53 protein-coding genes and 2 riboswitches (2 of these 55 cut by a window edge) are annotated in these 57,671 nt (G+C 38.3%); of the genes, 49 read left to right on the top strand and 4 right to left on the bottom strand.

Annotated elements, in window-relative coordinates; genetic code table 11:
• The 19 genes from DLJ74_RS19935 to DLJ74_RS20025 all read left to right on the top strand — a co-directional run.
• Window positions 1-140 carry the final stretch of an ABC transporter substrate-binding protein gene (locus DLJ74_RS19935; protein WP_109985799.1) on the top strand. It extends 856 nt beyond the left edge of the window, so the window shows 140 of its 996 coding nt (coding positions 857-996); the start codon falls outside the window, past its left edge; its stop codon occupies window positions 138-140.
• Window positions 133-1,137 (top strand): FecCD family ABC transporter permease, encoded by a 1,005-nt coding sequence (locus DLJ74_RS19940; RefSeq protein ID WP_109985800.1) that lies wholly within the window; start codon window positions 133-135, stop codon window positions 1,135-1,137. Before DLJ74_RS19935 ends, DLJ74_RS19940 begins: the two co-directional genes overlap by 8 nt.
• Window positions 1,134-1,916, top strand: coding sequence for an ABC transporter ATP-binding protein (locus tag DLJ74_RS19945; RefSeq protein WP_109985801.1), 783 nt, complete (start codon window positions 1,134-1,136; stop codon window positions 1,914-1,916). Before DLJ74_RS19940 ends, DLJ74_RS19945 begins: the two co-directional genes overlap by 4 nt.
• Window positions 1,917-1,956: 40 nt before the next feature.
• Window positions 1,957-2,877, top strand: a complete 921-nt coding sequence (locus tag DLJ74_RS19950; protein WP_245902401.1) for a magnesium chelatase ATPase subunit I — start codon at window positions 1,957-1,959, stop codon at window positions 2,875-2,877.
• The gene (locus DLJ74_RS19955; protein ID WP_109985802.1) at window positions 2,865-4,694 is read left to right on the top strand and encodes a VWA domain-containing protein; all 1,830 of its coding nucleotides are present in this window, start codon (window positions 2,865-2,867) and stop codon (window positions 4,692-4,694) included. Before DLJ74_RS19950 ends, DLJ74_RS19955 begins: the two co-directional genes overlap by 13 nt.
• A 48-nt stretch (window positions 4,695-4,742) precedes the next feature.
• Window positions 4,743-8,408: a cobaltochelatase subunit CobN gene (locus tag DLJ74_RS19960; RefSeq protein ID WP_109985803.1), complete on the top strand. Its 3,666-nt coding sequence runs from the start codon at window positions 4,743-4,745 to the stop codon at window positions 8,406-8,408.
• A 146-nt stretch (window positions 8,409-8,554) separates the two neighbouring features.
• The gene (gene rpsN, locus DLJ74_RS19965; RefSeq protein WP_054860904.1) at window positions 8,555-8,824 is read left to right on the top strand and encodes a 30S ribosomal protein S14; all 270 of its coding nucleotides are present in this window, start codon (window positions 8,555-8,557) and stop codon (window positions 8,822-8,824) included.
• A gap of 104 nt (window positions 8,825-8,928) precedes the next feature.
• Entirely contained in the window at window positions 8,929-9,894 is a 966-nt protein-coding gene (locus tag DLJ74_RS19970; protein WP_054860905.1) for a CobW family GTP-binding protein, read from the top strand.
• Window positions 9,895-9,941: 47 nt separating this feature from the next.
• The gene (locus DLJ74_RS19975) at window positions 9,942-11,054 is read left to right on the top strand and encodes an NAD(P)/FAD-dependent oxidoreductase (protein WP_219987243.1); all 1,113 of its coding nucleotides are present in this window, start codon (window positions 9,942-9,944) and stop codon (window positions 11,052-11,054) included.
• Window positions 11,048-12,721, top strand: a complete 1,674-nt coding sequence (locus DLJ74_RS19980) for a FeoB small GTPase domain-containing protein (protein WP_109985805.1) — start codon at window positions 11,048-11,050, stop codon at window positions 12,719-12,721. The genes DLJ74_RS19975 and DLJ74_RS19980 overlap by 7 nt, the downstream gene beginning before the upstream one ends.
• 18 nt (window positions 12,722-12,739) lie before the next feature.
• On the top strand, window positions 12,740-13,930 hold the full coding sequence (locus DLJ74_RS19985) for a GTP-binding protein (protein WP_109985806.1): 1,191 nt from the start codon (window positions 12,740-12,742) through the stop codon (window positions 13,928-13,930).
• 16 nt (window positions 13,931-13,946) lie between these two features.
• Window positions 13,947-14,477, top strand: a complete 531-nt coding sequence (dcd, locus tag DLJ74_RS19990) for a dCTP deaminase (RefSeq protein WP_109985807.1) — start codon at window positions 13,947-13,949, stop codon at window positions 14,475-14,477.
• Window positions 14,478-14,638: 161 nt separating this feature from the next.
• Entirely contained in the window at window positions 14,639-15,826 is a 1,188-nt protein-coding gene (locus DLJ74_RS19995; protein WP_109985808.1) for a GTP-binding protein, read from the top strand.
• A gap of 655 nt (window positions 15,827-16,481) precedes the next feature.
• On the top strand, window positions 16,482-16,955 hold the full coding sequence (locus DLJ74_RS20000; protein ID WP_109985809.1) for a 2-thiouracil desulfurase family protein: 474 nt from the start codon (window positions 16,482-16,484) through the stop codon (window positions 16,953-16,955).
• A gap of 27 nt (window positions 16,956-16,982) precedes the next feature.
• The gene (locus DLJ74_RS20005) at window positions 16,983-17,552 is read left to right on the top strand and encodes a DUF3267 domain-containing protein (protein WP_054860917.1); all 570 of its coding nucleotides are present in this window, start codon (window positions 16,983-16,985) and stop codon (window positions 17,550-17,552) included.
• A 95-nt stretch (window positions 17,553-17,647) separates the two neighbouring features.
• Window positions 17,648-17,750, top strand: a riboswitch (purine riboswitch).
• Window positions 17,751-17,864: 114 nt separating this feature from the next.
• Window positions 17,865-19,163, top strand: a complete 1,299-nt coding sequence (locus DLJ74_RS20010) for an NCS2 family permease (protein ID WP_109985810.1) — start codon at window positions 17,865-17,867, stop codon at window positions 19,161-19,163.
• A 261-nt stretch (window positions 19,164-19,424) separates the two neighbouring features.
• Window positions 19,425-21,335 (top strand): PTS mannitol transporter subunit IICBA, encoded by a 1,911-nt coding sequence (locus tag DLJ74_RS20015; protein ID WP_109985811.1) that lies wholly within the window; start codon window positions 19,425-19,427, stop codon window positions 21,333-21,335.
• A 97-nt stretch (window positions 21,336-21,432) separates the two neighbouring features.
• Window positions 21,433-23,514 carry a BglG family transcription antiterminator gene (locus DLJ74_RS20020; RefSeq protein WP_109985812.1) on the top strand — a complete coding sequence of 694 codons (2,082 nt, stop codon included), beginning with the start codon at window positions 21,433-21,435 and terminating at the stop codon, window positions 23,512-23,514.
• 5 nt (window positions 23,515-23,519) lie between these two features.
• Window positions 23,520-24,659 carry a mannitol-1-phosphate 5-dehydrogenase gene (locus DLJ74_RS20025; RefSeq protein WP_054788062.1) on the top strand — a complete coding sequence of 380 codons (1,140 nt, stop codon included), beginning with the start codon at window positions 23,520-23,522 and terminating at the stop codon, window positions 24,657-24,659.
• A gap of 50 nt (window positions 24,660-24,709) precedes the next feature.
• On the opposite strand, the gene DLJ74_RS20030 is transcribed toward DLJ74_RS20025, so the two are convergent.
• Window positions 24,710-25,141: an Hsp20/alpha crystallin family protein gene (locus tag DLJ74_RS20030; protein WP_054788026.1), complete on the bottom strand. Its 432-nt coding sequence runs from the start codon at window positions 25,139-25,141 to the stop codon at window positions 24,710-24,712.
• 116 nt (window positions 25,142-25,257) lie between these two features.
• Here DLJ74_RS20030 and DLJ74_RS20035 point away from each other — a divergent pair, with 116 nt between their 5' ends.
• The 21 genes from DLJ74_RS20035 to DLJ74_RS20135 all read left to right on the top strand — a co-directional run bounded on the left by DLJ74_RS20035 (window position 25,258) and on the right by DLJ74_RS20135 (window position 45,895).
• Window positions 25,258-25,857, top strand: coding sequence for a DUF2179 domain-containing protein (locus tag DLJ74_RS20035; protein WP_054788025.1), 600 nt, complete (start codon window positions 25,258-25,260; stop codon window positions 25,855-25,857).
• Complete coding sequence (locus DLJ74_RS20040) at window positions 25,844-26,011, top strand: NETI motif-containing protein (RefSeq protein WP_245902402.1); 168 nt, start codon at window positions 25,844-25,846, stop codon at window positions 26,009-26,011. The genes DLJ74_RS20035 and DLJ74_RS20040 overlap by 14 nt, the downstream gene beginning before the upstream one ends.
• Before the next feature lie 83 nt (window positions 26,012-26,094).
• Window positions 26,095-26,193, top strand: a riboswitch (purine riboswitch).
• Window positions 26,194-26,511: 318 nt separating this feature from the next.
• A complete protein-coding gene (gene purE / locus DLJ74_RS20045) occupies window positions 26,512-27,003 on the top strand; it encodes a 5-(carboxyamino)imidazole ribonucleotide mutase (RefSeq protein ID WP_054788023.1) in 492 nt (163 codons plus the stop codon).
• Complete coding sequence (purK, locus tag DLJ74_RS20050; protein WP_109985813.1) at window positions 26,990-28,120, top strand: 5-(carboxyamino)imidazole ribonucleotide synthase; 1,131 nt, start codon at window positions 26,990-26,992, stop codon at window positions 28,118-28,120. Before purE ends, purK begins: the two co-directional genes overlap by 14 nt.
• A gap of 11 nt (window positions 28,121-28,131) precedes the next feature.
• Window positions 28,132-29,427: an adenylosuccinate lyase gene (gene purB, locus DLJ74_RS20055; RefSeq protein ID WP_109985814.1), complete on the top strand. Its 1,296-nt coding sequence runs from the start codon at window positions 28,132-28,134 to the stop codon at window positions 29,425-29,427.
• A 13-nt stretch (window positions 29,428-29,440) separates the two neighbouring features.
• Complete coding sequence (gene purC, locus DLJ74_RS20060) at window positions 29,441-30,154, top strand: phosphoribosylaminoimidazolesuccinocarboxamide synthase (RefSeq protein ID WP_109985815.1); 714 nt, start codon at window positions 29,441-29,443, stop codon at window positions 30,152-30,154.
• Window positions 30,151-30,402 (top strand): phosphoribosylformylglycinamidine synthase subunit PurS, encoded by a 252-nt coding sequence (purS, locus tag DLJ74_RS20065; protein ID WP_054788022.1) that lies wholly within the window; start codon window positions 30,151-30,153, stop codon window positions 30,400-30,402. The genes purC and purS overlap by 4 nt, the downstream gene beginning before the upstream one ends.
• Window positions 30,399-31,082 carry a phosphoribosylformylglycinamidine synthase subunit PurQ gene (gene purQ / locus DLJ74_RS20070; RefSeq protein WP_054788021.1) on the top strand — a complete coding sequence of 228 codons (684 nt, stop codon included), beginning with the start codon at window positions 30,399-30,401 and terminating at the stop codon, window positions 31,080-31,082. The genes purS and purQ overlap by 4 nt, the downstream gene beginning before the upstream one ends.
• Complete coding sequence (gene purL / locus DLJ74_RS20075) at window positions 31,066-33,294, top strand: phosphoribosylformylglycinamidine synthase subunit PurL (protein WP_109985816.1); 2,229 nt, start codon at window positions 31,066-31,068, stop codon at window positions 33,292-33,294. Before purQ ends, purL begins: the two co-directional genes overlap by 17 nt.
• Window positions 33,270-34,682, top strand: a complete 1,413-nt coding sequence (purF, locus tag DLJ74_RS20080) for an amidophosphoribosyltransferase (protein WP_109985817.1) — start codon at window positions 33,270-33,272, stop codon at window positions 34,680-34,682. Before purL ends, purF begins: the two co-directional genes overlap by 25 nt.
• Before the next feature lie 161 nt (window positions 34,683-34,843).
• On the top strand, window positions 34,844-35,872 hold the full coding sequence (gene purM, locus DLJ74_RS20085; protein ID WP_109985818.1) for a phosphoribosylformylglycinamidine cyclo-ligase: 1,029 nt from the start codon (window positions 34,844-34,846) through the stop codon (window positions 35,870-35,872).
• Complete coding sequence (gene purN, locus DLJ74_RS20090; RefSeq protein ID WP_054788019.1) at window positions 35,865-36,443, top strand: phosphoribosylglycinamide formyltransferase; 579 nt, start codon at window positions 35,865-35,867, stop codon at window positions 36,441-36,443. Before purM ends, purN begins: the two co-directional genes overlap by 8 nt.
• Before the next feature lie 2 nt (window positions 36,444-36,445).
• Entirely contained in the window at window positions 36,446-37,981 is a 1,536-nt protein-coding gene (gene purH, locus DLJ74_RS20095; protein ID WP_109985819.1) for a bifunctional phosphoribosylaminoimidazolecarboxamide formyltransferase/IMP cyclohydrolase, read from the top strand.
• 110 nt (window positions 37,982-38,091) lie between these two features.
• Window positions 38,092-39,345: a phosphoribosylamine--glycine ligase gene (gene purD, locus DLJ74_RS20100; RefSeq protein WP_109985820.1), complete on the top strand. Its 1,254-nt coding sequence runs from the start codon at window positions 38,092-38,094 to the stop codon at window positions 39,343-39,345.
• A 305-nt stretch (window positions 39,346-39,650) separates the two neighbouring features.
• Window positions 39,651-41,603 carry a BglG family transcription antiterminator gene (locus DLJ74_RS20105; RefSeq protein ID WP_109985821.1) on the top strand — a complete coding sequence of 651 codons (1,953 nt, stop codon included), beginning with the start codon at window positions 39,651-39,653 and terminating at the stop codon, window positions 41,601-41,603.
• Window positions 41,600-42,043: a PTS sugar transporter subunit IIA gene (locus DLJ74_RS20110; RefSeq protein ID WP_109985822.1), complete on the top strand. Its 444-nt coding sequence runs from the start codon at window positions 41,600-41,602 to the stop codon at window positions 42,041-42,043. The genes DLJ74_RS20105 and DLJ74_RS20110 overlap by 4 nt, the downstream gene beginning before the upstream one ends.
• Entirely contained in the window at window positions 42,040-43,032 is a 993-nt protein-coding gene (locus tag DLJ74_RS20115) for a 6-phosphofructokinase (RefSeq protein ID WP_109985823.1), read from the top strand. The genes DLJ74_RS20110 and DLJ74_RS20115 overlap by 4 nt, the downstream gene beginning before the upstream one ends.
• A gap of 13 nt (window positions 43,033-43,045) precedes the next feature.
• Window positions 43,046-43,336, top strand: a complete 291-nt coding sequence (locus tag DLJ74_RS20120) for a PTS sugar transporter subunit IIB (protein WP_109985824.1) — start codon at window positions 43,046-43,048, stop codon at window positions 43,334-43,336.
• A 19-nt stretch (window positions 43,337-43,355) separates the two neighbouring features.
• The gene (locus tag DLJ74_RS20125; RefSeq protein ID WP_109985825.1) at window positions 43,356-44,639 is read left to right on the top strand and encodes a PTS sugar transporter subunit IIC; all 1,284 of its coding nucleotides are present in this window, start codon (window positions 43,356-43,358) and stop codon (window positions 44,637-44,639) included.
• Between the two features lie 12 nt (window positions 44,640-44,651).
• Entirely contained in the window at window positions 44,652-45,038 is a 387-nt protein-coding gene (locus DLJ74_RS20130) for a tetratricopeptide repeat protein (RefSeq protein WP_109985826.1), read from the top strand.
• Window positions 45,039-45,052: 14 nt separating this feature from the next.
• Entirely contained in the window at window positions 45,053-45,895 is an 843-nt protein-coding gene (locus tag DLJ74_RS20135) for a class II fructose-bisphosphate aldolase (protein WP_109985827.1), read from the top strand.
• A 106-nt stretch (window positions 45,896-46,001) separates the two neighbouring features.
• Here DLJ74_RS20135 and DLJ74_RS20140 read toward each other — a convergent pair whose 3' ends face one another.
• Genes DLJ74_RS20140 through DLJ74_RS20150 form a run of 3 tightly spaced genes read right to left on the bottom strand, consistent with a single transcriptional unit; the run spans window position 46,002 to window position 48,325 of the window.
• Complete coding sequence (locus DLJ74_RS20140; RefSeq protein ID WP_109985828.1) at window positions 46,002-46,787, bottom strand: ABC transporter permease; 786 nt, start codon at window positions 46,785-46,787, stop codon at window positions 46,002-46,004.
• Window positions 46,771-47,709, bottom strand: coding sequence for an ABC transporter ATP-binding protein (locus tag DLJ74_RS20145; protein WP_245902403.1), 939 nt, complete (start codon window positions 47,707-47,709; stop codon window positions 46,771-46,773). The genes DLJ74_RS20140 and DLJ74_RS20145 overlap by 17 nt, the downstream gene beginning before the upstream one ends.
• Before the next feature lies 1 nt (window position 47,710).
• Window positions 47,711-48,325, bottom strand: coding sequence for a TetR/AcrR family transcriptional regulator (locus tag DLJ74_RS20150; RefSeq protein ID WP_109985830.1), 615 nt, complete (start codon window positions 48,323-48,325; stop codon window positions 47,711-47,713).
• Between the two features lie 196 nt (window positions 48,326-48,521).
• On the opposite strand from DLJ74_RS20150, the gene DLJ74_RS20155 reads away from it, so the two are divergent.
• The 9 genes from DLJ74_RS20155 to DLJ74_RS20195 form a co-directional block, all read left to right on the top strand.
• The gene (locus DLJ74_RS20155; RefSeq protein WP_342767762.1) at window positions 48,522-48,947 is read left to right on the top strand and encodes a hemerythrin domain-containing protein; all 426 of its coding nucleotides are present in this window, start codon (window positions 48,522-48,524) and stop codon (window positions 48,945-48,947) included.
• A gap of 15 nt (window positions 48,948-48,962) precedes the next feature.
• Window positions 48,963-49,247 (top strand): hypothetical protein, encoded by a 285-nt coding sequence (locus DLJ74_RS20160; RefSeq protein ID WP_054860939.1) that lies wholly within the window; start codon window positions 48,963-48,965, stop codon window positions 49,245-49,247.
• A gap of 24 nt (window positions 49,248-49,271) precedes the next feature.
• On the top strand, window positions 49,272-49,547 hold the full coding sequence (locus DLJ74_RS20165; protein ID WP_109985831.1) for a hypothetical protein: 276 nt from the start codon (window positions 49,272-49,274) through the stop codon (window positions 49,545-49,547).
• The gene (locus tag DLJ74_RS20170; RefSeq protein WP_109985832.1) at window positions 49,537-53,214 is read left to right on the top strand and encodes a nitrate reductase subunit alpha; all 3,678 of its coding nucleotides are present in this window, start codon (window positions 49,537-49,539) and stop codon (window positions 53,212-53,214) included. Before DLJ74_RS20165 ends, DLJ74_RS20170 begins: the two co-directional genes overlap by 11 nt.
• Window positions 53,204-54,706 (top strand): nitrate reductase subunit beta, encoded by a 1,503-nt coding sequence (narH, locus tag DLJ74_RS20175; protein WP_109985833.1) that lies wholly within the window; start codon window positions 53,204-53,206, stop codon window positions 54,704-54,706. Before DLJ74_RS20170 ends, narH begins: the two co-directional genes overlap by 11 nt.
• Window positions 54,703-55,296 carry a nitrate reductase molybdenum cofactor assembly chaperone gene (narJ, locus tag DLJ74_RS20180; protein WP_109985834.1) on the top strand — a complete coding sequence of 198 codons (594 nt, stop codon included), beginning with the start codon at window positions 54,703-54,705 and terminating at the stop codon, window positions 55,294-55,296. The genes narH and narJ overlap by 4 nt, the downstream gene beginning before the upstream one ends.
• 23 nt (window positions 55,297-55,319) lie before the next feature.
• Entirely contained in the window at window positions 55,320-56,012 is a 693-nt protein-coding gene (gene narI / locus DLJ74_RS20185) for a respiratory nitrate reductase subunit gamma (protein ID WP_109985835.1), read from the top strand.
• Between the two features lie 115 nt (window positions 56,013-56,127).
• Window positions 56,128-56,976 carry a VOC family protein gene (locus DLJ74_RS20190; RefSeq protein WP_054788012.1) on the top strand — a complete coding sequence of 283 codons (849 nt, stop codon included), beginning with the start codon at window positions 56,128-56,130 and terminating at the stop codon, window positions 56,974-56,976.
• Window positions 56,977-57,151: 175 nt separating this feature from the next.
• On the top strand, window positions 57,152-57,671 hold the 5' portion of the coding sequence (locus tag DLJ74_RS20195) for a WD40/YVTN/BNR-like repeat-containing protein (protein WP_109985836.1). Its footprint extends 395 nt past the window's final position; only the first 520 of its 915 coding nucleotides appear in the window; the start codon lies at window positions 57,152-57,154; its stop codon lies off the right edge, out of view.

Raw genomic sequence — 57,671 nt, forward strand, 5'->3', positions numbered from 1 at the left:
ACTCACTAAAAGCTGTTCAAGAGGGGAATGTTCATATTATCCCTTCCGAGAAATATCTATCAAATCCTGGTTTTGATTATGCAGACACTATGAAGCATATGGCAGAAATCGTCTATCCAGAAGTGTTTCATAATGAATGAGAAACATGCATTAAGAGATAGAGCAAGCTGGAAAGGTTTTATGGTTGCTATTTTTGCAATCCTATTAGTAATTTCTATAGTTTTTAGTATTCGATTTGGCTCTGTGAAGATTCCTTTTTTAGAAATTTGGTCAACCTTTAGCGGAAATCTAGAAAGTGAATTTCAGAATATTATTTGGAATATTAGAATTCCGCGAACCATTGTAGCTATATTGGCAGGAGCAAATTTAGCAGTGGCTGGTGTATTACTTCAAGGAATTATGAAGAATCCACTAGCCGATCCATCTATTATTGGTGTATCCAGTGGTGCGGGTTTAGCAGGAATGATTATCTTAATCCTCTATCCACACCTACCTCATTTACTAACACCTGTTGCGTTTATTGGTGCAACAATCGTAGCTTTTATTGTATATGCATTGGCATGGGAAAAAGGAATTGCCCCAACAAGAATTATCCTAGCAGGTGTAGCTGTTTCTGCATTTTTAGGATCCGGTATATCTGCTTTGATGGTTTTTTATAGTGATAGAGTACAAGGTACCATTGATTTTATGGTAGGTGGTTTAAGTACAAGAAGCTGGCCAGAAGTGGAAGTGATCCTTCCTTACTCGATCTTAGGTATTCTTTTGGCCATCATTGGTATCAGAAGAATGAATTTGTTAATGCTTGGGGATCGAACAGCTAGGAGTCTTGGGGCAAGAGTTGAATGGATTAGGTTCACGATGACGGCTGTCGCAACATTATTGGCTGCAAGTGCTGTCAGTGTCGTTGGCTTATTAGGATTTGTTGGTTTAATAGTTCCTCACACAGCAAGGTTAATCGTGGGTAATGATTATCGTGTACTCCTACCAGCCTCGATTTTCTTAGGAGCAGCGATTCTACCAGCCTCTGACACTATAGCACGAATCATGTTTGCTCCAATTGAATTACCGGTAGGAGTGATTATGGGGGCATTAGGAGCGCCATTCTTTCTATATTTATTGAGGAGGAAAATGGTATGACTATATTAAGAACTGCTTCCATTTCTCATTTTTTTTCTGATAAACAAGTATTAAAGCAAATGGATTTGGAGCTGAGAGAGGGTCAAATTTATAGCATTATTGGCCCAAATGGATCTGGCAAAAGTACATTACTACATATACTTTCTCGTCAGCTAAAGCCAAGTCAAGGTAATGTATATTGGAAGGAAGCAGACCTTTACCGACTTTCACCAAAAAAAGCAGCACAAGAACTCGCTCTGCTTGCACAAGTCAATGATTCTATGGATTTAACTGTTGAACAATTAATAGCATATGGTCGAACACCACATAAATCCATGTTTAAGAGGATAGATGAACAGGATCAAATATTAATCGAAGAAGCTATTTCTTTAACTAAGTTAGATTTACTAAGAAAGCGAAATCTTTCTCAACTATCGGGAGGAGAAAGACAGCGTGCGTGGATTGCTCTTAATTTGGTACAACAGCCAAAACTGTTATTTTTAGATGAACCAACCACTTACTTAGATATTTCACATCAATTGGAGGTATTGGAAGTAGTAGCACAATTAAAAAGGAATCAAAAGGTAACGATTGTGATGGTTTTACATGATTTGAACCATGCTGCAGCTTACTCCGATGAAGTGATTGTTGTAAAAAAGGGGTGTATCTATGGTCAAGGAGCACCCGAAAAGATTATGAATCAAAAGATGTTTAAAGAGGTTTTTGGAGTAGAAGCGGATATCTATAAGGATGGACATGATGAAACTTTACGAATTGTGATGAAACCTTTAAAAAATTGAAAGATTACCACTTATTTTTTTGATAGAAAGAGGGTTAAATGTGAATAATTATCCTTTTACAGCAATTGTCGGGCAAGATAACATGAAAAAAGCACTGATATTGAATGGAATAAACCCTAAGATTGGAGGGGTGTTAATCCAAGGAGAAAAAGGAACAGCGAAGTCTACTGCTGTTCGAGCATTAGCCGATGTATTAACGAATTCAAAGGTTGTCAATCTCCCCGTGAGTGCTACAGAAGATAGTGTAGTAGGGACACTAGATATGGAACATGTACTAAAAACAGGTGAAAAGAAGCTAGAACCAGGAATCCTGGCCAAAGCTAATAGCAATATCCTTTATGTTGATGAAGTGAATCTATTAGAAGATCATCTAGTAGATATCCTTTTAGATACAGCTGCAATGGGGATCAATCGTATTGAAAGAGAAGGAATTTCCTATGAACATCCTTCTCGCTTTGTATTAGTAGGAACGATGAATCCCGAAGAGGGGACACTTCGCCCGCAGCTACTAGATCGTTTCGGTTTGTGTGTGGATGTCGAAAGCGAGAAACAAGTAGAAGAACGAATGGAAGTTGTTAGGCGTCGAATGGCGTTTGAACATGATCAAGTTCAGTTTGAGAAAGGGTATGAGCAGGAGCAGAGAATATTACGGCAACAGATACAAAGTGCCCAGCTGCTTCTATCCTCAGTAGAAGTAAATGATGATCTTATCAGTGTGGTAGCAGATTTATCTATTGAACTAGGGATCGAGAGTCACCGCGCAGATATAACGGTTATCAATACAGCACGAACGATAGCAGCCTGGAAACAACGTACAGAGGTGCAAGCACAAGACATTTATGAAGCAGCAGAACTAGCCTTACCACACCGGTTATTGCAAGATCCTTTACAAGCTACCTCTAGTGAGAAGCTTACCATGGTACTTAATAAAAAGATCGTAGAGAACAAATGGATCGTATAATTGGACAAATGAAGGCGAAGCGTGGAATTGCTGCAGCGCTTGTCCATCCATCATTAGATCGTGTCTGTATTGTCGGAAACATAGGAACAGGGAAAACGACTGTATTAGAAGCCATCCTTGATTATTTTTCAGATGAAAAAAAAGTGACAATCCCGGCAAATGTAACTGCTGAAAGGTTATTAGGAGAAAGAGAGATTACATTGCTTTCAAAAAACGAAATAGATTCCTTGTCCCAAAGTCTTCTCTATCAAGCAAAAATCGTTGTATCGGATCAATTTGCTCTGATGAGGAAGAGTAGTCAAACAATGCTTGTGCAATTGTTAAAGAACAAAGAGTTACAAGTTTATAAGAATTCTAGACTTTCTACTTATCCTCTTTTAGCAAAATGGTTTTATTGTCTTCATCAAGAGGAGCAAGATAGATCAAACTTAAAACATGCAAGGCTATGTGTGCGAATGTCTCCCGTTTTTGAACTATCTGATCGTAGCAGAATTAGCAAATTTTTGGGTGAAGGAACAGGGGAATATAGTAAGGGGGTTATACAAGAAGCAAAACACCGATTACCTCATGTTCGAGTTCCCGAAAGGATGCTACGTCTAGCAATCGAAATAGTAATACGTTCAGGATGTAAAAACCAAGAGGCAGATATCGATTTAGTGGAAACTGCCCGTGCATTAGCAGCTTTAGACTTCTGTGAAAGCATAGAGCAGAGACATATAGAAGAGGCTGCTGAATATGTCGTGTCCCATCGAATGGGGGAGCATCAAGAATCTCCAACCTCTGAAGATTCATCTTCAACCACTGATGAAGAGCGTTTCACAGCTGACCTGCAGGAAAGAAATAACCAAACTGCTGATGAAGAAACAAAAACAGTGGATAGTGATAAAGAAAGTCATGCTAGAACGGATAAGCATCCGTCAAAAGAGTCATTTCCTAATGAACAAGTAGACTCTGACGGGATGGATGAGGAAGTAGAGCGGATGATTGCATCACTTAACGTTCAGGCTGAGTTACTCTTTACGAAAAATAAAAGGAATCCGTACAATTTAAATGGTAAGCATCAAGAGTCCAGGTCTGTAGGAGGGAATGGTCGGACAATTCGAATAATCAGTAGGCAATCAGAATCACTTTCTCTTCATCATACCTTGGTAGCCGCAGCTCCGTTTATGAAAGTTCGTACTCCTAGACAGGGGATGAAATGGGCAATTGAAAAGGAAGACATGCGTTTTAAATGGAAGAGCAAACGTGAGGGTTTTACCATCCTTTTCTTAGTTGATGCTAGCCGTTCCATTGCAGTGAAACAGCGGATGAAAGTAGTAAAAGGTGCGATTATGGAGCTATTGCGTCAAGCGTACCAAAAAAGAGATCGAATTGGTCTCGTTACGTTTAGAAAAACGGAAGCAGTTGAAATATTACCTTTTACGAATAATTTTTCAGAAGCAAAGAAAAGACTTGAGGAAATTGCTACAGGTGGAAAAACACCGTTAGCAGCCGGGTTACAGCAGGCATTAAGGATATGTGTAAAGGAAAAACGGCTGAATAAGCAATCAGTACCTTACGTAGTTATTGTCACGGATGGAAACGCTAATGAAACAGTCCTTCCAGGTGGTACGGCAGCACAAGCGAGAAATGAGGCCTATCGTATAGCAAGAAGTATTGCTAATGAACATATTCCCGTGTCCGTCATTGATACACAGAGTGGAAGGAATAGATTTGGCTTAGCGGAAGAACTAGCAAATGCTTTGCATGGCGAATATATCTCACTAGATATCTTGACGGAAAAGTATATTACAGAAGTAGTTCAAAATAAACGGTAGGATTGATTTGTCTATTCCAATTTTAGAGAAGGGAGCGTATACGTATATATGCATATCATTTTTGCAACTTCTTCATCTGGAACACTTAATGAAGCTAGAAAAGCACATACGGGAGTACTAAAAACTTATCCGAATATAAAACTTTCTTTATTTTCAATGGAGGAATCGTTGCATGCAGAGCAGTGGAGCCGATTCGAACATGCATGTAGCTCAGCGAATATATTCATTTATGATCCACATGGTGCTGACAATGAAGTGATGGAGCGAATGGTGGATATTTGTAAAGCATACGAATGTGATCAACTGTCATTGATGATTAATGGGGCAAAGTGGGAAGAATTCATCCGTTTTGGTCCACTAGATGGAAGCGACATACAGCTAGAACCTAGATCTGGACAATTAGCAATATCTGATAAGAATAACGATGATGTGGATCAACAAAAACTAAGGAAGCAAGCACTAGAAGATTATGAGCAGATTAAACGCTACTGGCATGCCTCTAGTATCCCAAATTGGCAAGAATTAATCTATTTTGTAGCAAATCTCTATGGAGAAACAGGAGTTCCTTTAGCAAAAGCCCCAAGTTATCATGATAAAACAGGTATCATTGATCCCGAAAACAATATTTACTATGACAGTGTCGATTTATTCTTGCATGAGTGTGGAGAGGATCCATTTAAACCTAAAATAGTCTTCTTTTATCTTGCTTCACAAGCTAGAATAAAGACAGTAGACATGATAAGAGAACTTAAAGAGCGCTTAAAACCTTTTGCCACCGTTATTCCGATCGGCTTTTCAAGTATTATGAAGCTGGATGTAGAAGAATTGGATCGTATATTCACGGAGATGACAGATAAAATAGAATTAATTGTTAATTTTATTGGTTTTCGTTTAGGAACAGGACCCAAAGGAGAAGGTAGAGCAGATGTCGCAGAGTGGTTGGAGAAACTAAATGTTCCGATGATTCATCCCTTTTTCCTAACACGAACGACATTAACAGAATGGGAAGAAGCAAAGAGCCTCTATTCTGTAGAAGCTATGGTGAACGTCGTGTTACCTGAGCTGGATGGAGCCATTGAAACTTATCCTATTGCAGCGATACAATCTATAGGTTTTGATGAAAAATATCAATTTGAGATAAAAGAACTTGCTTTAATAGAGGATCGTGTGAACTATTTTATTCATCGGATCGATCGGTGGCTACGCTTGCGTCGGACCGAAAATCGTTACAAGCGGCTTGCTTTGATAGGTTATAATTACCCACCTGGAGAAGGAAATTTGTTTAGTGGATCTTTTCTAGATACCTTTAGCTCTATTTCTGCCCTACTAAATAAATTAGCCGAAGAAGGTTATCAGGTTGAGCCAATGTCAAAAGAAGAGCTGGAGATACAATTCAGACGATATCAATTGTTTAATGAAACAAGTTGGGGTGTGGATGAGGATTTAGATGAACGATTGCGATATTCGGTCGATAAAGCAAATCTCCATCTAAACAAGTATCGGGAGCAGGAAAAGGTCAACAGCTATTGGGGTCACTATCCAGGGAAAATAATGACGGATGGAACGGATTTCTTCATTCCTGGGTTTATCAACGGTAATGTTTTTATTGGATTACAGCCTAGTAGAACTGGCAGTGACCGAGATTCGTCCACGAATTACCATGATCAATCTATTCCTCCACATCATCAATATCAAGCGTTTTATACATGGCTGGAGAAAGAATTTCGGTCAGATGCGATTGTTCATATCGGAACCCATGGCACATTGGAATATTTACCTGGGAAAGAAAATGGAATGTCTTCAGCATGTTTTCCGGATCAGCTAGTTCAGTCACTTCCGCATTTCTATCTTTACTATATTGGTAATCCTTCCGAGGCCATGCTTGCTAAACGTCGTACACATGCCGTGGTAAGTAGCTATCAAGCACCGCCGTTTAGAGAGGGTGGGCTGCATGGAGTTTATCTAGAACTAGAACATTTATTACACGAATATCGAGAAGCAGAACAGCTTGATCCACTTCGATGTGGAAAAATTTTGGAAGAGATAGAAGCTATAGCAAATAAAAGTGGATTTTCCAATAAGCAATTCGAGGAGATTGAGCAAGAGTTACACCGCATGCAATATGCTCTAATCCCATATGGATTACATACAATTGGAGAAGGCTTGGGTCATGAGGATGCGATAGATCATACGGTATATACGATGCGAAAAGAACACAAAGGCATAATGAGTTTGAAAAACTTAGTTGTCCAGCTAAAGCCTGCTTTGGAAGATCGAGAGGGAGTTTTAGAAAAGGAAGCAGCAATTTTATTAGAAAAATATATAGAATCAAAGGAAATACCTTATGCCAAGGAAGATTCTCTTGTAAAAGCCGCTTCAAATACTTTAGCATATGGGGAACATATTTATCTGCAAGCAAGAGGAAATAAGGAGCTTCCTTCTATTATAAGAGCATTAAATGGTGGCTATCTTTCAGCCAAATTGGCAGGCGATGTATATCGAAATCCAGAATCGTTACCAACCGGATCTAACGTCTATCAATTTGATCCCCGTTCTGTACCTAGCTCTTCTGCCATTAATAGAGGCAAAGAGATAGCAGAAGCAACACTAGCACAATATTATGAAGCAAATGGACGAATTCCTCACACGGTGGCCTGCGTACTCTGGGGTGTTGAAACCTCCAGAACCCAAGGTGAGACCATTGGACAGATTCTCGCATATGTTGGAGCAAAAGCAGTAAAACGCTCTGATGCTACCAATATGACTTTTGAGCTCATACCACTTGCTGAGCTAGGGAGACCAAGAATAAATGTAGCAATTAGTATATCCGGCGTTTTTCGCGATTTATTTCCGAATGCTATAGAGGAATTGAACAACCTGTTTCAAAAAATTTCACTTGCAAATGAAGAGGAAGATAATAATTTCTTCAAATCCTTAACCTTAAAAATCAAAAAGGCATTGTTGAGGGAAGGATATACAGAAGATGATGCGTTTGATTTGGCAACTTCACGAATTTTCGGGCCTAGAGCGGGTGAGTATGGGACTGGAATTAATCATATGATCGAGGGTGGCAATTGGGATAACGAAGAGGAATTAGGTGAGATGTACAAACACCACAGTCACTATGTCTATAGTAAAGTAAGAAGGGGGGAAAGCTTTCCTTCGTTATATGATGTGAATATGGAAGCAGCTGATGTTGTATCACAGTTACGTGCAAGTCATGAATACGAAATTACTGATTTAGATGATTATTACAATTTTTTTGGTGGATTGTCCAAATCTATTGAAAAAGTTAAAGGTAGGAAGGTTGATATTTATATAACAGATACAACTCAAATAACTCCTCACACAGAGAGTGTTAAGTATGCTATTAATCGTGGGGTTAGAACACGCTTAACTAACCCAAAATGGATAGAAGGATTGCTTAAGCACCCATATCATGGTGTACAACATATGGCTAAAAAGACAGAGAATTTACTAGGATTAGCCGCAACTACTAATCAAGTGGAGGATTGGGTTTTTTCTAATATTCATGACACTTACGTAAGAGATGAAACATTACAAGAGAGGATTCGTCAAGCAAATTCTCATGCCTATCGTCAGTTATTAGGAACTTTGGTTGAGGTGACAGAGCGCGGTTATTGGAAGCCTACAGAAGAACAATGGCAAAATCTAAAAGAAGCCTTTTTAGAAACAGAAGCCTCGATGGAATGAGCACGAGATTATTTTCATCCAGTAAATCGTAATCATTACTATTTACATTATTAAAAAGTTGTTATATAATGTTCAATGCGTAATCATTACGATTTAATAGAGGTTTTGATATAAAAGATAAAAAATATAGAAAGGAGTTAGTCAAAATGGCTAAAAAATCTAAAATTGCAAAAGCAAAAAAACGCCAAAAAATGGTGGAACAATATGCTGCCTTAAGAAAAGAGTTAAAAGCAAAGGGCGATTATGAAGCTCTTCGTAAGTTACCACGAGACTCATCACCAACTCGTTTAAAAAACCGTTGCGAGATTACTGGAAGACCACGTGGCTATATGAGAAAATTCAACATGTCACGCATTGCCTTTAGAGAGTATGCACATAAAGGACAAATTCCCGGCGTGAAAAAATCTAGTTGGTAATGGCACATGTAGAGAATGAAATAAGTAACAGGGACATCTCGAAGTGTTGTCCCTGTATTATTTTTGATATACAGAAACGTATATAGCAAGAGGAGGAAAGCCCATTGTCAACAGAACAAACGATTCCAGTAACCATTTTAACTGGTTTTTTAGGTGCAGGAAAAACAACATTGCTTAATCACTTATTAAAGGGCATGTCTGACCAAAAAATTGCGGTCATCATCAATGAATTTGGCGACACATCCATTGACAGTCACTTGGTAGTGTCAACGAAGGAAGAAATTATCGAAATTAACAGTGGTTGTATTTGCTGTAATGTACGAGGTGATTTAATAAACATCTTAAGTAATCTGATAAAGCAAGAAGAAAACATCGATCGCATTGTCATTGAGACAACAGGTATGGCTAATCCAGCTCCGATTATTCAAACCTTCCTAATGGATGAACAAACAGCAATGGCATTTGAAATAGATAGTGTGATTACGATGGTTGATGCCAAGCATATCTGGCAACATTTAAAGGAAGAAGAACCCGGGCAACAAATCGCTTTTGCAGATGTCCTGCTATTAAATAAAATGGATTTGATCACAGAAAATGAAAAGAAAGAACTGGAACAACAACTGATTAACATGAATCCACATGCAAAACAGGTATACACTACCTATGCAAATATAGACAGCCGAGATTTAATAGGGAAGAGATCCTTTGATTTAGATAATATATTAAACATAGATCCCAATCTATTAGTTGAAACACATCACCATCATCATAATGATCAAATCACTTCCTTTGTTTTTCGAGAGGATCGTCCGCTTGATCTAGATAAAGTGAATCATTGGTTTGCCTATTTAGTTCAATTTAAAGGTGAACATTTATATCGATATAAAGGTGTCCTCTATATAAAACAATTGGAGAAAAGAGTTGTTTTTCAAGGTGTACATATGCTGTTTGCAGGTACAGAGGGAGTTGCATGGGCGAACGACGAAAAACGACAAAGTGAGATAGTATTTATTGGCAAGGAACTCAACTATCGAGAGCTAGCAAAGGGATTTCAATATTGTTTAGCTTAATTTTGCGATGTAAATCGTAATTATTATTATTTATAAGGGTGGTAACTGTGAATAACATTCATGATGTCATTATTGTAGGTGCTGGTCCTTCCGGCATTGGTATCGCAGCTTTATTACAACAAATGGAATGTACATCTTATTTGATTTTAGAAAAAGAAGAGGTAGGAGCTTCTTTTCTCCAGTGGCCAAAAGAAATGCGGTTCATTACACCTTCCTTTCCAGCACAAGGGTTTGGTCAGACGGATTTAAATGCGATTGTTCCGAAAACCTCACCAGCTTACACGTTAGATATGGAGCATCCTACTGGTGAAGCGTATGCTGAATACCTTGATGTGGTTGCAGATCATTTCGCTTTACCTATTAGAGAAGGAGTCCAGGTAAATCATATCGATAAAAACGATGGTATTTTTTCGATAGATACGACACAGGGAATTTATCAAAGTCGCTTTGTTGTTTGGGCGGCTGGGCAATACCAATATCCCAATTTAAATCCTTTTTCTGGTGCCGAGCTTGGTGTGCATAATAGCTTAATTCCATCATGGCGAGAAATGGAAGGGGATGATTTCATTATAATCGGGGGCTATGAAAGTGGGATGGATGCGGCATTCCATTTAGGGTGTTTGGGTAAGAGAGCTACTTTAATAGCTAAAACGAATACTTGGGAAATAGATGATAGTGATCCTAGTGTTGCTCTATCACCTTACACATATAGTCGTATTCGTCATTTGTTAGTCTCTGATTTGTTTACAGTGGTTGGCAACACATCTGTCACAGGTATAAAGTCAGTGGCTTCGGGTTATGACATCTATACAAATAAAGGAAAAGTTTTCTCTACAGCGGTGAAGCCGATATTAGCTACTGGTTTCTCAGGGAGTACAACCAAGATAGAAAATCTTGTGACACGTGGAAAACATGGGGAAGTACTTGTCAATGATAAAGATGAATCTGTAGTGACTACTGGCTTATTTCTAGCAGGACCGGAACTTCGTCACGATGATCATATTTTTTGCTATATTTACAAGTTTCGCCAGCGCTTTGCTGTAATAGCGGAAATGATTGGCCAACATTTAGGCTTAGACTTATCTATATTAGAGGAGTATAAACGAGAGAACTTTTATCTTGATGATCTTTCGATGTGTGGGGAGAGGTGTCAATGCTAGAGTGCGTGCAGTCTTCGCCTTCTCGTCCAATAGATGTGTTGCTAGTAGGTTGTGAATCTGTTGGGAAATCGGGATTGTTTCGTCATTTGACTGGCGAAAAAAGAGCGCTGACAAGTAATGTAAAAGGTTCTACAATAGCTGCGTTAACTGCACCATGTAAATTAAATAGCAAATTGAGATTAACAGACTTGCCAGGACTTCAATTCGATATGGATAGTAAAAGTACACAGCTTACTTTAGATCGTATAGAAGAAGAACAAATCCTGCTATTAGTTGTGAAAGCAACAGAACTGAAAGAGGAATTAACCCTACTACAGAAGGAATTGAATTTGAAAGGTAAAAAAGTAGCTATCGTCGCAACACATCAGGATAAGTACTTACCTTCTAATGCTGAACAAAATAGAGTGCACGAACTGTTACAAGTACCAGTTGTCTGGATTAATGCCAGAAGGATGAATCAAGCAGAACAGGAAAAAGTAATCACATGTATCGAACATGCCAAGACTTGGGCTGTTACAGCGAGTATTCTTCATTTTCTGCCTTCATCACCTAATCCTGTTAATAAACTGATTCCAATTCTTCGCTTGAGGGTAATAGGTCCAATATTAGCTTGCCTTATGATTCTAGCAATGTTTGCCTTGCCAGTTTATGTAGCCTATTTATTTGTCAGCTGGTTAGAGCCGATTACAGAACAGTATCTACTTACACCGATAACTGCATGGTTGGAGCAGATACCTGCCTTTTTAGCGAAAATATTGGTCGGTGATTATGGATTAATTACCCTAGGCTGGTACTCCTTCCTCTGGGCGTTTCCTGTTGTCTTCTTGATCAGCATAACCACGACTATCACAGAAGAGACGGGTATACAAGAACACTTAACGAATGCTTTAGATCCATGGCTCCGTAAAATCGGATTAACAGGAAGAGATTTGCTTCCTGTCATCACTGGGTTCGGTTGTAATGTTGTCGCAGTCATGCAAAGTAGAAGCTGTAGTAGCTGTACCCGAATATCTTGTGTTTCCTTGCTTGCTTTTGGTTCAGCCTGCAGTTATCAAATAGGAGCTACCTTATCTATTTTTAATGCAGCACATGCTCCGGTTTTATTTATTCCTTATTTGTTCTTTCTATTTATTGTAGGAGCTATTCATACAAGGATTTGGAACAAAAATGCTACGAATGAGCTAACTCGTATCACTCCCTTGCCTTATCTACAAGGAATCAATTGGAGTGCATTTCGGTGGAAGGTTTCTGGTGTTATTAAACAATTTTTATTCCAAGCTATGCCGATTTTCTTGTTGATATGTTTGCTTGCCTCTGTACTGGAAATAGTAGGGATATTATCGATTTTGAGATGGCTTGCAATGCCATTATTATATCTATTTTCAATACCGACAGATGCAGCACCTGGATTGATTTTTTCTTTTATTAGAAAGGATGGCTTACTTGTCTTAAATGAGGGGCAGGGCAGTTTATTAATGGAGATGTCGATCAGTCAAATATTTATACTCGTTTACTTGGCATCAACACTATCAGCTTGCCTTGTTACATTATTTACTATCGGTAAAGAATTAAGCTGGAAGCATACTATATCAATTGCGTGGAAGCAAATGCTGACAAGTGTTGTTAGTGCAGCTTTTCTTGCTGCAGGACTATATTTCTTATCATAAAAAAAGGAGGAGTAGCAGATGAAAAAGATTCCTGTTACTGTACTAAGTGGATATTTAGGTGCTGGTAAAACAACGTTATTAAATCATGTCTTACATAATCGAGAAGGATTGAAGGTGGCAGTGATTGTCAATGACATGAGTGAAGTCAATATTGATAGTGAGCTTGTTCAATCGCAAGGTGGCTTTTCCCGTACAGAAGAGAAATTAGTAGAAATGTCTAATGGTTGTATTTGCTGTACATTACGAGAAGATTTATTGGTAGAAGTGGAGCGACTCGTGAAAAAAGGGGATGTTGATTATATTTTGATTGAATCATCAGGAATTAGTGAGCCTGTCCCGGTTGCACAAACCTTCTCTTATATTGATAAAGAAATGGGGATTGATTTAACGAAATATTGTCGCTTGGATACGATGGTTACCGTTGTTGATGCTAATCGTTTCTGGCATGATTTTGGTTCAGGAGACAGCTTGCTGGAGAGACAACAAGCAGTAGGTGAGGAAGATACGCGTAATATTGCCGATTTGTTACTTGACCAAATTGAATTTTGTAATGTTCTTGTTTTGAATAAGACAGATTTAGTTAAAGATGTAGATTTACAGAAGCTAGAGAAAGTCATTCGAAAGTTACAGCCTGAAGCGAAAATTATCCGTACAGTTCATAGTAGGGTAGATCCAAAAGAAATAGTAAATACACGTTTGTTTGACTTTGAAAGAGCTAGTGAATCGGCAGGCTGGTTGAAGGAACTTAATGCAGGAGTAGAAAATCATACCCCTGAAACAGAGGAGTACGGCATTGGTTCATTCGTCTATACATCCAGACTTCCTTTTCACACGGAACGATTAGTGAGCTGGTATCAAGATCTACCGAAAGAAATTGTTCGGGTAAAAGGTGTGATGTGGTGTGCGACTCATAATGATTTAGCTTTATTGCTATCACAAGCTGGTCCATCAGTGTCGGTTGAACCGTTAGCCTATTGGGTAGCTTCCTTATCAAAAGGTCAACAAAAGGAAATTTTAAGGAATAATCCTGAAGTCAAAGATTTATGGGATCCTCAATATGGAGATCGTCATACAAAGCTTGTATTTATCGGAATGGACTTAGATGTTAAGGAGATAACTAGTGAGCTAGATCATTGTCTATTAACAGAGTCAGAGATGTCGGAAGACTGGTCACGATTTAGAAACCCATACAATTGGCGAATTTCGTAATCAGGGGTGAGAACAGGTGATTTTATCAGGAAGAACGATTAAACAATTAATATATGAGGAACAAGTGGGTATTACTCCTTTTGAGGACTTAAATATACAACCAGCGTCTATTGATCTATGTTTAGGAAAGCATTTTTTAGTAGTGGATGATATGTCTACTCCTTTTTTATCCGTCAACGAACCGGCAAATTATCATGAAATGCAAGTAACAGATGGAGAAGTTATCACGATTCCACCTAAAACCTTTCTATTAGGAACAACGTTAGAGCAAATTCGCTTGCCTAACAATTTAACGGCCTTTGTTGAAGGGAGAAGTTCTATCGGAAGACTTGGTGTTTTTATTCAAAACGCAGGATGGATCGATCCGGGCTTCTCTGGCCAGATCACCTTAGAGTTATTTAATGCAAATCGTGTCTCTGTTCAATTAAAAGTCGGGATGCGGGTCTGTCAATTGGTTATAGCGCATGTTGATCAAGCTACAGAAGGATATAGCGGAAAGTATTTATTTCAAGAAGGGGCCACAGCTAGTCGGGTATATTTGGATTAAGGCGAAGAAGGCAGAGCAATACATGTTTTACAGGTAGATCTCTTGGATAGGAGAAATTTCGAAAAATATGTTGGTACTTTTGCCTGGAAGTCTCAATAAATATCGCAGGTGATAGGAAAACAGCTGAACCCATTACACTAAACGATTAGGAGGTAAAGAGATTGAAAAATAAAATACCAGTTACCGTGCTAAGTGGTTATTTGGGGGCAGGAAAAACCACTTTATTAAATCATTTGTTACACAATAGAGAGGATCTTAAAATAGCTGTAATAGTGAATGATATGAGTGAAGTGAACATAGATGCTGATATGGTGAAACAAGGTGGGTTCAGACGTGCTGAAGAGAAATTGGTCGAACTACAGAACGGATGCATTTGCTGTACATTAAGAGAAGATTTAATAAAAGAGGTAGAAAAGCTTTCTAGGCTGAATATCGATTATATTGTGATTGAGTCGACAGGGATATCAGAGCCAATTCCTGTTGCTCAAAGCTTTTCCTATGAGGATAAGGAGCTTGGAATCAACCTTGGCCAGCTATGTCGATTGGATACAATGGTGACGGTGGTCGATGCAAGTCGTTTTTGGGAGGATTATGGATCAGGAGAAAGCTTACTTGATCGTAATCAAGGAGCAAATGAGGAAGATGCTAGAGAAGTAATTGATCTATTAATTGATCAAATAGAATTCGCAAACGTTATCCTTTTAAATAAAGTGGATTTAGTAAAAAAATTGGATAAAGAAGCATTAATAGCAGTTCTGAAGCAATTAAACCCTGAAGCTCATATTATCGACACAACTTTTGGCAGAATTCCGCTGGATTCTGTCCTGAATACGGGATTGTTTGAATTTGAAAAAGCAAGCCAAGGAGCGGGATGGATCAAAGAACTAAATGAGGAACACGTACCTGAAAGTGAGGAGTACGGCATCTACTCCTTTGTTTACCGGAGGGACAGACCGTTCCACCCTGAACGGTGGATGAACTGGTTAGAAAATTGGCCGACAGGTATTGTACGAGCCAAAGGATTCTTTTGGTTAGCTTCAAGAAATGAGATATCTGGTTTATTATCACAGGCTGGTACCTCCCTCTCTATTCAGGGTGTAGGAAAGTGGGTTGCCACTTATCCTGAAAAAGAACAAATGGAAGTTTTGAATAAGGAACCTGAGTTAGTGAAGCGCTGGGACGTGGAATATGGGGATCGTATGACGGAGTTAGTGTTTATCGGTATGAATATGGATGAAGAGGAGATCATTAAGGGATTGGATCAATGCTTGCTAACAGATGAAGAAATGAAACAGGATTGGGATAAATTTAATGATCCATTGCCAGCATTTACTGAGAGTGGGCATTAAAATTGTAGAAGTAAAAAACGGTTCTTTTAAATATGAAAAAGAGTGGACAATTAGTCTGTGAATTTTTCATATAGATAAGCGTCAATTCGTTGCATTGATTGGACCTAATGGTTCAGTAAAATCTACTTTGGATGAAAACTATCTATGTAAACATATGAACCATAATATCCATTTCAGTAAAATTAGAGCGAATGATGTGTGGGTAGAGATTATCTATCATCCGTAATCAATAGAGAAGAAATTAGGCATAAACATTATATTCTCCATGGCAACCAATAAATATCTCATATTTATTGGTTTTTTTCTTTATAAAACTTATATGTAGTTTGAGATCAAATGGCTTATGAGCATTTAATCGAACATTTACAAATGATATAATTAATCTGTGTTGAAGAGATTTTATATGGAGTAAAAGAGAAAAGGTACTTACTATAGCTAGTGAAACGAGGAATTTATGAAACCAAATAATGATTGTCATTATTTCCAAAATGTTCGGAGTGGGGAGGATTAACTGCTGGCATAAAAATTAGAGCAATACTAGTTACTGGAGGAATTTTATCTAGTGCTCCTTCCCCTGGTGTGTTCTAGTTTTGGTAAGGTCATGATAGGTAATACATTGTTTGTCAAAAAATTATGCTAAAGGGGATATAGAGATATGATATTAGTTAGTTCCTGCTTAGCAGGCTTAAATGTAAGATATAATGGTACAAACAGTTTTAATAGTAAAATTGCAAAACTCGTAGAAGAAAAGAAAGCTGTTACAATATGTCCAGAATTACTAGGGGGATTTTCAACTCCACGAGAACCTGCAGAAATTGTAGGTGGTAATGGAGAAGATGTACTTGATGGAAAGGCTAAAGTAATCGAGAAATCTGGAAGAGATGTTACGGAACTTTATATCAAGGGTGCTTATGCTACTCTGAATAAAGCTAGAAAAATAAATGCATCCATTGTTGTTTTAAAGGAATCCAGTCCATCCTGTGGCAGCTCCATGATTTATAATGGTAATTTCATTGGTGAAAAACAAAAGGGAATGGGTGTTACTTCTGCATTATTACTTAGAAATGGAATAAAAGTATTCTCGGAAGAACAATTTGCTGACTTGTCATCTTTGCAGGGGCTAGAATAGAGCAAAGTTCAAATTTAGGAGGAAGCAATGAATCTAAAAGTGATAGAAAAAATTAATCTGCTTACAAATAATAAATTGATTATCTGGTTAAATATTTGGGCATTGGTAATATTTTTAGGCTTAGTGCTTGTTGGCATTTATGCTATGGGAGAGTTTGAGATATTTCCAAAAGAAGAAAAAACATTACTATTTATATTATACATGGTATTAAGGGTGCTGTTATTCTGTTGCAGTTTTATCGTTCTTCTCGTATTACATGAATTAATCCATGGCTTGTTTTTTAAAGTATTTAAGCCGGAAAGTAAGGTGAAATTCGGCTTTAAGAATGGGATGGCGTATGCAGCCAGCCCTGGCTCGATCTATCCGAGAATTCCGTTTTTTATCATCATTATCATGCCATTTATAATCATTAGTGCACTGCTTTCCATTATCAGTTTATTTGGTATTGATTCTACCTTTCTCTATCTATTATTTGCTTGTCATACATCGGGCTGTGTTGGTGATTTTTATTATTGCTACTTGCTTACACGTAAAAAAGGTAAAATTTATATAGAAGACACCGAGGTGGGAATAGATATTTATGAGGAAACAGCATAAAGCGAACATTCTGCAGAAAATATTTATAAATATTCGGTTTTAGTATTGACTAATCTTTGCTAGCCTAGTATGATATGAATTGAATTTATTATAATTTAATAATCATTACCTTCCGTCGTATAATATTGGGAATATGGCTCAAAAGTTTCTACCAGAGCACCGTTAAATGCTCTGACTACGAGGAGGATGAAGTTATTATTTAATAGGATAATAACTTCATCTACTTGTAATAGGAACCCCTTTGGATCATGTCCAGAGGGGTTTTTATTTCAGCAAAACTAGGGTGATGGATGAAATGGGAGGAAAAAATAGATGAAAAAGTTTTTTGAGTTTGAGCAGCTTGAAACGAATTATCGTAAAGAAACGATAGCTGGTATAACTACATTTCTAGCTATGGCTTATATTTTGTTCCTTAACCCTTCAATGCTTTCCGATGGCACTGGCATGGATAAGGGTGCGGTTTATGTTGCCACTGCATTGGCCGCTGCCATAGGTACATTAATTATGGGTGTACTCGCAAAGTATCCAATTGCTCTTGCGCCAGGTATGGGATTAAATGCGTTCTTTACTTATACCGTTGTATTAGGCTATGGTATTCCTTGGGAAACAGCATTAGCAGGAGTATTGGTTTCAGGACTTATCTTTATCCTATTAACCTTAACAGGTCTCCGTGAAAAAGTAATTAATGCCATTCCAGCTCATTTGAAAATGGCAGTTGGAGCAGGGATCGGTCTTTTTATTGCTTTTCTAGGGTTTCAAAATGTAGGAATTATTGTATCTGATGAAAGTACAGTAGTAGCACTTGGTGATCTAACCAATCCTGAAACGTTATTAGCCATTATTGGTCTATTTGCCACAGTTATCTTAATTGCAATAGGTTTTAAAGGTGGCGTGTTTTATGGGATGGTGATCACAGCAATTGTTGGAATCATTATTGGCCAAATCCCATTACCTGATAAAATTATAAGTGGAGTTCCTAGTATTGAGCCAACATTTGGGGCTGCCTTCACTCATCTTGGTGATATTTTTACGATTCAAATGCTTGTCGTTATATTAACCTTTTTGTTCGTCGATTTCTTTGATACAGCAGGTACTCTAGTAGCTGTGGCATCAAAAGCGGGTTTAATGAAGGATAATAAGCTTCCAAGAGCAGGAAAAGCATTATTTGCTGATTCTGCTGCAACAGTAGTTGGAGCAACATTAGGTACATCAACTACTACTTCTTATGTGGAGTCTACAACAGGTGTTGGGGCTGGTGGTCGCTCAGGGTTCGCCTCTGTTGTCACAGCGATTTTATTCCTATTAGCACTATTCTTTTCACCATTATTAAATGTCGTCACACCATCTGTAACAGCTCCAGCCTTAATCATTGTTGGGGTATTAATGGCATCTTCTTTAAAGGATATACCTTGGGACAAGTTTGAGATTGCAGTACCAGCATTCCTAACGATTATCATGATGCCACTTGCCTATAGTATAGCAACAGGTATCGCAGTCGGGTTTGTCTTTTATCCAATTACTATGGTTGCAAAAGGAAAAATAAAAGAAGTCAGCCCAGTTATGTGGGGGCTGTTCGTGATCTTTATTCTTTATCTTGGATTTTTACATTAATAGTTGAAAAGGCTTCGGCATTATGCCGAGGCCTTTTGCGTTGTTTGAAGAAGAAGTATTAGGGTAATAAAGAAGAAAGCTTTTCATAATAAGCACTAATGTGCATAATTTGAATCTGCATAAATCTCTTCTTATAGAGAAAAAATAGATTTGTCACCTGCTATGCGACAAAATTAGTTTTCAAGTATCTTGAAGATAGCATAACGGTGTCCTATGATTAGAATTGATGAATAGGAAAATTAGACGGAGAGGAGAAAGATAATGGCTCAGTCAAATATAAAAGTAAAAGTCCAGCAGTTTGGTAATTTTCTAAGTTCGATGGTTATGCCAAACATTGGTGCATTTATAGCATGGGGGCTTATTACTGCTTTATTTATTGCAGATGGTTTTATTCCAAATGAAAACCTTGCAAAATTAGTGGATCCAATGGTGTTTTACCTACTACCATTGTTAATCGGTTACACAGGTGGTAAATTGATTCATGACCAGCGTGGAGGTGTGGTAGGTGCTATCGCGACAATGGGGGTTATTGTCGGTGCGCCAGATACACCGATGTTTTTAGGTGCCATGATCATGGGTCCACTTGGTGGTTATGTGATTAAAAAGTTTGACCAATTAGTGGAGGGTAAAATTAAATCTGGCTTTGAAATGCTGGTAAATAATTTTTCGGCGGGTATTCTCGGAGGACTTCTTGCCATTCTATCCTTCTTGGCTATTGGTCCTGCTGTCAATGGTTTTACTCAACTACTTGTTGCAGGAGTAGATTGGTTAATTGGTGCAGGTCTTTTACCATTAACAAGTATCTTTATTGAACCTGCCAAAATATTATTCCTAAATAATGCAATTAATCATGGGATTCTCTCTCCAATAGGTTTAGAACAGGCGAGAAGCACAGGTGAGTCTATTCTATTCTTATTAGAAGCAAACCCTGGTCCAGGTCTTGGTGTTTTATTAGCCTTTATGCTATTTGGAAAAGGTTCTGCAAAGCAATCCGCACCTGGTGCAGGAATTATTCATTTCTTTGGAGGTATCCATGAAATTTACTTCCCATATGTATTAATGCGCCCAATGCTATTATTTGCGGTTATTTTAGGTGGTATGGGTGGAATACTAACATTAGTACTTTTAGGTGGAGGATTAGCAGCCCCTGCATCTCCTGGTAGTATTTTAGCAATTGCTGCAGTTACCCCTGGAAAAGCAAGTGTTTATATCGCAAACTTTGCTGCTGTTATCGTAGCTACGATTATTTCGTTCGTTGTTGCTGGATTTGTGCTAAAATCAAGTAAACAAGATGACGAAAATATAGAAGAAGCAACACAAAAAATGCAAGAAATGAAAGGGAAGAAAAGCTCTGTGGCAGGGGCACTTCAATCTAATTCAAGAACACTTCCTGATAAGGTAAACAAAATTGTATTTGCTTGTGATGCTGGAATGGGATCGAGTGCTATGGGGGCATCATTATTACGTAAAAAAGTGAAATCTGCTGATCTTGACGTTTCTGTCACCAATACAGCAATTAGTAACCTGCCAGGTGATGCACAGGTTGTTATTACTCAAGAAGAATTAACGCCTCGTGCAAAAGAGAAATTACCCAATGCTTATCATATTTCCGTTGATAATTTCTTATCAAGTCCGGAATATGACAAGCTAATTGACAGCTTGCAAAATGGTGTCACGGAAGAGTTATCTGAAGTGGTAGAAGAAACAGAAGCAGAGGTAACGGGTAAAGATCACGAGCACGATGATGACGATTTATTGCGGGAAGAAAATATCTTCCTTAATCAAGAATTCAATACAAAGGAAGACGCTATTCGATTTGCTGGTGAAGTGTTAGTGAAAGCAGGCTATGTAGAAGAAAGCTATGTGGAGGCAATGATAGAGCGCGATAACATAACATCTACCTATATGGGTAATCATGTTGCCATTCCACATGGTACAGAAGCAGCAAAAAAGGCTGTATTACGTTCAGGGTTTACAGTCCTTCAGGTTCCAAATGGGGTGGATTTTGATGGCAAGGAAGCGAAGTTAATCTTCGGTATTGCAGGAAAAGACGGTACCCATTTAGACATCCTTTCCGGTATTGCCGTAGTTTGTTCAGATGAAGAAAATATTGAACAGATGGTGCAAGCAAAAACAGCGAAGGAATTGTTAGCTATAATTAATAGTAAATGATGGTAATGAGTAGAAAGATGGGGTAGGTCCATCTTTCTATTCTGCTATCTGCTATATTCACCCTAAGGACATTTTGGAAAAGAAACGAGAGGGTAGAATGTTTATAACGTCAAGAGAAAAATTAATCATTGAATTAGTAATAAAAACTTCTGGTAAACACACACCACAGTCATTGGCCAATTACCTACAAGTTAGTGTAAGGACTGTTCAGCGTGATCTAAAAGCTGTGGAGAATATCTTACATTCCTTCGAGCTACAGCTGAAGCGAACACCCAATGATGGTTTAATGATTGATGGAAAAAATGAACATATTTTCAAACTGACCCAAAATTTATACCATGTCCATCCGACAGATGAAACACCAGAAGAAAAAAAATTACAGTTACTTATTACCTTATTACATGAAGGCTCTTTTTTTAAGACACAAGTGCTGGCAAAACAGCTCGGAATTAGTGTTACAAAGCTTTCTTCTTATCTGGATGATCTAACGAAATGGTTAGATAACTTTTCTATTGAATTGAATCGAAAAAGAGGTGTTGGTGTAAGCTTAGCTGGAAGAGAAGCAAATAAGCGTAAAGCTCTCGCTACCTATTTCTTATTTCATTTTCATGAAGAGTTATTAGAAAGCTTATATCTATTACAAAAGCATCACCTACTAGAAGGTCCGATACTAGGCTATTTTTCTTCTCAATATTTATTCACCATTGATGAAATGGTTCATCATTTATTTGACAAGGGGCAGACACGCTTAGCGGATAATGACTATTTAGGATTTATCGTCCACACGGCGATTACTCTCCAACGAGTAGAGAATCATTTTCTTTTAGAGGATGATGAACCAGTATTGTATGAGGAATCTACCCGAACCTTTCAACAAATTAGCCAACTAGCAGAACACATAAGATCGAAATTATCGATTCCGTTAGCTCATAAAGATGTTTATTATTTAGCTGTTGTTTTAAAAGGATCCAAATTGCAGGATTCGGATACAGTTGATTATGACAGTATTATGCTAGGGCAGCTGATTAGAAACATCATTCAAGATGTTTCCAAGCAACTTCACATTGATCTTTCTAAGGACTTTTCGTTATTCCAAGGATTGCTTGCTCATATGGAGCCCTCGATTTTTCGATTAAAGCATCAGATGGGCTTTTTTAATCCGTTAACCGAGGAAATAAAAAAGAAATATCCTATGTTATTTATGGCAGTTCGAAATAGTTTAGAGAAGGAATTTAATGATATCTCCTTTCCAGAGGATGAGATTGCCTTTATTGTGCTTCATTTCGGATCTGCATTATTAATGAATGAGGAAAAGACAGCGATACGTGCGGTTATTATCTGTCCTACAGGAATAGGTACATCTAAGATGCTAGCAAGCCGTATTCAGAAAGAATTTGCGGAAATTAACACAGTCGACATAAAATCAATTAAAGAAATAGAGAAATCGAAATTAAATGTGTTTGATATGGTTATTTCCACTGTAAAGCTTCCGTTTGATGATCTGAACTATATATTAGTATCACCACTATTAAACGACGAAGATATTCAAATGATAAGAAGCTTTTTGCAGCATAATATACGACAGTTAACAAGTAAAAATGAATATATGAAAAATAACAATAGCAAGAATTTTAACCTCCAGCCATCCAAATTGCAAGATGTGTTGCAGGAAATGGAGGAAGTACATTCTAGTATCGAAGCAATTCTGAATAACTTCCGTTTATACAGGAGATCGAACGCTGGATATTTGCAAGTATTAAGAGAGATGACCGAACGACTGGAACAAGCAGGGTTAGTCTCTAATGCAGAAGAAGTTTTACAAAAGTTAGCGGAAAGAGAAACAATGGGAGGATTGGGAATTCCTAATACCAATATGGGGCTTTATCATTGTCGATATGACGGTATTCAAGAACTTATTTTTCAAATATGTCATCTAGATCATCCTTGTGTCATTAAAGGAATGGATGGCACAGAAGTACAGTTAAAAAACCTACTATTGATGTTATCACCTGAAACGTTAAGTACAAAACAACAAGAAATACTAAGTCTCATAAGTACGAGTCTAATAGAAAGTGACGAGGCGATGATGATTTTTTCTTCTTCGAGTGAATCAATGATTAGAGAGAAATTAGAGGAGTTATTTTCAGACTACCTCGAAAATAAATGGATAAAGGAATGATTATAATGAAACAGACCGTCCACTTTGGTGCTGGAAACATTGGAAGAGGTTTTATTGGAGCTTTATTCTCTGAATCAGGTTACCATGTTACCTTTGTAGATATTGCAGAATCAATCATTCATTCTTTAAATGAACAGAAGAGCTACAAGGTAAAATTAGCAACAGACCAACATGAAACAACTACGATCAAGAATGTAGCGGGCTTAAATAACATGACACAGGAAAATAAGGTGATCGAGGAAATTACAGGTGCTACTTATTTGACTACTGCTATCGGACCGAATATTTTGCCTCGAATTGCACCACTTATTGCACGAGGTATCTCGGAACGAGTGTATCAAACAGATGAAAAGCTGTATGTGATTGCTTGTGAAAACCAGATAGGTGCAACTGACATATTGAAGCAGCACATATTAGATAATCTTGATGAAGACACAAAAGATAGACTAGCAGGGAGAGTATATTTCTTTAATTCTGCTGTCGATCGTATCGTTCCCATACAGGAAGATAATTCTTTAGATGTGTTGGTCGAACCATATTACGAGTGGGTAGTCGAGACGGAGGAAGAGATTCCGGAAGTTGAAGGGATGACTATCGTATCTGAGCTTGCCCCTTTTATTGAGAGAAAGTTATTTACCGTTAATACAGGGCATGCCGTCATTGCATACCTTGGCTACTTGAACGGGAAGTCAACCATTGATAAAACGTTAGCAGATGAAGCCATTAAGGAACAAGTCGAAGCAACATTAAAGGAAACTGGTGATTACTTAGTTAAACAGTATGGTTTAAAGGCAGATGAACATAACGAATATATTCAGAAAATAATTAAAAGGTTTAAAAATCCCTATCTTCAAGATGGGGTTACAAGAGTAGGGCGTGCACCGATCCGAAAATTAGGACCCGAGGATCGATTAATTCGCCCTGCAACAGAAGCGCAAAAAGCTGGTCTATCATTTACGAACTTAGCGAAGGCTATTGCTGCTGCACTATTATTTGATTATCAAGAGGACGAAGAAGCGATGAAGCTTCAATCAATGATCAAAGAAAACGGAATGGCGAAAGTGTTAGAGGATGTAAGTAAACTTCCTAAGGATAGTGACATTACACAAGAAGTTATCAAACAATATGCGTTATTAAAAGGGTAAATAAGGAACGGTTCAGTATCGTCTTGCTGGACCGTTTTTTTAGATCCTGGTTACTCCTCCTCATTTTCAATATTTACTCTCTTTCTTTTCCTAGTATTGTCCATTTTCTTATGCAAATGGATACACATCAGTCCATTACGAAGATTTGCGCTTACACGGTCCTTTCTCACAGCGAAAGGGAGGTCTATTTTTCTTGAAAAATCTCCTTGTAATATTTCTTGATGATGCATCTTGCCACTTTGTTTGATGGGAGATAGCTGTCCTCGTATTTCCAAGACATACTCGTCTACATATACTTCTATTTGCTTACTATTTTCCATACCGGGTAAACTAATATAACCAATCAATTCATTGTCTAGCTCGTATAAATTAATTGCTGGGATGGGAGGTTTGATAATATGCTCAAACTCATTCCAAAAGTTCCCACCGAAGAATTGATCCATATTATTTTTCCATTCGTGCATTTGCTGAAATGGATCCATCATTTTCCCTCCATTTTGTACTATGATAAGTAAGTTTTATATGATAAAATGATTCCGCCTAATTGTTATTATGTTATGTTAGAGAAATGATCCTGTTCCTTTAAGGAGGTATTTTTATGCTAGAAAATGCACTTATAATGGTTACGATTATTATGGCTATTAATATCGTGTATGTATCCTTATCGACATTACGTGTTATTCTTACATTAAAAGGAAGAAGATATATTGCGGGAACGATTGGTACATTTGAAATTGTCATTTATACCCTCGGACTTGGGTTAGTGTTAGATAATCTTGGAGAAATACAAAATCTAATTGCTTATGGGCTAGGCTATGGACTTGGTGTGATAATAGGGTCAATGATTGAAGAAAAACTGGCACTTGGTTATATTACCGTTAATGTTATTTCATCGAATCCAGACATTTCCTTTACGAAACAGCTCAGAGCAAAAGGCTATGGCGTCACCAGCTGGTATGCTTATGGAATGGATGGTGACCGTTTATCAATGCAAATACTATCACCAAGAAAATATGAGCTTCATCTTTATGAAACAATTAAATCTATTGATCCCAAAGCATTTATTATTGCTTACGAACCGAAGCAAATTCACGGAGGCTTCTGGGTGAAGCAAGTAAGAAAGGGGAAGATCAGAAAAAGTGTCGAAAAAGAAGAACAAAAACAATCAGAAGAAATACTTTCAAGTGAAGAAAAATGAAACCATTGCTAGCTGTTTAGAACGGATAAAGCAAGAGGGCTATCAACCGATTAGAAGAATAGAAAAGCCGATCTTTGAAGAGGTAGGTAGCAAAATCCAACCAATTGATCGAATCATACAATTTGAAGCCATTTTGTCAAAACACGAACGTTAATTTAATTATGTTAATTAACGTTCGATTTTTTATTGACAAGAGGGAAATGGACTTGTTATCATATGTGTAGAGTTAAAAAATCTTACAATTGAAAATGATGACCTCATATAATTTGGGAATATGGCCCAAGAGTTTCTACCCATCACCGTAAAAGATGGACTATGAGGGAAGATGTAAAAAAGCGTTAGGAGTTTGCTTTTACGGGGTGATCGATAAGGAACGAAATGTTCGGAAAAATGAATGAGCATCTAACCTGTAAAAGAAACGAGATTAAATGGCAAAAAAGTTACACTTCAGCCTATTCATCTTCTCTTATTACAGGAGGAGACCGAATAGGCTTTTTATTTTACGTTAGGAAAGTATTAAATTTCTACACAGTAGCTTTCGACGTAGTTGAAATTTTAAGGTGACAAGTATAAGCAAAACTAGGCATTCGCCAAAGGACGAGCGAATGCGAGATTTTTCTAATGTACTTAAATATAGAAGAAAGAGGGGAAAGTATGGCACAAGTAGGAGTTATAATGGGGAGCATCTCCGACTGGGAAACGATGAAGCATACATGTGAGGTATTAGATGAATTAGGTATTTCCTATGAAAAAGAAGTGATTTCTGCACACCGTACCCCAGAGGATATGTTTCAATATGCAGAAAATGCAAGAGACAAGGGCTTAAAAATAATCATTGCTGGTGCTGGTGGGGCAGCACATTTGCCAGGTATGGTTGCTGCCAAAACGACATTGCCTGTCATTGGTGTTCCTGTCCAAACCAAAAGCTTAAACGGTCTTGATTCATTATTATCCATTGTACAAATGCCAGGTGGTGTTCCGGTTGCCACAGTTGCCATTGGTAAGGCTGGTGCTAAGAATGCAGGGATATTAGCTACACAAATGATTGGGGCATTTGATCAACAAGTGGCAGCTACATTAGCAAATTATCAAGTACAGATGCGCGAGAAGGTAGCAGAAATGAGGGAAGAACTTGCAGAACAATAGATTATTATTTGGACGAACGATCGGTATTATCGGTGGAGGACAACTTGGCAGAATGATGACTACCGTCGCAAAGCATATGGGTTACCATGTGATTGTACTAGATCCAACTCCTAATTGCCCAACTGCACAAGTTTCAGGTGGACAAATTGTCGCAGCATATGACGATATGAATGCCATAAAGGAGCTTGCTGAGAAATGTGACGTTGTTACCTATGAATTTGAAAATGTCGATTTAACAGCAGCAGAGTTTTTAGAAGCAAAGGGGATTTTGCCACAGGGTGCCAATTCTCTAAAGGTGACTCAGGATCGTGAATTAGAGAAAAAGGCAATGGTAGACAGCAACCAGCCTGTTGCTGAATTTGCAATCGTACAAACAGTACAACAATTAGAGAAGGCAGTCGAAAAGCTTGGCTATCCTTCTGTAGTAAAAACCTGTCGCGGAGGCTATGACGGAAAGGGACAAGTCAAATTAACCAATGAACGGGATATAAAGGAAGCATCGGAAATGCTGTCTGCAACAGATCGATTGATCGTAGAAAAATGGGTGCCATTTGATAAAGAAATCTCTATCGTTTTTACAAGGTCACAAGCAGGGGATATCAGTTATTTCCCAGTTGCAGAGAACATTCATCGCGATCATATATTACATGCAACGATCGCACCAGCTCGAGTAGCAGGTCATATTGCTGAAAAAGCTAAAAAGGCAGCAAAGGCCATTGCGGAAACAATCGGTGTTGTGGGAACTTTTGCTATCGAAATGTTCGTGGTAGGGGATGAGATATTGATTAATGAACTGGCCCCTCGGCCACACAACTCAGGACATTATACGATCGAGACATGTAATGTATCACAGTTTGAACAGCATATTCGAGCAATCTGTGGACTACCACTAATCCCGGTTTATGCACATGGTGGAGCAGTGATGTTTAATTTACTAGGTAAGGATATAGAACCTTTTTTCCGTAAAATGGACGAATTAACTCCAGCACACGTGCACATGTACGGTAAAGAAGAAAATAAACCATTAAGAAAAATGGGACATGCAACATTTATTGGGGACAATGCTTTAACCATATATAATGATTTAGTAGAAAAAAAGTTAATTGAATCGAATTAGGAGGAAGTCAGATGATTGAACGTTACACACGTGAGGAAATGGCTAAGATTTGGACTGATGAAAATCGTTTTAAGGCATGGCTAGAGGTAGAAATATTAGCATGTGAGGCATGGAGTGAGCTCGGATTTATCCCAAAGGAGGACGTCCAAAAAATTAGAGAAAATGCATCATTTGATGTCGAACGAATTTTTGAAATTGAGCAGGATACGCGTCATGATGTCGTTGCCTTTACTCGTGCTGTATCGGAAACATTAGGAGAAGAGCGTAAGTGGGTCCATTATGGACTAACTTCAACAGATGTTGTCGATACAGCCTTATCTTATATGCTAAAACAAGCGAATCAAATTATTCGCCGGGATATTGTTCGCTTTATTGATATCTTAAAGGAAAAAGCAATCGAGCATAAACACACCGTCATGATGGGACGTACGCATGGTGTGCACGCAGAGCCGACAACCTTTGGTTTGAAAATGGCACTATGGTATGAAGAAATGAAGCGAAACCTCGAACGATTTGATGCTGCAGCAAAGGTTATGGAAACTGGAAAGCTTTCTGGAGCAGTGGGAACATATGCAAACATTGATCCATTTGTTGAAAAATATGTGTGTGAAAACTTAGGGCTTTCTCCTGCACCTGTATCAACACAAACGTTACAGCGTGATCGACACGCACAATACATGTCCACAATCGCTTTGATTGCCACATCCATTGAAAAATTCGCTACAGAAATTCGTGGATTACAAAAAACAGAAACACGTGAAGTGGAGGAGTTTTTTGCGAAGGGTCAAAAAGGTTCATCTGCTATGCCACATAAACGGAATCCGATCGGTTCGGAGAATATGACGGGAATGGCCCGTGTCATTCGTGGTTATATGATGACAAGCTATGAAAATGTATCATTATGGCATGAACGTGATATTTCTCACTCATCTGCAGAGCGTGTCATCCTTCCAGATGCTACGATTGCACTCAATTATATGCTCAATCGATTTAGTAATATTGTGAAGAACCTAACCGTATTTCCAGAAAATATGAAGCGCAATATCGACCGAACCTATGGCGTTATTTTCTCACAACGTGTGCTGCTTTCCTTGATTGATCAAGGAATGAGCCGTGAAGAGGCTTATGATATGGTTCAACCAAATGCCATGAAAGCATGGGAAACAGCTACTCCTTTCCGTGAGTTGATTGAGAAGGAGGAACGAATTACGAGCACATTGACAAAGGAGCAATTAGACGATTGCTTCGATTATACGTATCATTTGAAAAATGTTGATCAAATTTTCAAAAAAATCGGCTTAGCATAAGGAGTGAGTAAGAATGAAGGACAAGCTGTTATATGAAGGAAAAGCAAAGCAAGTTTTTACAGTAAAGGATAGCGATGAATTACTCGTCCTATCCTATAAAAATGATGCAACTGCCTTTAATGGAGAGAAAAAGGCAAACTTTGAAGGCAAAGGTCGCTACAATAATCTAATCTCTGCTAAAGTGTTCGAATATCTCCGGAAAAATGGCGTGAACAGCCATTTTAAAGAAGCATTAAATGAAACAGAACAATTAGTAGAGAAAACAACAATTATTCCCCTAGAGGTAGTAGTGCGCAATGTAGCAGCGGGAAGTATTGTTCGCCGACTTGGAATAGAGGAGAAATCGACCTTTCATCCACCACTTGTTGAATTTTATTATAAAAAAGACGAGCTAGGCGATCCGTTTATTAGTGATAGCCACGCCTTACTTCTAACAGATGCTACAGAGGATGAGTTAGCTCAAATTAAACAAATGGTACTTCGTGTCAATGAAAAATTGCAAGCTTTTTTCAAAGAAATCCATCTACAGCTTGTTGACTTCAAATTAGAGTTTGGTCGCAATCAAACTGGTGAAATTATACTCTCGGATGAAGTAAGTCCTGACACGTGCCGTTTATGGGATGTAAGAACAGGAGAAAAAATGGACAAGGATGTTTTCAGAGAGGACCTAGGTGATCTCATATCTGTCTATGATCAAATATTAACTAGACTGGAGGCAATACAATGAAATTAGTAAAGGTGCATATTACATTAAAAGAGGGTGTCTTAGATCCTCAAGGTAAAGCGGTACAAGGATCTTTAAATACATTAGGCTATGAAAATATCGAAGAGGTACGTGTGGGGAAATATTTAGAGCTAACCGTTGCTGATGACGCCAATATTGAACACCAAATTGAAGAAATGTGCAGCAAGCTATTAGCCAATCCAGTTATTGAGAATTATAAATACACAGTGGAGGAGGGTGTTACACAGTGAAGTTTGCTGTTGTAGTGTTCCCGGGTTCCAACTGTGATCGAGATATGTACTATGCAGCCAAGGATGCACTTGGAGAAGAAGCCGAATTAGTTTGGTACCAAGAGGCCAAGCTTGATGGTTATGATGCCATTTTGATTCCTGGTGGCTTCTCTTATGGGGATTATTTACGATGTGGCGCCATTGCTTCGACGTCAGATATTGTCACACAGTTAAAAACACAAGCAGAAATTGGTGTACCCATCCTAGGAGTGTGTAATGGATTCCAAATTTTATTAGAATCAGGTTTATTACCAGGTGCCATGTTACGTAATAAGAATTTGAAATTCATGTGTCATTTTGAGAATTTAGTCGTAGAAAATAATCAGACCATTTTCACAAGTGAGTATAAGCAAGGAGAAGTCATCTCTGTACCAATCGCTCACAATGAAGGAAACTATTATTGTGATGAAGCAACGCTTGCTAGATTAAAAGAAAATAATCAAATTGTGTTTACTTATCAAACTAATCCAAATGGTTCTGTAGCCGATATTGCAGGAATCACAAATGAGAAAGGGAATGTACTTGGCATGATGCCACACCCGGAGCGTGCAGTGGAAGCATTATTAAACAGTGCTGATGGGTTGAAACTATTCCAATCAATGTTAGCGAACTGGAGGGAAAATTATGTTGCAGGCGCCTGAAATCACCCCAGAATTGGTAGAAAAAGATAAAGTCTACTGTGAAATGGGTTTAACAGATAAAGAATACGACATGATTAAAGAAATTATGGGTCGTCGCCCGAATTTTACGGAGATTGGAATTTTCTCTGTTATGTGGTCAGAGCATTGTAGCTATAAAACCTCAAAGCCTTTATTGAAGAAATTCCCTACAGAAGGTAAGCAGGTAGTTCAAGGACCTGGGGAAGGTGCAGGTGTTGTCGATATTGGAAATGGACAGGGTGTCGTGTTTAAGGTAGAAAGTCATAATCACCCATCAGCAGTGGAGCCATATCAAGGAGCTGCAACTGGTGTAGGTGGTATAATTCGTGATGTCTTCTCAATGGGAGCCCGTCCGATTGCTTCTCTGAATTCCTTACGTTTTGGTAATTTAAATACAGGTCGAGTGAAATATCTATTCGAAGAAGTGGTACATGGAATTGCTGGTTATGGAAATTGTGTTGGGGTTCCAACTGTCGGTGGAGAGGTACAATTTGATGACAGTTATGAAGGGAATCCTCTAGTAAATGCTATGTGTGTCGGATTAATTGATACAAAGGATATTCAAAAAGGAATTGCCGCAGGTCTTGGTAATACCATTATGTATGTTGGGTCTAAAACAGGCCGTGACGGTATTCATGGGGCTACCTTTGCTTCTGAGGATCTGTCAGAAGACTCTGAAAGCAAACGCTCCAACGTACAGGTCGGGGACCCATTCATGGAAAAATTATTAATTGAAGCATGTTTGGAAGTCATTCATTCAGATGCTTTAGTTGGTATTCAGGATATGGGGGCAGCAGGGTTAACATCGTCTGCTAGTGAAATGGCAAGTAAGGCTGGAATGGGAATGGAAATGAATCTAGACTTAATCCCACAGCGTGAAGAAAATATGACAGCATATGAAATGATGCTCTCTGAATCTCAAGAGCGTATGCTCTTATGTGTGAAAAAAGGACAAGAGCAGGAGATCGTCGATATTTTCAGAAAATACGGACTAGAAGCGGTAGCGGTTGGAACGGTAACAGATGATAAAAAATTCCGTCTATTGCACAAAGGTGAAGTGGTTGCAGATATCCCTGTTGATAGTCTAGCAGAGGATGCACCGATTTTTTATAAAGAGTCTAAGGTACCCGCTTTTTATGAAGAAAATCAAAGCATGCCTTCATATAAACCGGTCATAGACGATTATGCTGCAATGCTTCGAAAGCTATTGCAACAGCCAACCATTGCAAGTAAAGAATATGTTTATGACCAATATGATTCCATGGTACAAGCAAATACGGTATTCTCTCCTGGGTCTGATGCTGCCGTTATTCGAGTACGTGGCTATGACAAAGCACTAGCGATGACCATTGACTGTAATTCTCGTTATATTCATTTAGACCCAGAGGTTGGTGGACAAATTGCTGTGGCCGAGGCGGCACGAAATATCGTTTGTTCTGGTGCAAAGCCGTTAGCGATCACGGATGGTTTGAATTTCGGAAATCCAGATAAACCAGAAAACTTTTGGCAAATGGAAAAAAGTGTAGATGGAATGAGTACAGCTTGCTCAAAGCTCAATACACCAGTTATTAGTGGAAATGTATCCTTATATAATGAATCAAACGGTCAAGCGATCTTTCCGACACCAATTGTTGGAATGGTAGGTTTACATGAATCACTTTCTCATATTACTCCATCCCATTTCCAAAATGATGGTGATCTAATTTATGTGATAGGGGAAGCATCAGCAGAATTCGGTGGAAGTGAACTGCAGAATATACTCGAGGGGAAATACTTCGGCAAAGCACCTACCATTGATTTAGATATAGAGACACAACGTCAATCCCAATTACTAGAAGCCATTCGTGCAGGTTTAGTCGTGTCTGCACATGATTTAGCAGAAGGTGGACTCGCTGTAGCTGTTACGGAAAGTCTATTTACTAAAAAAGGGTTTGGTGCAACAATCATGGTTGAGGGCGATTTAACTGCAGGATTATTTAGTGAAACTCAATCTCGTTTCTTAGTATCTGTGAACAAAGAAAATCGTGAAGCTTTTGAGAAAGCAGTGGCAGATGCGAAATGGATTGGAGCGGTATCTCGTAATGGGAAATTAGTAATAACTAATAATGGAGAAGAGATAATGCAGGAAGATGTGGAAGAATTACAACAATTGTGGAAAGGAGCTATCCCGTGCTTGCTGAAATCAAAGGCTTAAATGAGGAATGTGGAGTATTTGCTGTCTGGGGACATGAAAAAGCAGCAGAAATGACGTATTACGGTCTTCATGCTCTACAGCATCGTGGACAAGAAGGGGCTGGAATTGTCACAACTGATGGGAAGAAGCTCCATGTTCACAAAGGCGTTGGGCTTGTGAATGACGTTTTTTCAGAGGACAAGTTTTCCTCATTAAAAGGACATGCTGCCATTGGCCATGTACGTTATGCAACACAAGGTGGTGGAGGCTTTGAAAATGTTCAGCCACTTGTGTTCCGTTCTCAAAAAAATAGTATGGCTTTGGCTCATAATGGCAATTTGGTAAATGCCCATGCTTTGAAGAGTCAGCTCGAAGCACAAGGAAGCATTCTACAGACTACTTCTGATACGGAGGTTATTGCCCATTTAATTAAGCGGAGTGGAAATGTACCTTTAGAAGAAGCGATTGGTTCTGCGCTTAGTATGATAAAAGGAGCCTATGCTTTTTCGATTCTAACTGAGGAGCAAATGTTTATCGGTTTGGACCCACGAGGATTGCGTCCTTTATCCATTGGTCGTTTAGGTGATGCGTATGTCGTCGCATCAGAAACGTGCGCCTTTGATTTAATTGGTGCAACATATGAACGCGAAGTAAAGCCTGGTGAATTAATTGTTATCGATGCAGAAGGTTTTCGTTCGTCCCAATTCACCTCACCATTACAGCGAACATTATGTTCAATGGAATATGTCTATTTTTCAAGACCAGACAGTGACTTAAATGAATTAAATGTGCATGCAAGCAGAAAAACAATGGGAAAACAGCTTGCATTAGAAGCGCCGATAGAAGCAGATGTGGTGACAGGTGTACCTGATTCCAGTATTTCCGCAGCAATTGGTTTCTCTGAAGCAGCAAGTATTCCATATGAACTCGGCCTTATTAAGAACCGCTATGTTGGTCGTACCTTTATTCAACCATCTCAAGAGCTACGCGAACAAGGTGTGAAAATGAAGCTATCTGCCGTTCGTGGTATTGTTGAAGGTAAGCGTGTAGTGATGGTCGATGACTCGATTGTACGTGGAACAACCAGTCGTAGAATTGTGCGGTTATTGAAGGAAGCTGGTGCGACAGAGGTCCATGTTCGAATTGCTTCACCGCCAATTCAAAATCCTTGTTATTATGGGATTGATACTTCGACAAAAGGGGAATTAATCGCATCTCATAACTCTATCGAAGAAATCCGTGAAATCATCGGTGCAGATAGCCTTGCATTTTTATCAACAGAAGGATTAGAAGCATCGATCGTTGCTGACCGTGATATAAAGGATCATGGTGTGTGCCAAGCATGTTTTACCGGAAATTATCCAACAGAGATATATCCTGACACGGTTATACCAGCTTATAAAGACTGAAGTGGCGGAAAACTGCTCATAAGTGGCGGGAATAAACAGAAAAGTGGCTGGAAACTACCCAAGAGTGGCGAAAAAAATTAAAAAAACGGCGGGTAAATGTATAAAAGTGGCGGGTTTCTTATAACTATTCATTTGCCCTCTAATATTAAAGGAGTATGACGATGAGTGATGTTTATAAAGACGCTGGAGTCGATGTCCACGCTGGTTATAAGGCTGTCGATTTAATGAAAAAACATATCGCTAAAACCAATCGTCCTGAAGTAATTGGAGGAGTTGGTGCGTTTGCTGGATTATTTGATCTGAGTAATTTTTCATATGAGGAACCAGTTCTAGTTTCTGGAACGGACGGTGTTGGTACAAAGCTGAAACTAGCATTTGCCCTAGATCAACATGATACAGTTGGAGTGGATCTTGTCGCGATGTGTGTGAACGATATTGTTGCACAAGGCGCAGACCCGTTATTTTTCCTTGATTACATTGCTTGTGGAAAAAATGAGCCAGAAAAAATAGAGCAAATCGTCAAAGGAATAGTCAATGGCTGTGTACAGAGCAATGCAGCACTTATTGGTGGAGAAACTGCTGAAATGCCTGGAATGTATGATGAAGGGGAATATGATTTAGCAGGCTTTGTCGTTGGAATGGCGGACAAAAAAAGAATTATTACAGGTGAGGATATTCAAGCTGGAGATAAAATCATTGGTATTCCATCATCAGGCGTCCACTCTAACGGTTTTTCATTAGTTCGAAAAATAATAGATGAGAATGGCTTACATTTGAATGAAACAATTGAAGAGCTAGGATCTACTCTTGGTGAAGCTTTATTAACTCCAACCAAAATTTATGTCAAAGCCATACAACAGCTTAAGTTAGACTTAACGATTAAAGGAATTAGCCATATAACAGGTGGCGGATTCTATGAAAATATTCCACGTGCACTTCCTAAGAATTTAGGTGTGAAGCTAGAAGAATGTAGCTGGGAAGTACCAGCCATTTTTTCTTATTTACAAAAACAAGCCGATTTATCATTAACCGAAATGTATGGTGTATTTAATATGGGAATTGGTATGGCGATCATCGTAGAGGATCACGAAGCACATATGGCACTTCAGTTATTGGAAGACATCGGAGAAAAAGCTTATATTATCGGTGAGGTGACGAATGAATCTGGGGTGAGTTTTACAAATGAGTAAAGCAAAGTTAGCTGTTTTTGCATCAGGCACTGGAAGCAATTATGATGCTATCATCGAAGCAACTCAAAATGGTAAACTAGATGCAGAGGTTGTATTACTCGTCTGTGATAAACCGAATGCAAAGGTGTTAGACAAAGCAAGAGTAAACCAAACACCATTGTTTGTATTTGATCCAAAGCAATATGCAAGTAAGGAAATGTTTGAAGCAAAGATAGTCGAAGTATTGCAGGAAAAAGAAATTGATTGGATCATCTTAGCGGGATACATGCGTTTGATCGGTAACACCTTATTAGCACCATTTGAAGGTAAAATCATTAATATTCATCCATCATTGCTTCCAGCCTTTCCAGGACTTGATGCGGTTGGACAAGCATTTACGGCTGGTGTGAAGGTATCCGGTGTGACGATCCATTATGTTGATTCAGGAATGGATACTGGAAAAATCATCGCCCAAGATGCTGTTCATATCAAAGAAGGAATGACACAAGAGGATCTGCAGCAAGCCATTCAAAGAGTAGAACACAAGCTCTACCCAGAAACGATACAACAACTGATTTTGAAAGGGGAATAATGTTGAAAAAACGTGCATTGTTAAGTGTATCTGATAAAAGTAACTTAATTCCATTTGCAGAGGGCTTAGACAAATTAGGCTATGAATTAATCTCAACAGGTGGAACGTTAAAGGCATTAAAGGAGGCTGGTCTTCCAGCATTACCGGTTTCTGCCGTAACCAATTTCGAGGAAATTCTCGATGGACGTGTTAAAACACTCCATCCGTACATCCACGCAGGGCTTCTGGCTCGAAGAGATGAAGACTCCCATGTAAAGCAGCTAGAAGAACGTGATATTGCTCCAATTGATGTCGTAGTAGTGAATCTCTATCCGTTCAAAGAAACGATTGCTAAGCCAGATGTAACAGAAGAAGATGCGATCGAAAACATCGATATTGGTGGACCAACAATGCTTCGTGCAGCATCCAAAAACTTTCGTGATGTAACAGTGGTTGTTGACCCAGACGATTACCATGCTGTCTTAGAACAGCTTGGCAATAATGGTGGTACGGTAGAGTTTCGTAAAACATTAGCAGCAAAAGTTTTCCGTCATACGGCCAATTATGATGCGATGATTGCTCATTATTTTGTGGATATTACTGGTGAGGAGGATCCCGAAACCTTCACCCAAACATTTGAAAAAGTGCAAACCCTTCGCTATGGAGAAAATCCTCATCAGAAGGCTGCCTTTTACAAAACAGGGAATGTTAAAGGCGCATCCCTTGCGAATGCGAAACAATTACATGGAAAAGAGCTTTCTTATAATAATATCCAGGATGCCAATGCAGCTTTAGAAATTGTGCTAGATTTCGATGAGCAACCAGCAGCCGTTGCGGTCAAACATATGAACCCTTGTGGTGTTGGAATTGGTTCTAGCATTGAATCAGCATTCCAAAAGGCCTATGATGCGGATCCAGTTTCTATTTTTGGTGGCATTGTAGCATTGAATCGTGAAGTGGATGAGGCAACGGCCAATCTATTAAAGAATATTTTCTTAGAAATCGTCATCGCTCCAAGCTTTTCAGAGAAAGCATTTGAAATTTTAACCGTAAAGCCGAACATTCGTTTATTAGAAACACCAATGGAAGTGAATAGAGATGATTCGAAAAAAGTGGTAAGTGTCATTGGTGGATTACTCGTACAGGATCGTGATAATGGACTTGTGATTGCTGATGATTTAGAAGTAGTGACAGATCGAAAACCAGATGCAGAGGAAATCGATGATCTACTATTTGCATGGAATGTTGTGAAGCACGTGAAATCCAATGCGATTGTAGTAGCAAAAGATAATCAAACAGTTGGCGTAGGGGCAGGACAGATGAATCGGGTTGGTGCTGCAGCCATTGCATTTGAACAAGCTGGTGACAAAGCTAAAGGTGCTGTGCTTGCTTCAGACGCATTTTTCCCGATGCCGGATACGGTTGAAAATGCAGCAAAAGCAGGAATTAAAGCAATCATCCAGCCAGGTGGTTCCAAACGTGACCAGGATTCTATCGATGAATGTAATAAACACGGAATTGCGATGGTATTTACTAAGATGCGTCACTTTAAGCATTAAGAAACAAGGATTCCCAAGTACTTGGGAATCCTTTCATATAGGAAGCATCATAAAAAGGAATTTAAGTTTTTTAACAAAGCCTATGCATATAAATTATAGGGAGTGATTGGATGAAGGTACTTGTAATTGGCAGTGGTGGAAGAGAACATATCATTGTAAAAAAGTTAAAAGAGAGTGAACGGGTAACGGAAATTTTTGCTGCACCAGGAAATGGTGGTATTGCAGAGGATGCCACCTGTGTCCCAATTAAAGATGATGCGATTCAGGAATTAGCCGCATTTGCAGAAGAAAACCAAATCGACTGGACAATTGTTGGGCCAGAAATTCCTCTTACTCTTGGTGTTGTCGATGCCTTTCGCGCAAAGAATTTGAAGATATTCGGTCCAACAAAGGCTGCTGCAATCATTGAAGGAAGTAAGGATTTTGCCAAAGCATTTATGCAACAATACGATATTCCTACAGCAAAATATCAAACGTTTACGGATATAGAGAAAGCAAAAGCATACATAAAACAAGAAGGTGCACCTATTGTGATTAAAGCAGATGGACTTGCAGCAGGAAAAGGTGTCGTAGTCGCAATGGAAGAGCAAGAGGCATTTGATGCTGTAGAAAGCATGCTTGTAGGTAATCGCTTTGGTGAAGCTGGTAGTCGAGTTGTCATCGAGGAATTCTTGGATGGTAAGGAATTCTCTTTGTTCGCATTTGTGGATGGTGAGAATGTTTATCCAATGATTCCTGCGCGTGACCACAAGCGAGCTTATGATTATGACAAAGGACCGAATACTGGTGGAATGGGAGCATACTCACCAGTACCAGATCTAGATCCAAAGCATGTTGAATTTACTGTAGACAAAATCTTGAAACCAGCTGCAAAAGGAATGAAGCAAGAAGGTAGAACCTATACAGGCGTACTATATGGTGGATTAATTGAAACAAAAGAAGGTCCGAAGGTTATTGAATTCAATGCACGCTTCGGTGATCCAGAGACTCAAGTTGTTTTACCATTACTAGAGAATGATCTTATCCAAATTATCGAAGACGTTACCGCAGGAAAAGATCCAAAGCTCCAATGGAAGGATGCTTATGCGATTGGAACGGTGGTAGCCTCTAAAGGGTATCCAGGAGCCTATGAAAAAAATGTGACACTCCCAGATTTAAAAAATGACAACAAAGTTTATGTCATCCATGCTGGTACAGAACGCTCAGAAGATGGTAATTTTCATTCAACAGGAGGTCGTGTTCTCCTAGTAGCTTCTATACAAGATACTCCTGAAAAAGCACAACAGCAAATCTATCAATATCTCGAAAAATTCGATCAAACAGATGCATTCTTTTATCGCAAGGATATTGGATTTATAAAATAATAACTAGTCCAAAAAACCGCAAAGATATCTTTGTGGTTTTTTTATGCGTGCTGCAAAGCTAATGACAAGCCACTATGAGTATGAGCGAAATCAAGTAGGACATCGGGAAACTTTTGAACTGATAAGAAACTGTATAGAAGGTTGAATATGGACACAATGCTTTTTAATCCTATTAAAGCCAAAAGTGTCCATTTACAAATAGCGTATAATTTAAATCAAAGATGTTTCCGCTAAAGAGGAAAAAGTGTAGCTTAATAAAATGTAAGCACTTACCTATAATAAAAATAGAAAGGAGCAAATGAATTATGAAGCTACTAAGTAAAAGAGAGGTAGAAATTCTTCATTTGTTACGCAACAGTAAGGGGGTGCAAACAGGGAAAAGTCTTTCCTTGCTGTTAGAGGTTACAACAAGAACGATCAGAAATGACATGAAAAGCTTGAATGCAACCATCTCTAAGTATGGTGCAGAAATTGTGTCACACAAAGGAAAGGGGTATGAACTCCAAATATGGGAGGAGGTTGCTTTTGAAAATTTATACGCCGATCATATATCCATCATTCAAAACCACCCAGTTAAAAATGTTCACAGGCTGGAAAATGATGAAGTAGGAGAGCAAATTATTAAACAAATTCTAATGAATTGCTTAACAGACACTAGTGTATATCAAGAGGAGTTAGCAGAAGAGTTATTTATCAGTCTGTCCGCGTTAAAGAGCTATCTTTCACTAGTTAAAGCAAAGCTCTCAAATTATGGATTAGAGCTTGTAACAGATAGATTTAAGGGCATCAAAGTTACAGGAGAAGAGGATAAAATAAGATATTGTATTTCTCAATATTTATTCAATCATCAAAGTATTGGTGTGTACAATGATCTTTTTCCTGATAACGAGATTAAACGGTTAAAGGACATCACTTTGCACGTATTGTTAAGAAATCAGCTGAAATTAACAGATGTAGCACTAGAAAACCTCATTATTCACATCGAAATAACGATAAGAAGATATTTAAACAACAGACAATTAGACTATCAGCTGAATCTTACGGAAAGTTTGCAAGCTACGAAAGAATACAAAGTTGCCAATGAAATTATTCAACAGATAAAAGCAACATTAGACATCAATATTGAGCCAGAAATATTTTATATCACACAGCTTCTTCTTGCCAGTAGCAGACTATATAGGAAAGACATAGATGTTCAAGAATATAAACGAATGAACAACATGCTAGACACTGTACTTGATGAAATTAAAGAAAAAACATCGATTCAATTCAGTGGTGATCAGAAGCTGATTGAAGGATTAATCATCCATTTAAGTATCGCCCTAAAACGAATTGAGTATCAAATGAACATGAGAAATGAAGTGTTGAACAGCATCAAAAATAACTACCCGCTTGCATTCCAGCTTGCTGCAATTGCTAGTGGAAAAATTAGTGAACTAACCAATTTAGACATTGATGAAAATGAAATAGGATTTCTAGCCATTCATTTTGGAGTAGCTTTAGAGAAAAAAGGGTTAAATAATCAAGATATTAAGAAAATTCTGATTGTATGTGGCTCAGGTCTTGCTACCGCATCACTAATAAGGGAGAAAATATTAAATTATTATGGAGGTCAGGTAAGTGTGGTAGAGACGATCAGTTTAACAGAATTTAACCAACCCTTGTTAGATCAAGTAGATATAGTGGTTACAACGGTACCAATTGATATAGAGTCTGATAAAATTTTTACGGTTAGTCCAATCCTGAGTCACCATGATTTATCACTGATTAAGCGTAAAGTGATAGAAGATAGGCTTGAATCAGATGTAATTGAATTTGGCAATATTTTCAAAAGGGATCTTTTTGTGAAAAATATAGACCTGTCATCCAAAGAAAAAGTTCTAAGCTACATTACAACACTTATGCATGCTAAGCATTACATTGATGATTATACAAAACAATCTATATATGCAAGAGAAAGGATGGCTTCAACAGAGCTTAGTAATCTACTTGCCATTCCACATCCGCTAGATAATAGTATGCAAGAGACTAGCATTGCTGTCTGCATTCTCAATAAACCGATTATTTGGGATAGAGAAAAGGTGCAAGTGGTGATCGTCTTAAGTGTACCAAAGGATAAACAAAAGACATGGGAAGTTATATTCAAACAGCTCTATCATTTTCTTATAGAAGAATTTGGAATAACAAATTTAATATCAACTTATGAATATGATGACTTTATTAGAAATTTAAGTAAGTACAAGGAGAAAAGCTTATGACCGAAACATATTTCACCAAGGATAATGTCCAATTTAATGTGGAGGTAAAGGATTGGGAGGATGCGATATATAAGAGTGTTGGATTATTAAGGAAGAATGGATTAGTTACAGAGAATTATGCAACAGAAGTAGTTAACAATGTAAAAAAATATGGACCGTATATCGTTTTGTCACCAGGTATAGCCATCCCTCATACCAGACCAGAAAATGGGGCATTAAAGGTGGGGATGAGTCTATTAACATTAAAAACACCAGTATATTTTAAAGACATATCAGCACCAGTCAAGATTATGATTAGCTTCTCAGCAACAGATAATGAAAAGCATCTCGAAATTATTAAAATAATAGTGAAAATTGTAGAAAACGGATTGATAGATAAAATATCATCTATAACATCATTAGCCGATTTAAATAATCTAATAGGAGATGATCTCTCATGAAAAAGGTCGCCCTAATTACAAGTGGTGGGGATGGGGCAGGTATTAATTCGACCATTTATATGCTTGCAAATCATCAGCAAATTAATCTATATGGTTTTCACGGTGGATATAATGGTATCCTCAGCAATGACCCTATTCATTTAACACCACAATTTGTTGATAATAAATCACTTGATGGTATCCATTATATTCAGACAGGCAGAAGCAATCTCCCTTATACACAAGAAGGAAGAGAGAGGCTACACCGAAAATTGAAGACTGAAGGATTTGACTGCTTAGTTGTGTGTGGTGGAAATGGTTCTCAGAAGGCAGCACAATTACTTCACCAAGAAGGTACAAACACAATTTTTGTACCAATGACAGTAGATAATGATGTAATTAGCAGTGATTATAGTATTGGTTTTGATACAGCACTTAATAAATTGATGGATCTGTTATACGGGCTTCACGACACTGCTGTTAATATGCCTGGGAGGATTTTTATGGTCGAGGTGTTGGGGGGGAATGCTGGTAATCTGGCATTAGAAAGTACAATTGCAGGTGCCGGAGATTTAGCAATCGTCCCAGAATACGCCACACAAAAGGATGTAATCGTAAAAAATGTCCAAAAAAAATTAAAACAAAAGCAATCCTTAATAATCGTTTGCTCAGAATCTGCCTATGAAGATAACAACTATCAATCCGGGAATCAAGGTGTATCGTTTGAAATCGCAGCAGCCATCGAGAAAGGAACCGGTATTAGAGTGAGAAAGTCAATAGTTGGTTTTTATATTCGAGCAGGTAGACCGTCTTTTAAGGATGCATCGATTGCAGCAAAGATAGGGGCAAAGGTAGCTTATTATGTGACAAATAACCAATTTGGTGTGATGGTCGGGGTACAAAATGATCATATACAGGCGATATCATTTCAAGAAATCAGAAAACAATTAAATCGGTTGCATCCTCAAACAGTTGAAGTTGCTAAACAATATAACAAGATAATCCATTAAAGGAGGTGAGAATATGTTACAAATATTAGTCGTATGTGGGGCAGGCTTAGGTAGTAGCTTTGCTTGTCAAATGAGTGTGGAAAGTGTCCTGCAAGATATCGGAGTTAAAGCATCTGTCGATCATTCAGATATTTCATCAGCTGCAGGAACAAGAGCTGACATTATTATTTCAGGTAAGAATTTTGAATCACAGTTTCAAAGATATGATTTACAAGTGGACCTGATTTTCTTAGATCGTCTTGTAGACAAAAAGGAAATTCAAGAAAAACTAGTACCCGTTTTAAAGGCAAAGGGAGCACTATAAACAAAGGGGGTTATCATATATGGGAGTCATTGATTTTATTATTAATAGCATCCTAACACAGGCTTCTATCACCATAGCATTAATTGCATTTGCTGGACTCTTATTACAACGAAAGCCTTTTGGTGAAATACTGTCAGGCAGTTTTAAGACAATGCTAGGCTTTCTTGTATTATCGGCAGGTTCATCGATCATTGTTGGTTCACTACTATATTTTGGTGATATATTCTCTGAAGGTTTTGGTATGGAAGGAATCGTGCCATCAATTGAAGCCATTAACGGACAAGCAATGAATGATTTAGGGTTGGGAAATCAAATTGCCTTAACCTTTTTAGCGATCTTTCTCTTTAATATTATTTTGGCTAGATTTACGAAATGGAAATATATCTTCTTAACAGGGCAAGCTTTATTGTGGATGGCGACAATGACAACTGTGTTTGGTAGTGCTGCAGGGTTTAGCGGGCTAGGATTAATACTTGTTGGTGGTTTAGTAGGCGGAATTTTCGCTGTGGCTATGCCTGCTATAGCACAACCAATAGTAAGAAAAGTTACTGGAACAGACGATATAGCATTAGGTCATTTTTGTACAATTGGATATATATTTGCAGCAGGGGTTTCAAAAATTACCGGAAAAAATTCAGACTCTACAGAAAATATTAAATTTCCAAAAGGTTTAGGGTTCTTATCCGATACGTATCTTTCCGTGGCAATTGTAATGGTACCGTTATACGTTATTACTGCCATCTTTGCCGGTGCTGAATTCGGATCAGAGCTGTCAGGTGATGTAAATTATATTGTCTACGCTTTTTTGCAAGCTGTGCAATTTGTTGTAGGAGTTTATGTATTACTTGCTGGTGTTCGGTTATTATTAGCAGAAATCGTGCCTGCATTTAGAGGAATTGCTCTTAAGGTAGTTCCCGATGCAAAGCCAGCATTAGATTGTCCTGTATTATTCCCATATGCACCAAATGCGGTTACGGCAGGATTCATTACGACAACGATAGGTACAGTGATTGCAATGTTTGTTTTACCTTGGTTTGGCTTGGCAATGATTTTACCTGGAATGTTAACTAATTTCTTTGCCGGAGGAACAGCGGGTATCTTTATGAATGCAGTTGGTGGAAAAAGAGGTGTATTAATCGGTGGTATCGCGCATGGATTTTTTATTACTTTGCTCCCAGCACTATTAGTTCCACATTTTAATAACCTTGGATTTGTGAATACAACAGCAACAGATGTGGATACCGTGACAGCGGGACTATTTTTTGAATGGTTAATTCATCCGATCATGAATTTATTTGGATAAAGGGGGAAGTCGATGCCATTTTTTAAAAGGAATAAGAAAGAAAACAATGTGAAATCAGAAGTGCAGAAAGAAGTAAAAAAAGAGCATCTCACAGAGCAAATAGATAATTATTTATCAAAGCTAGAAAAAAACGAGAGTGAAGATCCTACCCACATCTTAAATATGCTTGGCAGTTTATATTTTGAAAAAGAAGATTACGATAATGCGATTAAGTATTATGAGGAAAGTATTGAACAAAGAAAGACGTTAGGGAAAGCTTTTACGGATTTAGTTAAACTTTACAATATTAAACGGAAAGAAGCTTCTCAAGAAGGTGATCGTGAAAAGGTCCAGGTATATTTACAGAAATCAGATGACCTTATGAAGCTAACAAAAGACACGATAAGGGGAAACATGTAGGAGGGCGTACAACGATGTTAAAAAGCTTAGATCAATTATTTAAAGAAAATGAAGGAAAAAGGGCGATAGGCTCTTTTAATGTACATTGTCTAGAAATGCTGCCAGCGATGCTAGAAGGTGCAAAAGAATTGAACGCACCTATTATTATTCAGACATCACCTGGAACTGCTGAGTATATAGGGCTTGATTTACTCGTATCAAGTATGGAAACACTATCCAATAGATTGGAATTAGATGTTTGTATACACATGGACCACTGTAAATCGATTGATTTTCTAAAAGAAGCAATCGATGCAGGGTATACTTCGGTTATGTATGATGGATCCAGTTTAAATCTTGATGACAACATTAAAAACACCAAAATTGTAACAGACTATGCCAGATTAAGAAATGTTTCGGTAGAAGGGGAAGTGGGAACGATCGGTGGAGCGGAGGATGGTATGGTAGTAGCTGAAGAAGATGCCATATATACTAATCCTGACGATGCCTATACCTTTGTTAGAGAAACAGGAGTGGATGCTATAGCTGTTGCGATAGGAACGACACATGGTCAATATAAATCAAAAGCGAAAATAAATTTCGAATTATTAGCAGAGCTTTCTACTAATATGAATGATGTAGGATTAGTGCTTCACGGAGGTACAGGAGTTTCGGATGATGACATGAGAAAATGTGTATCCCAAGGTATGAAAAAAATAAACGTTGGAACAGAATTGAACAAATCTTATATTGAAGAAGTTAATAAAACATTCTCTACTGCCACGCCATTAACTTCTTTAAGGAAGCTTCTATTACCTGCCAATAATAGAATAAAAGATATTGTAATGGAGAAATCAAAACTGTTCCAACTTATGTAAACAATAGTATACCATAATATTCAAATTATTTACAGGAGGAAAGCAATCTTGGTCTTGAAAGCTAGGTTGCTTTCTTTTTGGCTTCCATTTATCCTCTTCTTCCTTACTAACCTTCATGTTGATCTGTAAAAAGCCACCAATATAATGTGCTAAGGAATCCTATTAAACCTGTTGCGAGGATGATAAGGAAAGAATTCCACCCTATAGCGCCTGCTTCTCTTGCAATACCACTGTAGATTGCAGGGATAGACCATGGGAAGAAATCACCAAAGCCAGCAGCTGCAATTATTTGAGATAAGACCAATGTTAAAATAACAAAGCCTAATGGAGCTAAATAACCACCACTGTAGCATGCAAAGAAAGCAACGGGTGAACTTAGGAGTATCGTTAGTATAGTAACCACTAATAGTACGTAAAGACCTTGTGTGAATATTTCGTGAGACAATTGAGGAAGTCCTAACATCAAACCAATAAAGATACCGAGACAGACTATATAGATACTTAATAAGAAATTTGTAAGCATAGCTATTAAAAATTTTGCGGTCACAATAATGGATCTTGAATAAGGTAGTGCCAAGAGGTCCTTAGCGGTTTTGTCAGCATATTCTCTACCGAATATCCAGCTTGTAACAAAGCCAAAAATTAGAATTCCTCCAACCGAAATGATTTGGGCAAGTAAGCTTAAATATGATGGCCAGCTTGCTTCTCCAGCAATTTGGGCTTTTGCTCCGAGTAACCCTGCGTTTTTTGCAAGCTCTGGACTTTTTAAAACAAACATAAAAAATCCGGCCATTAATGGTGCAATCGTGAAAGCTGCCATAATAATCCAAACTACTTTAGATTTACGAATCTTTAGCCCTTCGGCATACAAAGCATTAAGAAAGTAATTCATTAGATTTTGTCCCCTTTGATTCAATGATTCTTAAAAAATAAGATTCTAAGTCTTCCTCTTCCACGGTTAATCTAGATGGTGGAAAGCCTTCGAATACAAGAAAACGAGATATTGTCTCCGGATGATAGATGGCTTCTTTGTCGTATAACTCGATAAATCCATTCTTATTTATTGCACAGGTGTAGCCAGTGGCTAAAAGCTTAGACATGGCAGACCTTCTATCTATACAGTCAATAATAAGCCGTTGATTGAGAAGTTGATTCAATTTAGTTGCTTCCATTTCTTGCAATAACTGCCCTTCGTGAATAATTCCAATTTTTGTAGCGATTTTAGCCACTTCACTAAGAATATGGCTAGAAATCAAAATAGTAACCCCCTTATGGAACGCCAGATCTTGAAGTAACTCTCGTATCTCCACAATACCTGCTGGGTCTAATCCGTTAACAGGTTCATCTAGGATTAATACTTCTGGACTCGACAGAAGTGCTTTTGCAATTCCTAACCGTTGAGCATTTCCTAAAGAGAGGTTTTTGGCTTTTTTGGTGGCATACTTTGTTAACTGAAGCTGATTCATCACTTTTGCTATCGACTGTCGATCTGAAATCAATCTGAGACGACCATAGATTTTTAGATTTTCTTCAACCGTAAGCTCAGGATAGGAGTAAGGGGTTTCCACCATATAGCCCACCTTTTTCCATATACTAGAATTGGTTAAACTAACTTTCTCTCCATTTATATAACAAGCACCTTGATTAGGACGAATCATTCCTAGTAACATTCGAATAATAGTAGTCTTTCCCGCTCCATTCAAGCCGATAAATCCATAAATCTCTCCTTTATTAACTCGTAAGGAAATATCCTTTACTGCCTGATGTCCTTTGTAACTTTTGGATAAATGCTTCGTTTGGATAATGGCGCTCAATTTACTTTCCTCCCTCACTTTGTATGAGACCATCCACGATAAGGTCAATGAAGAGATCGATTGTTTGCTGATAGACTGCTAGCCCAATTTCCTTTTGGTGTAATGTTAACAAGAACAAGGAACGAAGCAGTCCTGCTATTACCTCTGGTTTTTCTTCAATCTTGAATCCTTTCCTTTTAAATTTTTCAAGCAAGGGTAAAAATGATGACGAGTCATTTTTTAAATGCTTCTCTAGTAATTCTGGTGATAGTTTTTTTAGCATTTCCTGCAAGTTGTTGCCGATGTATAATTCACGAATTAATGGATTTGTTTCGATCGTATGAATCAATTCGCGAAGCATGCTTTTGATTGCTTTTTTTGGTTGCTTCTCCTTGAAAATATCTACTTTCGTGAATTGCTCCCTAATCTTTTCTTCTTCCTTTTCTAGGATGATAAAGTACAGCTCTTCTTTTGAATGAAAGAATTTATAAAAGGTTCCTTGAGCGATTCCTACATTTTTAGTGATTTCAAGAATACTTGTTTTTTGAAAACCCCACTTACTAAACAGAATTTTTGCTTGTTCTATAAGAGAATTAGTGATCACTTCTTTCTCATGTTCATTAAATCCTCTTGCCATAATAATCACTCCTTCGATATGATTGTATGAATAAAATTATTTTATATTCATAAAGATTATACTACTTTTTAACAAATAGGAAAAGATTTATTTTTAGTTCAATTGCTTAACATCCTAATAAGCCACCCTGTATTAAGGGTATATTTCAATAAATACATGGAAAAAATAAGTAATATAAAAAATTGGATGAAAAGGGGTGGACCACTTGTCAGGACCAGCATTAAGAAAAGTAGATAGTCATTCAGCCATTCATGATGCTGCATTGCAGGAAGCAAGAGAATTGACGAATGTTATCGAGCGTTTTTGGAGAAATGGTAATAAGGAAAGGGCATTAAAGACGGCTTTTATTACGATAGAGCATTGGCAAACAAGAACACTCGCTCATGCTGATGCGGAAGAGGAAGGGCTTTATCAAGAGATTGCTGCCCAATCTAGCGAGAAACACGAAAAAATTATGGGACTAAAGCGAGACCATGATTTAATGCGAGGAATCGTAAGCGATTTAAAAGAGGAATTAAGTACGAATGGGATGAATGAAGGTATCATTCAACAATTGCATGCACTTATCATTATTGATGAATTACATAATCAGGATGAAATGAAAGTATTACCAGACCATTAACAGGAGGTGAGTGTATTGCTATTAGTATCCTTCTCTCCATTTTTATACCAACAGTTGCTTGATACGATTCAAAAGGAAAATCTACATTCATTTGATATCGATGCACATGTGATAAAAGGAAATCATCACATAGAAATTGAGATTTACTTTGGTGAAAACTTTCAGCATGTAACGAAGCAAAGTTTTCCAGTCAAGATTTTAGAAGAAAGAGATCAAGACTATTTAAACTTTTGTACAAAAATTGGCCAAACATGTAAAGAAACGATGATTCAGGATTATTTCAAGATGATGAAGCTATAACTTTCTAAAAGCGAGGGAATTACTATGTTTTTATATGAGCAAGAAGCTCAAATGGGAGATGATCGTCAAGATTTGATTGAAATATTACAGATGCGTTTTGGTGTCCTTCCCGAAGAATTAGAGGAGCATCTCTATCAACTTAGCGAATTCGAAACATTGCAGCGACTCATTTTAGTAGCTGCCAATGTTCCTACTCTCCGTGTATTTATGGAAGAACTTCAGGAAGGTAACCATCCTTTTAAACTAGTAGGGGAAAGATTTAATCCATTAAGAGAAATAGGTGATAGAAATGAAGAATAATCCCCTTTTTAAACATTTGAAATTTTTAACACCTGGTCAAAAGATTAACCAAGGTTTTACGGAAGAAAGTAAACGTCCGCGCGATTGGGAAAAAATCTATCGAAATAGATGGGGTCATGACAAAATTGTCCGATCCACACATGGTGTAAATTGCACTGGCTCCTGCAGCTGGAAGATCTATGTAAAAGACGGCATCATTACCTCAGAAACACAACAAACGGATTATCCTTCAACAGGGGAAGATTTCCCTGAATACGAGCCTCGTGGATGTCCACGAGGTGCTAGTTTTTCTTGGTATACCTATAGTCCTGTACGAGTTAAATATCCGTATATTCGTGGTGATTTATACGCAATGTGGAAGGAAGAAAGGGAGATAGGCCAGGATGCTGTTCAAGCATGGAAAAATATCACAGAAGATCCAAAGAAACGTGATAGCTTTATAAAAGCACGTGGAAAAGGTGGATTTGTTCGAGCGGAATGGCAAGAGGTGTGTGAAATAATTGCAAGTGCGACCATTGCGACAATTCAAAAATACGGCCCTGATAGAATTGTTGGATTTAGCCCTATCCCAGCGATGTCTATGGTTAGTTATGCTGGAGGAACCCGTTTCTTATCATTAATTGGTGGAACGATCCTAAGCTTTTATGACTGGTATGCTGATTTACCACCAGCTTCTCCACAAGTATGGGGGGATCAAACGGACGTACCAGAAAGCGCTGATTGGTACAACTCTAAATATTTTATTATTTGGGGAACAAATCTACCACAGACGAGAACACCAGATGCTCATTTTATGGTGGAGGCTCGTTACAATGGAACCAAAGTGGTTGGTGTTAGTCCTGATTATGCAGAATACGAAAAGTTTGCAGATCTTTGGTTGCCAGCTCGTGCAGGTACAGATGGAGCATTAGCTATGGCAATGACACATGTCATACTCAAAGAATTTTATGTGGATAAACAAACCCCCTATTTCATAGATTATGCCAAGCGTTTTACTGATTTATCTTTTTTAATCACCATTGATCAAAAGAATGGTCAATTTCGTTCAGGTCGTTTCCTTCGTTCATCGGATTTGTCTGAAGACCATAAATTAGGCGAGTGGAAGCCAGTTGTCTGGGATCAAACAACTAACCACTGGGAGACACCAAATGGAACCCAAGGTCATCGTTGGGATGAATCAAGTAAATGGAATTTAGAGCTAACCAAAAAGGATGGAACAGTCATTGACCCTCAATTAAGCTTTATCAACCAATCTGACACCGTTATCGAAGTAGAGTTCCCCTATTTTGCAAAAGCAGAAGGTGACGTGATAAAGCGAGGGGTTCCGGTAAAGGAGATAAAACTAAAAGATGGTGAGCAAAAGTATATCACAACGATTTATGATTTAATGATGGCCCATATTGGCGTACCGCGAGGGTTGTCAGGTGATTATCCGGAAAATTATGAAGACCCCAAACCATATACCCCTGCGTGGCAGGAAAGTATAACAACAGTACCAAAACAGCATGTGATTCAAGTAGCAAGAGAATTCGCAGACAATGCAGAAAGAACAAAAGGTAAATCCATGATTGCCATGGGTGGTGGTACAAATCATTGGTTCCACAGTGATCAGATATACCGATGTATATTAAATCTCATTTTGCTTACAGGCTCACAAGGTGTCAATGGTGGTGGATGGGCTCATTATGTTGGTCAGGAAAAGGTGCGACCAGTGGAGGGCTGGCAGCAAGTAGCCTTTGCTAGGGATTGGGGGGAAGTCCCTCGTTTGCAAAATGGAACATCCTTCTTTTATTTTGCAACAGATCAATACCGTTATGAAGAAAGTCAGGCATATCCTGAAAATAATTGGCGTAGCAAGTATATGAAAATGCACCCAGCAGATGTAAATACTTTAGCGGCGAGACTTGGCTGGTTACCATCATATCCACAATTAACGCAAAATAGCATCGATGTTGTGGCACAAGCGCGTCAACAAGGTGCTAAGGATGAGCAAGAAATTATTCAAAGAGTAACAGACCAATTGAAGAAGGGAGAACTTGATTGGGCAATCGAAAACCCTGATAATCCACAAAATTTCCCGCGGGTCTTTTTCAATTGGCGTTCTAATCTATTAGGGGATAGTGGAAAAGGTCACGAATATTTTGTAAAACATTTTATTGGTGGCGATAATCAAGTATTGGCACAGGAGGGCACATCCTGGCGACCGGAATCTGTCCATATGGACGAAAAAGGGGCGGAAGGGAAGGTTGACCTATTTGTCAGTATGGACTTTCGAATGACAAGCTCTGGGCTTTTCTCTGATATTGTGTTACCAGCGGCTACATGGTATGAAAAATATGATATTTCCACAACCGATATGCATCCATTTATTCATCCCTTTAATGCTGCAGTTAACCCGCCATGGGAAGCCAAAAGTGATTGGAATACTTTCCGCGAAATTGCGAAGGTTTTCTCAGAATTGGCAGCAGAGCATTTGCCTGGAGAGACAGAGGAGTTAATGATGTCACCACTTGGCCATGATTCACCAGGAGAAATAGCCCAACCATTCGGTGAAATTAAGGATTGGCGTAATGGAGAGACCGAGGCTATCCCAGGAAAGACCATGCCAAGCATGCAAGTGGTTAGAAGAAATTATAGCAAGACCTACGATAAAATGACGACAATTGGTGACACATTAAAGAACGGCTATGGAATGAAGGGAGTGCACTACCCTGGGGAAAAGGTCTATCAAGAATTAGAAAAACGATTGGGAACGTCCAAGCGGGAGGGACTTGGAAAAGGTCATCCTGAGCTCTATAAAGACAAGGATGCGATCGAGGCTATTCTGCTTATGTCTGGAGCATCTAATGGTAGACGAGCGGTGGAAGGATGGAAATCATTAGAAAGCAAAACAGGTCAGCCATTAGCTGAAATCTCTAAAACTAGAGAAGAAGAGGCCTTCACCTTAGATGATCTGACAGCACAGCCAAGACATACCATTTCTACACCTGTATGGAGTGGCTTAGAAAAAGACCATCGACGCTATTCCCCATTTACGGTTAATAAGGAATATAAGATTCCTTGGCGTACATTAACGGGTCGTCAAAGCTTTTACTTAGACCATGAAATGATGCTTGACTTTGGCGAAGGATTGCCAACCTATTTACCACCACTTGCCCATGGACCTTATATTAAGGGAGAAAAAGAAGCAGAGCATGATCAACCATCACTTACGATTCGTTATTTAACCCCACATCAGAAATGGGGTATTCATACGATGTTCACAGAAGCTACTCCAATGGTCCAGTTATTTAGAGGTTGGCAGGTTGTTTGGATGAATGAAAAAGATGGTGCCAAAATCGGGCTAAAGGATAATGATTGGATTGAGGTTTATAACCGTAATGGCGTAGTGGCAGCACGTGCAGTGTTAACCTACCGAATTCCAGAAGGGATGGCCTATATGTACCATGCACAGGATCGCACAATGGGTGTACCTGGAACGACTATTACGAAAAAGCGTGGTGGAACACATAATAGTGTGACTAGAATTACTGCGAAACCAACTCATATGATTGGTGGGTATTCGCAGTTAAGCTATGGTTTTAATTATTATGGGCCTACGGGAAGCCAACGAGATACAATCGCTATTATTAAACCGATGAAGGAGGTCAACTGGCTTGAGGATTAAAGCGCAAGTAGCAATGGTCATGCATTTGGACAAATGTATTGGATGTCATACATGCTCTGTAACCTGTAAAACAACATGGACAAATCGACCAGGGGCAGAATATATGTGGTTTAACAATGTAGAAACACGTCCAGGCCCTGGCTATCCAAAACAATGGGAAGATCAAAATCGGTATAAAGGGGGTTGGGTGTATCGTAATGGGAAACTCCGCCTACGTGCAGGTGGTCCATTATCTAAATTAAAAAATATTTTCTATAATCCTGATATGGAAACCCTCGACGATTATTATGAGCCTTGGACCTATGATTATCAGAATCTGATCCATCGTAAAAAGGGGGACAGTTTACCAGTTGCTCGGGCCAAGTCTATGATTACAGGTAAATATATAGATAAACCAGAGTGGGGATCGAACTGGGACGATGATTTGGCAGGTGGTAGTGAAGTGGTACCAATGGATCCTAATGTCGAGAAACTGCAGGAACATATTGCAATGGAATATGAAAAAACCTTTATGATGTACTTGCCACGCATTTGTGAGCATTGCTTAAATCCATCTTGTGTAGCATCCTGTCCTTCAGGAGCATTGTACAAAAGGGAGGAAGATGGCATTGTCCTAGTTGATCAGGATGAGTGTCGTGGTTGGCGTTTTTGTATGAATGGCTGCCCATATAATAAAGTGTACTATAACTGGAACACACATAAAGCAGAAAAATGTAATTTCTGTTATCCAAGAACAGAAGCAGGCTTGCCCACGATATGTTCCGAGACATGTGTCGGACGTATTCGTTATATTGGGGTCGTTTTATATGATGCTGATAAAGTGAAAGAAGCGGCATCTGTAGAAGATCCAAAGGAATTATACGAGGCTCAATTGGCTTGTTTCCTCGATCCGTTTGATCCAGAAGTGATCGAAAAAGCAAAAGAAGCTGGGATAAACGAAGAATGGATTACCGGGGCTCAGGATTCGCCTATTTACAAAATGGCGATGAAATGGAAAATTGCTTTACCATTACATCCGGAATATCGTACTTTACCAATGGTTTGGTATGTTCCGCCACTCAGCCCGATTATGAACCACATTACTAATGAAGAAGAATTAAACACAGATGGTTACATCCCTGCAATTGATCAAATGCGAATACCGGTAGAATATTTAGCATCACTTTTATCAGCTGGAGATACCGATGTCATTCGTAATGTCTTACTTAAATTAACTGCCATGCGCGTGCATATGCGTCAAAAGACAGTAGGAGGGATTGACCCATTAAGTGAAAGTGATTTATTAAAAGCTGCTGATATGTCTGAAGAACAAATAGAGGAGATGGCAAATTTACTCGGAGTCGCAAAATATAAAGATCGTTTTGTCATCCCAACTGGAAGAAGAGAAATGCAGGATGATTTATTTTACAAACAAGGTGCATGTAGTTTAGAGGAAATAGCTCCACCTGAAGGTATGGTTACCTATCCATTTGAAAGAGGGAAAGATGCATGAAACAAAAAGAAGCAGAATTATTAATAATAGCAGCTCGATTGTTAGATTATCCATCAAAGAAAAGTCTCGAATATGCTCTAGCATGGACTAGACAATCAACGATTTGGTCTAAAGACCAGGAACGTGTTGTCAACGTGTTAAGTCCACTTCAAAAAATGAACTTCTTAGAGCTAGAAAAACTTTATGTAGATACATTTGATCTCAAGGCAAAAATCGGATTATATTTAACAGCTCACGAGATTGGGGACAGTCCCAAAAGAGGCGCGGCTTTAGTTAAATTACAGAAAATCATCAACCAAGCTGGTTTTGACAGGAGAGATGGTGAATTAGCGGATTATATGCCGATGTTATATGAATTAGTGGCGGTTATGGATGAAACGGATGATGCCATTCGTTTGTGGAAGCGATTAGGGAATGCCACTCAAATTATTTATAATCAATTGCCAGAAAATAATCCGTATTATCCTCTGATTTCATTATTAATGACAGATGTATTCCAAGCACCAACAAAAGAAGAGTTAAAGCAAATGGAGCGAGATCGTGAAAAAACGGATCTAGATGAGTTACCATACCCATTGCTGTATAACTAGCTATTCTTAGGGAGGAAAACAAAATGTTAGATATCTTTTTGTGGGTGGTTTTTCCTTATATTACACTAACAATCATGGTTTTAGGTTGTTTGTATCGTTTTATGTATCGACAAAAAACTTGGGTAGCGCCATCAACAGAATTTCTCGAGAAAAAATGGTTGCGAATTGGTTCACCACTTTTTCATTATGGAATTCTCTTAGCTATTATCGGTCATGCGATGGGGCTAATCATCCCAATCGAGTTTTATCGAGCACTTGGGATTAGTGATCATCTCTATCATATTGGGGCTATTTATGGTGGAGGAATTGCAGGTCTAATGGTAGTAGCAGGTGTTATCATTTTGTTGATTCGCAAGGTTACAATGGATCGTGTCAGAATCCATGCTACCTTTGCTGACTTTTTCACTGTGATTGCTTTAATTATAGTAGCTGGAATCGGTACCTATATGACGATTGTTTATAATACGACCGTAGAAGCCTATGAATACCGGACTACGATCGGACCATGGTTCCGAAGCTTGTTCGCATTTCAACCACAGTATCACCTAATGGCAGAAGTCCCTACTCTCTTTAAGGTACATGTAGTAGCATCCTTTGGCTTATTTGCATCGATTCCTTTCACGCATTTAGTTCATATCTACAGTGCTCCTATCCATTATTTAGCAAGATCACCACAGCAATATCGATCACGATCCGGTTATCAGGTGAGAAAATGATAAATCTGGCTACCAATCAAGAATAGTTGGTAGCTTCATTTGTTTTTCTTGACTTCATAAACTTACAAAAGTATAATTACTTACATAAAGTAAGTTAGCGAAAAGGAGGAAGTTTATGAACTTTCATCAAAAACCGATTACCTTTGTTAGTCATGTTCATTTGAAAGTAGAAGATTTAATTCGATCTGTTCAATTTTACAAAGAAGTGGTCGGATTTACTATATTAGAACAAACCAAAACATTAGCAAAACTAACAGCGGATGGCAAGAATACCTTATTAACCATTGAACAACCCGAAGATGTTCTACCACAACAAGGGAGAACTACAGGTCTTTATCACTTTGCTATTCTGTTGCCAAAACGCTCGGACCTTGCTGATTTTGTTTATCATTGTGTTGAACGAGGAATAAGGCTTGGTTCCTCTGATCACTTGGTCAGTGAGGCGCTTTATTTTCATGATCCAGATGGAAACGGTATTGAAGTATATACTGATAGAGATCCATCCACATGGATATGGCAGGATCAGCAGGTAAAAATGGCCGTCGATCCATTAGATTTCGAGGATTTATTAAAGCAAGGTAGTCGTCATGGCTGGAAGGGGCTCCCTAAGGATACAGTGATGGGACATATTCATCTTCACGTCGCAGATCTTGCTACAACCGAGGAATTTTATAGGCAAGGTTTAGGCTTTGAAGTAGTTGAACGCTTCAGCGATCAAGCTCTGTTTATTTCAACAGGAAAGTACCACCATCATATTGGGTTGAACACATGGAATGGAGTAGGTGCACCAAGACCAGTAAGGAATAGTGTTGGACTTAAATGCTATACTATTAAATATCCAGATAAAGCGACACTACAAAAGGTTGCAACAAACTTAAAAGCAATAGGCGCAAAAGTTGATGTGAAAGAAGGCAAATTAATTACAGAGGATCCTTCTGGAAATCAGATTATTCTATCTATTTAAGCAGTTTATAATTAAATTTAATACGAAACAAATTAAAAGAATCTATTTATAAAAGTGGATTCTTTTTATTTTATTTTTCACAGCATTAATCATCTGTAAGACTCCACACTTATACATTGGAAAAATGTGTTAGAATTAGTGTTAAGAGAAAATTGTTAGAAGGAAGGATCCTTGAATGAAAAAAGCAATCATAAGCATCGCCACCATAATTGGAATCACTTTAATACTTACCCTTATTTACTATCAAAATAGCGAACCTACACTACCCACAGATCAGCTTGTTCAACAAAATAAAACCCCACAAAAGCAACAAGAACCAGAGCCATTACAACCGATCGGGGTAACAGAGAAGCTTGGCTATTCCCTTCAAAATGATGAGGTGCAAATGACTTACGATAACGGCGAAACTTGGATGAAGGTACCAATTGAAAAACAAGATTTATTTGAAATAACCTATAGAGGGAACGAGCAAGAATTAGAAGAAGGCAGCTTCATTTTTTCAGAAGAATTAACTGGATTTCTATATTCAAAGGCGGGAAATATTGTATTTCACTATTCAAGGGATAAAGGGGAGACATGGCAGGAGGCAATAGTGCGAAATTCACCATTTCCGATGCGCTTTCGAAAGATAGACTTTATTGATTCTAGCTTCGGGTATGCCATCTTCACTGGAGATAAGGCGATGAGTCAGGAAG

This window comes from Gracilibacillus dipsosauri, from assembly GCF_003176895.1.
GTDB classification, from domain to species: Bacteria; Bacillota; Bacilli; order Bacillales; family Amphibacillaceae; genus Gracilibacillus; species Gracilibacillus dipsosauri.

Coding starts and splice junctions, on each gene's coding strand:
- DLJ74_RS19940 (WP_109985800.1), top strand. CDS start 133: ATGAATGAGAAACATGCATTAAGAGATAGAGCAAGCTGGAAAGGTTTT.
- DLJ74_RS19945 (WP_109985801.1), top strand. CDS start 1,134: ATGACTATATTAAGAACTGCTTCCATTTCTCATTTTTTTTCTGATAAA.
- DLJ74_RS19955 (WP_109985802.1), top strand. CDS start 2,865: ATGGATCGTATAATTGGACAAATGAAGGCGAAGCGTGGAATTGCTGCA.
- DLJ74_RS19960 (WP_109985803.1), top strand. CDS start 4,743: ATGCATATCATTTTTGCAACTTCTTCATCTGGAACACTTAATGAAGCT.
- rpsN (WP_054860904.1), top strand. CDS start 8,555: ATGGCTAAAAAATCTAAAATTGCAAAAGCAAAAAAACGCCAAAAAATG.
- DLJ74_RS19980 (WP_109985805.1), top strand. CDS start 11,048: ATGCTAGAGTGCGTGCAGTCTTCGCCTTCTCGTCCAATAGATGTGTTG.
- DLJ74_RS19985 (WP_109985806.1), top strand. CDS start 12,740: ATGAAAAAGATTCCTGTTACTGTACTAAGTGGATATTTAGGTGCTGGT.
- DLJ74_RS20000 (WP_109985809.1), top strand. CDS start 16,482: ATGATATTAGTTAGTTCCTGCTTAGCAGGCTTAAATGTAAGATATAAT.
- DLJ74_RS20005 (WP_054860917.1), top strand. CDS start 16,983: ATGAATCTAAAAGTGATAGAAAAAATTAATCTGCTTACAAATAATAAA.
- DLJ74_RS20010 (WP_109985810.1), top strand. CDS start 17,865: ATGAAAAAGTTTTTTGAGTTTGAGCAGCTTGAAACGAATTATCGTAAA.
- DLJ74_RS20015 (WP_109985811.1), top strand. CDS start 19,425: ATGGCTCAGTCAAATATAAAAGTAAAAGTCCAGCAGTTTGGTAATTTT.
- DLJ74_RS20020 (WP_109985812.1), top strand. CDS start 21,433: ATGTTTATAACGTCAAGAGAAAAATTAATCATTGAATTAGTAATAAAA.
- DLJ74_RS20025 (WP_054788062.1), top strand. CDS start 23,520: ATGAAACAGACCGTCCACTTTGGTGCTGGAAACATTGGAAGAGGTTTT.
- DLJ74_RS20030 (WP_054788026.1), bottom strand. CDS start 25,141: ATGGATCCATTTCAGCAAATGCACGAATGGAAAAATAATATGGATCAA.
- DLJ74_RS20035 (WP_054788025.1), top strand. CDS start 25,258: ATGCTAGAAAATGCACTTATAATGGTTACGATTATTATGGCTATTAAT.
- purE (WP_054788023.1), top strand. CDS start 26,512: ATGGCACAAGTAGGAGTTATAATGGGGAGCATCTCCGACTGGGAAACG.
- purB (WP_109985814.1), top strand. CDS start 28,132: ATGATTGAACGTTACACACGTGAGGAAATGGCTAAGATTTGGACTGAT.
- purC (WP_109985815.1), top strand. CDS start 29,441: ATGAAGGACAAGCTGTTATATGAAGGAAAAGCAAAGCAAGTTTTTACA.
- purS (WP_054788022.1), top strand. CDS start 30,151: ATGAAATTAGTAAAGGTGCATATTACATTAAAAGAGGGTGTCTTAGAT.
- purL (WP_109985816.1), top strand. CDS start 31,066: ATGTTGCAGGCGCCTGAAATCACCCCAGAATTGGTAGAAAAAGATAAA.
- purM (WP_109985818.1), top strand. CDS start 34,844: ATGAGTGATGTTTATAAAGACGCTGGAGTCGATGTCCACGCTGGTTAT.
- purN (WP_054788019.1), top strand. CDS start 35,865: ATGAGTAAAGCAAAGTTAGCTGTTTTTGCATCAGGCACTGGAAGCAAT.
- purD (WP_109985820.1), top strand. CDS start 38,092: ATGAAGGTACTTGTAATTGGCAGTGGTGGAAGAGAACATATCATTGTA.
- DLJ74_RS20105 (WP_109985821.1), top strand. CDS start 39,651: ATGAAGCTACTAAGTAAAAGAGAGGTAGAAATTCTTCATTTGTTACGC.
- DLJ74_RS20110 (WP_109985822.1), top strand. CDS start 41,600: ATGACCGAAACATATTTCACCAAGGATAATGTCCAATTTAATGTGGAG.
- DLJ74_RS20115 (WP_109985823.1), top strand. CDS start 42,040: ATGAAAAAGGTCGCCCTAATTACAAGTGGTGGGGATGGGGCAGGTATT.
- DLJ74_RS20120 (WP_109985824.1), top strand. CDS start 43,046: ATGTTACAAATATTAGTCGTATGTGGGGCAGGCTTAGGTAGTAGCTTT.
- DLJ74_RS20125 (WP_109985825.1), top strand. CDS start 43,356: ATGGGAGTCATTGATTTTATTATTAATAGCATCCTAACACAGGCTTCT.
- DLJ74_RS20130 (WP_109985826.1), top strand. CDS start 44,652: ATGCCATTTTTTAAAAGGAATAAGAAAGAAAACAATGTGAAATCAGAA.
- DLJ74_RS20135 (WP_109985827.1), top strand. CDS start 45,053: ATGTTAAAAAGCTTAGATCAATTATTTAAAGAAAATGAAGGAAAAAGG.
- DLJ74_RS20140 (WP_109985828.1), bottom strand. CDS start 46,787: ATGAATTACTTTCTTAATGCTTTGTATGCCGAAGGGCTAAAGATTCGT.
- DLJ74_RS20150 (WP_109985830.1), bottom strand. CDS start 48,325: ATGGCAAGAGGATTTAATGAACATGAGAAAGAAGTGATCACTAATTCT.
- DLJ74_RS20165 (WP_109985831.1), top strand. CDS start 49,272: ATGTTTTTATATGAGCAAGAAGCTCAAATGGGAGATGATCGTCAAGAT.
- DLJ74_RS20170 (WP_109985832.1), top strand. CDS start 49,537: ATGAAGAATAATCCCCTTTTTAAACATTTGAAATTTTTAACACCTGGT.
- narJ (WP_109985834.1), top strand. CDS start 54,703: ATGAAACAAAAAGAAGCAGAATTATTAATAATAGCAGCTCGATTGTTA.
- narI (WP_109985835.1), top strand. CDS start 55,320: ATGTTAGATATCTTTTTGTGGGTGGTTTTTCCTTATATTACACTAACA.
- DLJ74_RS20190 (WP_054788012.1), top strand. CDS start 56,128: ATGAACTTTCATCAAAAACCGATTACCTTTGTTAGTCATGTTCATTTG.